Raw genomic sequence first — 57,671 nt, forward strand, 5'->3', positions numbered from 1 at the left:
AAATCATTGACGTTGGTCAAGGTCGGACCGGTGACGATCTGGTCGCCAAGAGCCTGAAACAGGGTATGGGCATCGTTGTTGTCGAGGCTGGCGATCGGATCAAGCCCGGCGGCGCGTGCGCGTGCAAGACTTGTCGGATCGATCATCGCACCGGCCACTTCCTCGGCGCCGTCGACACCGTCGGTATCACCGGCCAGGGCATGGATGCCGCGTTGTCCGCCGAGCTTGACGGCAAGCGAGAGCAGATATTCGACATTGCGCCCGCCCCGGCCCTTGCCGCGCACGGTAACCGTGGTCTCGCCGCCGGAGATCAGCACGCAGGGTGCGGCTGCGGGCTGGCCGTGCTGGGCGACCTGGCGGGCGATACCGGCCATGACGATGCCGACGTCACGAGCTTCCCCCTCCAGGGAATCACCCAGGATGATCGGGGTGATGCCGGCCTTGCGGGCAACCGCGGCCGCTGCCAGCAGCGATTGCTGCGGCGAGGCGATCAGATGGATCTCGCCGCGGGCGAGGCGCCGATCGCCGGGCTTGGGTGTCTCCTCCTGGGCCGCTTCGAGATGAGCGATCACCGGTGCTGGCCCATCGATGCCGTAGCGGGCAAGGATGGCCCTGGCGTCGGCAAAGGTGGTGGGATCGGCCACGGTGGGGCCGGAGGCGATGGCGGCGAGATCGTCGCCCGGCACGTCCGAGATCACCAGGCTGACGACACGTGCCGGGAAGGCGGCGGCGGCCAGCCGCCCGCCCTTGATGGCGGACAGATGCTTGCGCACGCAGTTCATCTCGTCGATCGGCGCGCCCGATTTGAGCAACGCCTTGTTGATCGCCTGCTTGTCGGAAAGCAGCAATCCTTCCGCCGGCAAGCTGAGCAGGGCCGAGCCGCCGCCGGAGATCAGCGCGATGACGAGATCGTCCTCGCCAGCCCCTTCCACCAGGGCGAGCATGCGTGCCGCCGCCCTGACACCGTTGAGGTCCGGTACGGGATGGGCGGCTTCGATCACCGCGATACGCTGACACGGCACGGCATGGCCGTAGCGCGTCACTACCAGGCCCTCGAGTGGGCCGGGCCATGACTCTTCCAGCGCCTTGGCCATGGCGGCGGCGGCCTTGCCGGCCCCAACCACGATGGTCCGCCCCTTCGGCGGCCGCGGCAGGAAGGCCGGCATGCAGGCAGAAGGTGTCGCCGCAGCCACTGCTGCCTCGAACATCGATGTCAACAATGCCCGTTCAGGCATGGCGAACCTTTCTGTGCCAAAGCGTTTTGTGATCAGACGGAAGCGTCTGGAATCGCAAAGATACGTCGAAACGAGGAGCTTCTGCACCGGAACCGACGGTCTCCCCCACCCGGGAGCGGGAAAGAGCGATGGCTGGCGTCAGCCCTTGACCGGTGCGCCGATCTCGTGATTGGCCATGATCTCCAGCGCCCGGACCAGGCCGGAATGATCCCAGGCCGCGCCGCCATGCGAGACGCAGGCATTGAACAATTCCTGGGCGGTGGCGGTGTTGGGCAGGGAGAGGCCGAGCTGGCGGGCCGTGGTCAAAGCGAGATTAAGGTCCTTCTGGTGCAGGGCGATGCGGAAGCCCGGATCGAAAGTGCGCTTGACCATGCGCTCGCCATGCACTTCCAGGATACGCGAGGCGGCAAAGCCGCCCATCAGGGCCTGGCGCACCTTGGCCGGGTCGGCACCGGCGCGCGAAGCGAACAGCAGGGCCTCGCCGACGGCCTCGATATTAAGGGCGACGATGATCTGGTTGGCGACCTTGGTGGTCTGGCCATCGCCATTGCCGCCGACCAAAGTGATGTTCTTGCCCATCTTCTCGAACAGCGGCCTGGCGCGCTCGAAGGCGGCTTCCGGGCCGCCGACCATGATGGTGAGGGAGGCGGCCTTGGCGCCGACCTCGCCGCCCGAGACCGGCGCGTCGAGATAGTCGACGCCGAGCTCGTTGATGCGCTTGGCGAACTTCTTGGTCTCCACCGGGGAGATCGAGCTCATGTCGATGACGAGCTTGCCGGCGGAAAGGCCTTCGGCGACGCCGCCCTTGCCGAACAGCACCGTCTCCACGTCCGGGGTATCGGGCACCATGGTGATGATGATGTCGGCCTTGCGGGCGACATCGGCGGCGCTCGGCTCGGCCTTGCCGCCGGCCTTGATCAGGTCCTCGGGCACATTGCCGAGCGTGTTGAGGAAGAGGGTATGGCCGGCCGCGATCAGGTGCCCCGCCATCGGGGCGCCCATGATGCCAAGTCCGACAAAGCCGATATTCATGATGAAGATCCTTGTTCCTTAGGCGCAAGCGCCAGCCAGCCGCCTTCTCCCTCTGAGGGAGAAGGTGCCCCGATAGGGGCGGATAAGGGGTGAACCACCGCACCGGCATGGGATCGCAAGACCCCTCATCCCCCTGCCGGGTCCTTCTCCCGCAAGGGGAGAAGGGGATTTATGGGACGGACTCAGCGAGCCTGCTTGAACCAGCCCAGGCCCGCTTCGGTCTCGCCCTTGGGCTTGTATTCGCAGCCGATCCAGCCGGCGTAGCCGAGCTGGTCGAGCCATTGGTAGAGGAAGGGGTAGTTGATCTCGCCGGTGCCCGGTTCGTTGCGGCCGGGATTGTCGGCCAGCTGCACGTGCCAGATCTCAGGCAGGTGCTTTTCGATGGTGCGGGCCAGATCCCCTTCCATGATCTGCATGTGGTAGATGTCGTATTGCAGACCGACATTGTCCGAGCCGGTCTCGGCAATGATCTCGGCCGCCTGGCGGGTGTTGGTCAGGTAGAAGCCGGGAATGTCGCGCGTGTTGATCGCCTCGATCACCAGGCGGATGCCGGCCTTCTTCAACTCACCTGCGGCGTAGCCGATGTTTTCGACGAAGGTGGCCCTTGCCTGCCCCGCATCGACGGAGGCGGGCGCGATGCCGGCCAGGCAGTTGACCAGCTTGCAGTCCAGCGCCTTGGCATAGGTGATGGCCTCAGCAACGCCGTCACGGAACTCCGCCTTGCGATCGGGCAGCACGGCGATGCCGCGCTCCCCGCCCGCCCAGTCGCCGGCCGGCAGATTGTGCAGGACCTGGGTGAGCTTGTGCTCCTTCAGGGCGGCAGCCAGATCGGACGCCGGGAAGGGATAGGGGAACAGATATTCCACGCCCGCAAAGCCGTTGCGGGCGGCTGCCGCGAAGCGCTCCATGAACGGCACTTCGTTGAACAGCATGGTCAGATTGGCGGCAAATTTAGGCATGGCGGTTCCGCTAATTCTACCCTCCCCTCGAGGGGGAGGGTCGACGCGTAGCGTCGGGGTGGGGTGATGGCTCGACCGTCGGAGAACGAGCTCTCATTCAATCACATTGGCCAGGGGCAGCGGTTCTCACCCCACCCCGGCCTATTGGCCGACCCTCCCCCTCCAGGGGAGGGTAAAAACTCAGTCCAGCAGTGCGATCGCGGTGGGCGCGTCGGAGGCGTCGAGGGCGAGATCCTCGAATTCCGTGACCTTGTCGAGATCGGTGCCCATGGCGACGTTGGTGACGCGCTCCAGCATCACCTCGACCACTACCGGCACGCGCAGTTCGGCGGCCAGGCGCTTGGCCTCCTGGAAGGCGTCATAGAGCTTCTCGGGGTCGGTGACGCGGATGGCGCGGCAGCCCAGGCCCTCGACCACCTTGAGATGGTCCACACCATAGACGCCCAGTTCCGGCGTGTTGATGTTCTCGAAGGAGAGCTGGACCTGGAAGTCCATGTTGAAGCCGCGCTGGGACTGGCGGATCAGGCCGAGATAGGCGTTGTTCACCAGCACATGCACATAAGGCAGGTTGAACTGGGCGCCGACGGCCAGCTCCTCGATCAGGAACTGGAAATCGTAGTCGCCCGAGATCGCCACCACCGAAGCGCTGCGATCGGCAGCGCAGACGCCGAGCGCCGCCGGCAGCGTCCAGCCGAGCGGACCGGCCTGGCCGCAATTGATCCAGCCCCTGGGCTTGTAGACATGCAGGAACTGGGCGGCCGCGATCTGCGACAGGCCGATGGTCGAGACATAGGTGGTGTCGCGGCCGAAAGCCTTGTTCATCTCCTCATAGACGCGTTGCGGCTTGATCGGCGTCTCACTGAAATGGGTGCGGCGGAGCAGGGTTTTCTTGCGCTCGCGGCATTCCTCCAGCCACGTGGAGCGATCCCTGAGCTTGCCCTGCGCCTTCAGTTCCCGGGCGGCTTCGATGAAGACATCGAGGGCCAGGCCCGCATCCGAGGCGATGCCGTAATCGGGCGCGAAGACCCGGCCGATCTGGGTCGGCTCGATGTCGACATGCACGAATTTGCGGTCCTTGGTGTAGACCTCCATTGTGCCGGTGTGCCGGTTGGCCCAGCGATTGCCGATGCCGAGCACGAAGTCGGAAGCGAGCAGCGTGGCATTGCCGTAGCGGTGGCTGGTCTGCAGGCCGGCCATGCCCACCATCAAGGGGTGGTCGTCGGGGATGGTGCCCCAGCCCATCAGGGTCGGGATCACCGGCACGCCGGTCAGTTCGGCGAAAGTGACGAGTTTGTCGGAGGCATCGGCATTGATGATGCCGCCGCCGGCCACGATCAGCGGGCGCTCGGCCGCCTGGAGGAGGGCGATGGCCTTGTCGATCTGGGCGCGGGTGGCCTTGGGCTTGTAGACGGGCAGCGGCTCATAGGTTTCCGGATCGAACTCAATCTCGGCCGTCTGCACGTCGAAGGGCAGGTCGATCAGCACGGGGCCGGGGCGGCCCGAGCGCATCAGATGGAAGGCCTGCTGGAAGGTGCCGGGCACCTGGGCGGGCTCCATCACGGTGACGGCCATCTTGGTGACGGACTTGGCGATCGCGGCGATGTCGACGGCCTGGAAGTCCTCCTTGTGCAGACGGGCGCGCGGCGCCTGGCCGGTGATGCACAGAATTGGAATGGAATCGGCCGCCGCCGAGTAGAGACCCGTGATCATGTCGGTGCCGGCCGGGCCGGAGGTGCCGATGCAAATGCCGATATTGCCGGCCTTGGCACGCGTATAGCCTTCGGCCATGTGGGACGCCGCCTCGACATGGCGGGCCAGGACATGCTTGATCTGGTTACGCGGGCGCAGCGCGGCATAGAGCGGGTTGATTGCAGCACCGGGGACGCCGAAAGCACACTGGGCGCCTTCCTTCTCCATGATGTGCACAGCAGCTTCCGCCGCGGTCATGCGGGCCATGAGCGTTTCTCCTCAAGCATTCTTCGATCCGCGGATCGGAATTTGCGTCGGTTTCATAGCGCTTTCCGATCCGACTGGATCGGAAAGACGCGTCTATCTTTTTGAAATCATGAACGATATTCGATTCAACGGGATTGAATGTCGTTCTTGAAAATCGCGCCTCGCATGCGACCGACGGGATCGAATCCAAGGCGGTATGAATTGTTCGACGGAGCGGTCTTTCCCGCTCATTGCTGCCTGAAGATTGCAGGGGAACGACTATTAGTCCAATATATGGTTCGGTATAATCAATAGCTAAAAGATATGGATCGGTGGCTGCCATGGAACTGCGCCATCTGCGCTACTTCATCGCCCTGGCGGAGGAACTCAGCTTCACGGCCGCCGCGCAGCGCCTGCACATCTCGCAGCCCCCGCTGAGCCAGCAAATCCGCGACCTCGAGCATGAGCTCGGCGCCGTGCTGTTCCTGCGTACCAGCCGCAAGGTGATGCTCACCGAAGCCGGCACGGCCTTTCTCGCCCATGCGCGCAGCATCATCGCCAGCGCCGAACTTGCCGCGACGCAGGTCAAGGCGATCGGCCAGGGCATGACGGGCGCACTCAACGTGGCGGCAACCGGCTCCATGCTGCTCGGCCCGCTCGCCGCCCTGATGGCGGACTACCGGCGCCGCTTTCCGGGCGTGGTGATCGGCCTGCACGAAATGGCCCCCGAAGCCCAGCTCAATGCGCTCTCGACCCGGGCCGTCGACGTCAGCTTCCTGCGCATGCCGCCCGAGGATGCCGAACTCGTCCGCGAGACCGCCTGGCGCGAGCCTGTCGGCGTCTTCCTGCCATCAGGCCATCGCCTCGCCGAGCGCGGCTCCATCGCTCTCGCCGAACTCCACGAGGACGAGCATGTCTTCCTGCGCCTGCGTGATTCCAGCTTTGCGGTCTATCTGCGCCAATGCTGCGTAGAGGCCGGCTTCATTCCCCGCATCAGCCAACAGGTGATCGAATCCTATTCACTCACCAGCCTGGTCGCGGCGGGCTTCGGCATCGCCCTTGCCCCGCGCAGCGTCAGCGCCCTGTCGCGGCCCGAAGTTATTTACCGCGACCTCGTGCCACCGACCCCCACTGCCGACGTCAGCATGGTCTATCAGCGCGAGCCCAGCCCGGTGCTGGCACGCTTCCTGGGCTTCGCGCGCCGCTTCCTGGCCGATTGGCGGGCCCGGCCGGGCCGCCAATAAACGTTTCCGCCGCTCAGGAGACCGGGACGGCAGCCAGTTCCCGGCGCAGGACCTTCAGGGCCGTCGACATCCAGATCCAGACCCGGGCCGACTCGGCCTGCTCCTGGGCCAAGGTCACCTTTGTCCTGCCGAAATGCTTGTAGGCGTCATAGGCCTCCAGGGCGCCATAGGCTCCCGGTGCCATATATTTCAGGATTTCGCGGGTCGTCCGGTCGCCGGCCAGCCGCTCCGCCGCCGAAACGGACGGACGCCGCGCCCCGCCGGCGCCGGGCGGCAGATAATCGTTGGATTCGTTGATAATGCCGTCCGGGTCGGCGACGCCCCAGGGTGTGCCACCCATGCCGCCATGGGTACAGAAGAAATATTGCTGCTTGTAAATGGTGGGCGCGCCCGGCATGCGCCGTGTCGCATAGCTGCCGAACAGCGACCGTGAACCCGTCTTCGGATCCCGGCGGGCATGGAAGCACACCCGGACATTGGGCGGAATGAAGAGCGGCGCATTGAAGGGCTGCCTGTCGACCGCATCGAACAGGAATAGGCCGTCGACGGCAATCCCCTCCAGCGCGAGCAGCGAAGCGGTATAGACCACTGCCGCACCGCCACGACTATAGCCGGCTAAGAAGATGCGCTTGGGTCCGGACGCTTTGTGCCGATAGCGCTCCCGCACAGAGCGATAGGCGCCGATCCCCAGGGCCGGCGTCGAGACGCCGTCGAGGCTCGGGCCGCGCCGGTAATATCGCGCTTCGTTGCCCCAGCTCCGATGCAGGCGCTGTACGAAACTATCGCCGAACTCCGCCTCATAGGCCCGGTCGGAATAGGGGCCGGTGCCGTCGATGCCGGCATAGATATCGAGCGCGGCATTGGCCGCTGCGATCTCGGCACCGCGCCTTTGCCGCTCCTCGTGCCGCGCGACCTCCATGGTGTAAAGCGCCGACATGTCGTGACTGTCGAAAGGAAAGGCGCCGTTCCAATTCATTGCCCACCCCGAATGAACTGCGAAGTATATAACACAGTCTATACAGGCACCTCCATATCTCTCAAGAAGTATTATTTGACAATTATGTAAAGCGTCGGACGGTAGATACCTACCGCTTGAGAAAAATTCGACACATTGTGCGTCCCACGAGGGATTTATTATGAGAATGAAGAACTGTTCTCCGGCTTTGAATGAAAAAAACCTGCGGCATGTCCCCGGCCATCTCGTTCGCATTCGCCTCAAGATTTCAACACGCAGGGTGGAGGCTTCGTGCTCGGCACACTGGATAGCGCGGACTGAGAAGGTTGCCGCCGCCTTTCGTTTGAAGACTTCTGCGGCGGCTTGACGAATTGCCACCGTATCGACATCTTCAATGTTGGCGTGACCGACGCCCAACCTCCCAAGGCCTTCCCCAGCATGGCCTTAAACGGAGGCAAAGGGACTTCTGTCTCGGGTCGTTGTCGTGGTCCGATCGTTTCGGGCGTGGTTGCTGGGGAACTTGCGTCCGGGGCGTGAAAGGCCTGACAATGACGCAGAATGGCAATCTCAAGCGCCGTGTCCGTGCGCGCGCAGCCAAAACGAGCGAGTCCTATGCCGCCGCTCTCAGACATATCCGCCAGACATCGGGACATGATCCGTCGCCGAGCCATACCGACACGCAATCGCTACGGCTGGCGGTCGCGCAAACCTCGCTCTTCAACGATCCCCGCGATAGTTCCGGGTTCCGCGCCACTGGCGAGGAAATGCGGCGCTTGATGCGTGAGGCTCATAAGGAAGGCGCGCGGCTCATCCATTTCCCGGAGGGCGCAACCTGCTCCCCCAACAAGCGCATCATGTCGCAGAACGGCCCTGGGGATATCGGCCCTTCCGACTGGACTCGATTCGACTGGGCGGTTCTGCGCGAGCAACTGGACATGATCAGCACGCTCGCGCGGGAACTCGGGCTCTGGACAGTGTTCGGGTCGGTCCATCGCCTCACGCCGCCGCACCGGCCGCACAACAGCCTCTATGTCGTGTCCGATCGCGGCGACCTCGTCACCCGCTATGACGAGCGCCTGCTCTCGAACACCAAGATCTCCTTCATGTATTCGCCGGGGAAAGGCCCGGTGACCTTCGAGGTCGACGACCTCCGTTTCGGTTGTGCGCTCGGTATGGAGGCGCACTATCCGGAGATATTCACCGAGTATGAGAGTCTGGATGTCGATTGCGTCCTGTTCTCGACGACGGGAGAGACCCCATCGGCCGCGCCGCCTTTCGCGGCGGAGGCATTGGGACATGCCGCCAGCAATGCCTATTGGGTCAGTTACGCCGCCCATGCGCCGCAAAGCATGACGATCCCCGCTGGAATAGCCGCGCCGGACGGCCGATGGAAAGCCCAATGCCCGTCAGACGGCACGCCGGCCCTCCTCGTCTCCGACATCTCGGCCGATCGCGAGCATCCCGCGCGGCCATGGCGACGAACCGCCCGCTCCGATCTTTACGAGGCGCATAAGATAGACGGCGATCCCAGAAGCGACGCCCGCACTTCGTTCTGATCGGCAAAAGAGACCCAAAGGCCAATGCCGTTCACTTAAGCGTCTTCGAGTTTGCACGACCTTTGTCATTGCCGGGCTTGACCTGGCAATGACAAATCGGAGCGTTTCCTCCTTATGTGAACTGCATTGCCCCCGGGCCCCTTTGGTCACTGTCGCCGCATCATTGCTGCGCAAAAGGGGTGTCCACCTTTCGGCACGAAGGCCACGGCAAACACCAGCTGGCATGCTCCTTGCTTGAATTTCCTGAGCGAGCCTGACGCGCGCCGTCGGCGACGCGGGGGTGGGCTCGTCGTCACCCCAGGCGCAAGACGTGCCGGCCGGTTGCGGGGCAACCACCGACCGCTGCCCCTTCGGACAGGACTATTCCGATGACCATGGATGCCATCACGGCCCCGGCCGGCCGAAAACCACTCATCAATTCCCTCTTCCTCCAGGTTCTCGTCGCCCTCGCGCTCGGCGTCGTGCTCGGCATGACCGCGCCGGGCTTCTCCGTTCAGTTGAAGGTCCTGAGCGACGGTTTCCTCAAGCTGATCTCGATGATCGTGGCGCCGATCGTCTTCTGCGTGGTGGTGCACGGCATCGCCGGCGCCGGGGACCTGCGCAAGGTCGGGCGCGTCGGCGTCAAGGCGCTGATCTATTTCGAAGTGGTGACCACGGTGGCCCTCGCCCTCGGCCTGCTGCTGGCCCTCGTCGCCGGCCCCGGCCACGGCATGAATGTCGATGCCACCAAGCTCGATGCCGGCGCGATGGGCAACTATGCCGACAATGCGCACAAGATGCAGGGCGCCGGCGTCGGCAGTTTCATCCTCAACATCATCCCGACCACCTCGATCGATGCCCTCGCGCGCAATGACGTGCTGCAAGTCCTGTTCTTCGCCATCGTTTTCGGTATCAGCCTCGCGCTCGTGGGCGGCGAGAAGGCGGAAAGGATCTCCTCCTTCGTGGATGCCGTGGCGACGATCCTGTTCAAGGCCATGTCGCTCATCGTGCGCCTCGCGCCCCTGGGCGTCCTCGGCGCTGTGGCCTACACGGTCGGCAAATACGGCGTCGGATCGCTGCAGCAACTCGTCTCGCTGGTCGGCCTGTACTATGTCGCCGTCGCCGCCTTCGTCATCGTGGTGCTGGGCAGCATCATGTGGATGACCGGCCTGAACATCTTCCGGTTCCTGGCCTATCTGCGCGCGGAACTCGCCATCGTCCTGGCGACCGCCTCTTCGGACGCCGTCCTGCCGCAGGTGATGCGCAAGCTGGAGTATCTGGGTGTGCGCAAATCTGTGGTCGGCCTCGTCATTCCCACCGGCTATTCCTTCAATCTCGATGCCTTCTCGATCTATCTCACGCTGGCTGTCGTCTTCATCGCCCAGGCCACCAACACGCCGCTGTCGCTCGGGGACCTGCTTCTGGTGCTGGGGGTCTCGCTGCTGACCTCGAAGGGGGCCCACGGCGTACCGGGCTCGGCCATCGTGATCCTGGCGGCCACGCTCAACACGATCCCTTCCATCCCTGCAATCGGCCTCGTGCTCGTCCTCTCGGTCGACTGGTTCATCGGCATGGCCCGCGCCGTCGGCAACCTCGTCGGAAACTGCGTCGCCACCGTGGTCATCGCCGCCTGGGAAGGGGACCTCGACCGGGCAAGAGCCGCCAAGGTGCTCGGAGAGAATGGCGACATGGCGGACTGACAAAGAAGGCCACTCTCCCCACTTGGAGTCGGGGATGGGAACATCGCCCCAGCTTCGTACGGAACGAGGGAGCGGCGGCGGCGCATCTCCCTCGCCCGAGTACCTTTTACGCCTTTGCCCCCGACACCTTCACGCCCGGCGCCAGCGAACGCAGCACATAGTAGATGACGCCCGCGATGGCGACGCCGAAGAACCAGCCATAGATGCCCCACCAGGCCGGCAGCCAATTGGTCAGGTTTGGCAGGATGGAGGAGAACAGCGCGCCGATGCCGGCTGCGATCAGCGCCTTGACATGCCAGCCGCCCTGGAAGCGGAACTCGCCATCCTCGCGATAGAGCGCCTCGACATCGATCTCGCCCTTGCGGATGAGATAATAGTCGACCAGCATCACCCCGAGGATCGGCCCCATGGTGGAGCCGATGACGCCGACGAAGCTGGCGGCGCTGCCTTCCCAGGGTGCGAAGGGATAGAGCACCAAGGCGATCAGCGCTGCAATATAGCCACCCTTCTTGAAGTCGATGCGGCGCGGGAAGACATTGGCGAAGTCGAAGGCCGGCGAGACGAAGTTCGCCACGACATTGATGCCCAGCGTCGCCACCGCGAAGGTCAGCGCGGCGAGGAGAGCCAGGAACCAGCTGTCGAATTTCGCCGAGATCTGGTCGGGATGCAGCAGCACCTCGCCATAGACGTCATAGGCCGCGATGGTGGTGACGCCAGCCACCATGGAGAACAGTACCAGATTGACCGGCAGACCCCAGAGATTGCCGGTGCGCACCGCGGCCTTGTCGGGCGCGTAACGGCTGAAATCGCAGAAATTCAGATAGAGCGCTGAGAAATAGGTCACCCAGATCGCCGCGACCGCAAACAGCGAGGTCCAGGAGCCGGGCGTGCCGGGCACGCCGGCATCCTTGGTCTTCTCCAGGAGAACCTCGAGGGGAATATCGCTGGAAAAGGCGAAGCTGCCGGATTTGACGCAGAGATAGATCGCCAGGATCAGCATCATCACCCACACCGCCGGGCCGGCCCAATCCTGGAAGCGACGCACCGTCTCCATGCCCTTCTGGATGATCAGGAGCTGAAGGGCCCAGATCACCACGAAGCAGATTACTTCGAGCCCGGAATGGCCGAGGAAATGCACGTCGCGATGAAACTGGGCCAAGCTCTCCGAGCGGATCAGCAGCGCGACGATGGCCCCCGAGGCGGCCGATGTCTGGGCGCCATACCAGAAGCAGGCAACCACGGCCCGCACCAGAGCCGGCAGGTTCGCGCCCCAGATGCCGAAGGAGGCCCGGGCGAGCACCGGATAGGGCACGCCGGTCTTCACGCCGGCATAACCCACCAGGTTCATCAGCGCGTAGATGACCAGCGAGCCGATGCCGATGGCCACGATGAAATTGACGAAGCCACCGCAGAACAGGAACAGGCTGGCCGCAAGATAATAACCCCACAGGCTGTGCACGTCCGATGTCCAGACGTTGAAGATGCTGAACGGCCCCCAATTGCGGACTTTTGCCGGTGCCAGATCCTCGTTGTAGAGGTCGGGCGATGCCCCCTTGATCTCCATTTATCGACTCTCCTGCCCTGCCCGCCGGAGATCATGGCATGACGTCTGGTAATGTCCGGCGGCAATTCCATTCGTCATGGCTGAGCCGAATCTTGGCCCTGCATGTCGCAGTCAGAGCCTTCTCAAGAGACAAGTCAATCAACATCAAAACAATAAGAACCGATATTTTATCTGTACTGACCTCTCTCGACTGCCAGCTCAGCCAATACTGCTCGAATGAGAAGCAACCTGCACAGCCGCAAACCATGGGCGCGCGCAAAGTCGCAGCAGGCCGGCAATAAAAAGTCCACCGTCGCCAATCCGCGACGGTGGGCGAACTCAGGCCAGATACTCCGTCTCAGCTGCGCTTGCGCGGCTTCTTCGGCTCGCCCATGACATAGGTCTCCTCCACCGCGCGGTCATCACCGAGCGTGATCAGCACGAAGAGCTCCTCGGCCAGGGTGGTCACCGTCTCCATGCGATGTGCCATGGCAGGCGTCGCCTTGGCGTCGAGCACGACGGCATCACATTCATGGCCCGGTTCGAAACTGCCGATCAGATCTTCGAGGCCGATGGCAATGGCATTGCCGCGCGTCATGGCATGGAACAGCGCCAGCGAATCCAGCCGCTGGCCCTGCAATTGCAGCACCTTGTAGGCCTCGTTCATGGTCTGGAGCATGGAATAGGAGGTACCGCCGCCGATATCGGTGGCGACGCCGATGCGCACCGGCCTGGCAGGATCGCGCATCGCCTTCCAGTCGAACAGGCCCGAACCGAGGAAGAGGTTGGAGGTTGGACAGAACACCGCCACCGCATCGGCATCCGCATAACGCTGGCGCTCGCTCTCGGACAGATGGATCGAGTGCCCCATCAGCGACTTCGGGCCGAGCAGCCCGTATTTCTCGTAGATCGCGGTATAGTCGGCGCAGTCGGGATAGAGCCGCTTGGCGGTGGCGACTTCTTCCAGATTTTCGGAGATATGGGTCTCGACCAGGCAGTCCGGATGTTCGCGCGACAACGTGGCAGCAGCTTCGAGCTGCTCGGGCGTGGAGGTAATGGCAAAGCGTGGCGCGATGGCATAGAGCTGCCGGCCTCGGCCGTGCCAGCGTCCGATCAGGGCCTTGCTCTCGTCATAGCCGGACTTGGCGGTGTCGGTGAGAGCATCGGGCGCATAGCGGTCCATCATCACCTTGCCGGCGGCCATACGGGTGTTGCGCCGCTCGGATTCGGCGAAGAAGGCTTCCGCCGAAGTGGAATGTACCGAGCAGAAGGCGACCGCCGTGGTGGTGCCGTTGGAAAGCAGTTCGTCGAAGAAGAAGGCGGCGCCGCGGGCCGCATGGGCCGGATCACCATATTTCTGCTCCTCGACGAAAGTGTAGGTATTGAGCCAGTCAAGCAACTGGGCTGCCCAGGACGCCACCACCTGCGTCTGCGGCAAATGGATATGCGGATCGATGAAGCCGGGCGTGATCAGCTTGCCCGAATGATCGTGAACAACCGCGCCGGCGGGAAGCTGGGGACGCAGAACGGACGTCTCGCCGACCGCCAGGATCTTGCCGCCGGCCAGGACCAGCAGACCGTCCTCGATATAACGCACGGCGCTTGCGCCGTGCTCCTCCGGGCGCTCTACGAACCACAACAGGCGGCCGCGCAGGGCCGTATCCGCCCGCGAGATATCCTTCGTCGTCACAACGTCACTTCCTTCTGGCTGGCGCACAGGGCGCGCGACTAGAGCGCTTTTCTCCGGTGAAGACGCCGTGCCTTCAATGCGGGCACCAGCGTGGGACCTGCGACTGCGTCAGGATCCCATGGCATGGCTCACCGATCATGCCAGTCATCATAACCATATCCCTTTCAGGCGATTGTCACATTTTATTGGGAAGTCCTTCATGCGAGGCCTGTCTACCGCTGCGACGCCCCACGAGAAATTATAAGTGCTACAAAGAGGCCAGGAACGAGCCCGGTTGAAATCTTGGGAGGAGGCGCCGGCGCAGGGAGGCCGGATCGACACCCCCAAACATAGTCCGATCCCGTTGTGGATCGGCCGGGCTCCAGCCCTCCGGCATGTTCGTCGCCGCGCACCCACTCTCGGGTCGCCAGTCGCCGGGCATGCATTGGTATGTTCGGGGCCGGGCATTTTCGCCTGGCTCGCTTCAGTGCCTTCATCGACTATGCTGCAGGGTTGGCTACACCGGGAAACTGGTCAACAGTCCTCGCCAAAACCACATGGATGATCATGCGCCGGACCGTACGATTCCTACTGAACGATCGCCAGTTCTCGCTCGAGGGCTTCGACCCCACGCTGACGCTGCTGGACTGGCTGCGCAACGAGCGCCGGCTCATCGGCACCAAGGAAGGCTGCGCCGAGGGCGATTGCGGCGCCTGCACCGTGCTGGTCGGACGGCTGCGCCAAGAGGGCGGCGGCAAGACCGAACTGCGCTATGAGGCGATCAATGCCTGCATCCGCTTCCTGGCGACTCTCGACGGTTGCCACATCGTCACCGTCGAGCATCTGAAGAAGGCTGGTGGAGGCCTGCACCCCGTCCAGCAGGCGATGGTGGAGCTGCACGGCTCGCAATGCGGCTTCTGCACGCCGGGCATCGTGATGTCGCTGACCGCCCTGTGGCTGGGCGCCGCCGAAGCGCCCTCGCGCGAGCGCATCGAGGAGGCTCTTGCCGGCAATCTGTGCCGCTGCACCGGTTATGGCCCGATCGTATCGGCGCTCGACCGGGCCTATGAGATCGAGGCCTCCAGCACCGACTCGCTGAATGTCGGCCGCGCCGAGATCGCCCGCAAGCTGGCCGGTCTTGCCGACCGGGAGGTCATCGAGATTTCCGAAGGCGGGCGCAGGCTGTTCGCTCCCGCCACCTCGGACCAGCTCGCCGAACTCACGGCCGCCCATCCCGATGCCACCCTGGTGGCCGGTGCCACCGATGTCGGCCTGTGGATCACCAAGATGCTGCTGCGCCCGGCCACCGTGATCACGCTCGGCCGCGTCGGTGAACTCGACCGCATCGAAGACAAGGGCGACCACCTCGTCATCGGCGCCCTGGTCTCGGTCAGCGACGCGCGCGCCGCGCTGGGCGCACTCGACCCGCAGATCGACGAACTCATCCGCCGCTTCGGCTCGGAGCAGGTGCGCAATGCCGGCACCATCGGCGGCAATGTCGCCAACGGCTCGCCTATCGGCGATTCCCCCCGCTCCTGATCGCCCTCGGCGCCAGCGTGACGCTGCGGCGCGGCGGTGAGCGGCGCACCGTGCCGCTCGAGCAGTTCTTCATCGCCTACAAGAAGCAGGACCGTCAGCCTGGCGATTTCGTCGAGGCCCTGATCGTGCCCAAGCCCAGGCCGGGCACGCTGTTCCACGTCTCCAAGATCTCCAAGCGTTTCGACGAGGACATTTCGGCCGTGTGTGCCGCCTTCCGCCTCGAGCTGGATGGGGCGGGCCTGACCACCAATGCCGTACTGGCCTTCGGCGGCATGGCCGCCACGCCCAAGCGCGCAGCCGCGGCCGAAGCGGCTCTCGCCGGCCGGGCCTTCAATGCCGAGGCCGCCGAAGCTGCGGCCCTCGCCTTGGCCAGTGATTTCAAGCCTCTCGACGACTGGCGCGCCAGCGCACGCTACCGCTCGACGGTAGCCGCCAATCTGATCCGCCGTTTCCAGGCCGAGACCACCACCGGTTCCGTCCACCGGGTTGCCGGCATCCTCCGGAGTGACGCCCATGCATAAGCCCGTCTTCGCTGCAAATCGCGATCAGGTCACCGGCGGCGTCTATCAATCCACCCGTCACGATTCCGGTCACAAGCACGTGGCCGGCGAGGCGCTCTACATCGACGACATGCCCGAACCGGCAGGCCTGCTGCATGCCGCTCTCGGCCTGTCACACTGTGCCCATGGCCTGATCAAGGAGATCGACCTCTCGGCGGTGAAGGACAGTCCCGGCGTCGAACTGGTGCTTACGGCGGCCGATGTTCCCGGCGTCAACGATGTCAGCCCCTCCAACCATCACGACGACCCGGTCTTCGCCGAGGGCAAGGTGATGTTCTACGGCCAGCCGATCTTCGCCGTGATCGCCCGCACCCGCAACGAGGCGCGCCTGGCTGCGGCCAAGGCCAAGATCACCTATGAGGAATTGCCTGCGGTTCTCGACATCGCCGCCGCCCGTAAGGACGGCCAGAAATCCGGTAGCTTGGACCTCGTCGCCGAACCGATGAGCCTCAACCGCGGCGATCTCGATGCGGCGATGGCTGCCGCCCCCCGGCGCATCAAGCGCTCGATGAATCTCGGCGGCCAGGAGCATTTCTATCTGGAAAGCCACATCGCCCTCGCCGTGCCGGGCGAGGACGGCGACGTCACTCTTTATTCCTCCACCCAGCATCCCAGCGAGATCCAGCATGCGGTGGCGCATGTACTGGATGTGCCGAGCAACGCCATCACCTGCGAGATCCGCCGCATGGGCGGCGGCTTCGGCGGCAAGGAGACCCAGGGCAACATCTTCGCCGCCATCGCTGCCCTGGCGGCAAGGCGCACCGGCCAGGCGGTCAAGCTCAGGCCCGATCGCGACGACGACATGGTCGCCACCGGCAAGCGCCACGATTTCGTGATCGACTACGAAGTCGGCTTCGACGATGAAGGCCATATCCTGGCTGTCGATATCCTGTTCGCCGCCCGCTGCGGCTTCTCGGCCGACCTGTCCGGCCCGGTGACCGACCGCGCACTCTTCCATGCGGACAACGCCTATTTCTATCCGGCCGTGCGCCTCAACGCCCAGCCCTTGCGGACCCATACCGTCTCCAACACCGCCTTCCGCGGTTTCGGTGGGCCGCAGGGTGCAATCGGCGCCGAGCGCCTGATCGAGGAAGTGGCCTATGCCACCGGCAAGGATCCGCTCGAAATCCGTAAGCTCAACTTCTATGGCGGGCCGGGCCGCGACCTCACCCCCTATCACCAGACGGTGGAGGCAGACCTCTCGGCCGAGATCATCGCCAAGCTCGAGGCATCGAGCGACTATCAGGCCCGACGCGCCGAAATCCGCGCCGAAAACGCCAGGCAGAATGCCCAGGGTGGCGTCTTCCGGCGCGGCATCGCGCTGACGCCGGTGAAGTTCGGCATCTCCTTCACCAATAGCTGGCAGAATCAGGCCGGCGCGCTGGTGAACGTCTATACCGATGGTTCGGTGAGCGTGAACCATGGCGGCACCGAGATGGGCCAGGGCCTCTACATCAAGGTCGCCCAGGTGGTGGCGCAGGCCTTCCAGATCGATCTCGACATGGTCAAGATCACGCCGACCACCACCGCCAAGGTACCCAACACCTCGCCGACGGCGGCCTCCTCCGGCACCGATCTCAACGGTATGGCGGCGCTGAACGCCTGCAACAACATCAAGGAGCGCATGGTCGCCTACGCCGTGGAGAAACACGGTATTCCCGCCGACCAGGTCGAATTCCTGCCCGGCCGCGTGCGCGTCGGCAATCGCGAGATCGAATGGCCGGATTTCGTCAAGGAGGTCTATAGCAACCGCATCCAGCTCTCCTCCTCCGGCTTCTATCGCACCCCGGACATCTATTGGGACCGCAAGGCCGGCCGCGGGCGCGCCTTTTACTACTATTCTTACGGCGCCGCCGCCTCGGAAGTCACGATCGACACGTTCACCGGCGAATACCGGGTCGAGCGGGTCGACATCCTGCACGACGTCGGCGCTTCGCTGAATCCGGCCATCGACATCGGCCAGATCGAAGGTGGCTTCGTGCAGGGCATGGGCTGGCTGACCACCGAGGAATTGTGGTGGGACAATAAGGGGCGCCTGCGCACCCACGCGCCCTCCACCTACAAGATCCCGGTGGCTTCGGACCGTCCGCGCATCTTCAACATCGACCTCTTGAACAAGCCCAACCACATGCCTTCGATCCACCGCTCCAAGGCCGTGGGCGAGCCGCCGCTGGTGTTGCCGGTCTCCGTCCTGCACGCCTTGTCGGATGCGGTGGCCAGCATCGGCGACCACAAGATCTTCCCCGATCTCGATGCGCCCGCCACGCCCGAGCGCGTCCTCTTCGCCGTCGAGGCGATGCGCGCGAAGGTGCGGGAGAGGAGCGGGGGCCATGGTTGATCTCGAGATCGGCAAGCTCCTCGCCACGATCGAAGCCGATGGCCGCCAGGCCATTCTGGTCGAGATCGCGGCGGCGCTGGGCTCGACGCCGCGCGGCGTCGACGCGCTGATGCTGGTGACATCCCATGCGGTTGCCGGCACCATCGGCGGTGGCCATCTCGAATTCCATGCCATCGACGTGGCGCGGTCCATGATCGCCGAAGGCAAGGAAGGGCGCGGCCCCAAGGCACAGAGCATGGACCTGCCGCTTGGCCCGATGATGGGCCAGTGCTGCGGCGGCCATGTCACCCTGCGCTTCGAGCCGGTGACCACCAAGCTTGCCGCCTGGCTCGGAGATCATGAGGCCAAGCTCATGGAAGCCAGGCCGCCGGTGCTGGTATTCGGGCTCGGCCATACCGGCCGGGCGCTCGCAGCCATGCTCTGCCTGCTGCCCTTCGCGGTGACGCTGGTGGATGATCGCGCCGAGATGCTCGCCGGCCTGCCCGAAAACTGCCGCGTGCGCCATCTGGAGGATCCGGCCGATGCCATCGCGGACGCCCCGGCCGGCGCCGCCTATGTCATCCTCACCCATAGCCATGCGCTCGACTACCGGCTGACCGAGGCGGCCCTGGAACGCCGCGATGCCGCCTATGTCGGCATGATCGGCTCCAAGACCAAGCGCAAGCGGTTCGAAAGCCAGTTCCTGCGCAACAGCGGCACCCTGACCATGCTCGGTGAACTGACCTGCCCGATCGGCGGCGCCGATGTCGACGACAAGCGCCCCGAGATCATTGCCAGCCTGACGGCGGCCGAGCTGGTGCGATGCTTCGCCCAGCGCGCCGCCAGGCTGCAACGCCCCGCCTGGGCTCCGGCCAAGACGGGCATCGCAGCCTCGACCGGCTGATCGCCGGTCTCGTACCGGCCAGACTCCGGCCAGAACCTGACCTGAAGTACCGGCGCCCTTCTCCCGCTCGCGGCGAGGATCGCCTCTGTACGCCCATGCCACAGCAATAAGAATGCCGTCGACACCCTGCTGAGTCCGGTGCGATGGCCGCCAAACTCAGGAGGGAAGACGCCCGATGACAACGCTAACCCAGATCAGCGAGGCGGCCGGCACCGCCTCGGAGCGAACGGCGCGGGTGCACCCCGTCGATGAGGTCCTGCCTTTCGCCAAGCTGGCGACCTATGGCTTCCAGCACGTACTCGCCTTCTATGCGGGTGCGGTGCTGGTGCCGATCATCGTGGCGAGCGCGCTCAAGCTCAGCCCCGAGCAGTTGATCCACCTGATCAATGCCGACCTCTTCACCTGCGGCATCGCCTCGATCATCCAGGCGGTCGGCATCGGCAATATCGGCGTCCGGCTGCCGCTGCTCCAGGGCGTGACCTTCACCGCGGTGAGCCCGATGATCGCCATCGGCCTCGCCGTCGGCGGCGGCACCGAAGGCCTGCTTTCCATCTATGGCTCCGTGCTGGTGGCCGGCCTGTTCACCTTCGCCGTGGCCTCCTATTTCGCCAGGCTGACCCGCTTCTTCCCGCCGGTGGTGACGGGGTCGGTGATCCTGATCATCGGCGTGGCGCTGCTGCCCGTGGCCGCCAACGACATCGTGGTGGGCAAGGGGCCAAACGCGATGCAGGACCCGGTCTTGCTCAAGAACCTCGCCTACGCCTTCGGCACGCTGGCTCTGATCGTCGGCATCCAGCGCGTGTTCACCGGCTTCATGCAGACCGTCGCGGTGCTGATCGGCCTGGTCGCCGGCACGCTGGTAGCCTGGGCCCTGGGCGATGCCCATTTCAGCGAAGTCGCCAATGCCGGCTGGGTCGGCTACACCTCACCCTTCTATTTCGGCTGGCCGACCTTCTCGATCACCGCCATCCTGTCGATGATGGTGGTGATGATCATCACCATGGTCGAGACCACCGGCGACGTCTTCGCCACCGGCGAGATCGTCAAGAAGCGCATCGCTCCCGAGGACATCGGCCGCGCCATCCGGGCCGACGGCGTCGCCACCTTCATCGGCGGCGTGCTCAACTCCTTTCCCTATACCTGCTTTGCCGAGAATGTCGGCCTGGTCCGGCTTACCCAGGTCAAGAGCCGCTGGGTGATCGTTGCCGCCGGCGTGATCATGATCATCCTGGGCTCGCTGCCCAAGGCGGCTGCCATCGTGGCCGGCATCCCGCATCCCGTGCTCGGCGGCGCCGCGCTCGCCATGTTCGCGGCGGTGGCCGTGGTCGGTATCCAGACGCTCAGCAAGGTCGATTTCAACAATCACAACAACATCGTGATCGTCTCGACCAGCGTGGGCCTGGGCATGCTGGTGACGTCGCAACCCTTCGTGGCCAACGCCTTTCCGCAATGGGCCCAGATCATCTTCGGCTCGGGCATCACGCTGGGCGCCATTTCGGCCATTGCGCTCAACATCATCTTCAACCATGTCGGCAAGGTGCACAGCCCCGCCGTGGCCGGCCGCCCCGGCCATACGCTGGTCACCCTCGCCGACGTCAACAAGATGAGCAGCGCCGAATTCGCCAGGACCTTCGGCGGCCTGGTCGAGAATACGCCCTGGGTGCTGGAACGGGCCTATGCCTTGCGGCCCTTCGCCGACACCATCGCACTGCGCTCGGCCTTCCATGACGCCTTGCTCACCGGCTCGGCCGCGGAACAGCTGCAATTGCTGAACTCCTTCGCCGATCTCGGTAGCGAAGGCGACGCAGGCAGTACCTATCTGCTGGATCACGCCGATGCAGGCATCGACAATGAAGATCTGGCCGAGGTGAACAGGCTGGCCGTGGCCTATCGCAAGCATTTCGGCTTCCCGCTGATCATCTGCGCGCATGAAGTCGAGCGCTATGAGCGGGTGCTGGCGACCGGTTGGTCGCGCATGGCCAACTCGCCGACGGTCGAGCGTTCCACGGGCCTGATCGAAATCGCCAAGATCGCCAACCATCGCTTCGACAAGCTCGTCGCCAATGCCAATCCGATCGCCACCTCCCATCTGGTGCAATTGCAGGAGCGGTTCGTGTGAAGCGCCCGGGCGCTTGACGCCAGACGGATTGCGAAGAAAGCCCCCCGCATCGCCTGCCGGGGGCTTTCGGCGTTTGTAATCCTTGCCTCGCGCCGGTGCCGCCCGGGCAGGGTTGTTTGTGACACCCCGATGACGCATGGTCTGCCCGATTCACAATCGAAGGACCGACACGTGGGCGACACCAAGAAGAAAATTTATGAATATCTGATTGAAGGAGCGACGTCGGGTCTGACCGACGAAGAGCTCCATGCGTATATTGTAGGCCGAGTCTCCAAGGCGAACAGCAAACGTATCGCCCGGGCAGGTTTCCTCGCCCTCAGCGATCCGGAATTGACTGATCGGAACGTCCTGAACACGATCTATGCTTTGGCCATCAAGCATAGGCTCGCCGGTAGTGGCGCTGAGGAAGCCGAAGAAGCGTCGGAGGAAAGTTCCGGGAAGGCCAATGCCTCCGACTCCAAGGCGGCGAGCCTGCCCCTGCCGGAGAAGAAGCCCAAGAAATCCTGAGGGTTGGCACCGAGAGCCTACAGCCCTCGAACGTGCCGGGAACGGCAGGTTTGCTTGCTGGGTTCGCCCGATTCTGGGCTCGTGCTATCGTTCGTCGAGTTTCAGAGCCTGGCGCAGCGCCACCAGGCTCTGGGCGGCTCCCTTATCCTCATCCCAATAGCGGGTATGGGTGAAGATCCGCCCGATCAGGGGCACCCGCCCGCTTATTCTGACAGCGACATCCCTGACGCCTGTGCCGAAATTGCCGCGAACCGGCCCCGAGATGATATCGCCGAACAGGGCCAGCTTGCCCGGGTCGTAGATATTGGTCCAACGCACCAGCGAGAAGGGGGCCGCGTGGTGCAGCCGCATCGCTGCCGCCGTCGGATCGGGCACAGGATAGGCATAATCGCCCGAGGCTTCCGTGGCCGGCGGGGCACTCGGCAGCCGGCGTGCCTCGACATCCTGCTTCAGGGCCTCGAGATCGCGCGCAATCAGAAATTCAGCATGGGTGAGCGGGCAGCCGAGGGTGACGAGGTCGGAAATCAGCCAGCGTTTCCTCGGGTCTGAATGCGCCTCCCGGAGGCCTGCGAACAGCCCCTTTTGCGCGATTTGATAGGCATCGAGGAGACCGGCGTCGGAGGGTTTTGCATTGAGGTCCTCGCCCGCCTTTCTCACCGCCGCCAAGGCATCCGCCACCCTACCCGCCGGCGCGAATGTCCGTGCCGCATATTCTTCCGCCCACAGGAGCCGGACCAGGTCATAGGCGATGACGCTGCCCAGGCTGTGGCCGACCAGGATGATGCGGTCATACTCGCCGCTCCTCGAGAGTGTCTGCAAGAGTTCGAGGCCGCGTTTCCGAATCTCGCGGCGCGCCTGGATATTGGCAGGCTTGGCCCGAATGTAATGCGCTACATCGCCGAAATAGGCGACGGCGAAGCCGATGAAGATGGCGCTCAGGGCCGTGAAGACCCAGAGCAGCCCCTTCACCCAGCTATCCAGCTTCCAATCGAGGATTTGTGCCAGGCCCTGCAGAGAAAGGAGGCCGATCACCCCGATCGTGGCGATCCAGAGAGCCAGCCAGATGCCACGGACATCGCTGGGAACCCGGCCCGGCCGACGCAGGAGCAGCGACATGAACCAATCGCGCAACTGGGCCGTGGTGGTGCTCGTGGTGAGATCGGCCCAGTAGAATTCGAAGAAATCGACTCGCGGCGCGTCGCTTCCCTCGTGATGACCGCCTGACCGGGTGGTGATGCGATAAAGTTCGTAGGAGGCATTGCGTGTGTCCGGTTTCCACCAGACCGGGTTTCCACCCTTCGGCGGATCGTCCCGCCGGCGCCCGTCAATGTCAGGATTGTGAACCCAGACGGCTTCGGCGAAGCCCCGTAGGGTCGCCATGGGCATCTGCTCGCCCATGCCATGCGTGAGAATGACGGCACTCTTGCGACCCGGCATCGCATGTCCCCACAATCAAGGCCTGGCAGTGGAGCCAAGCCTTGCCCGGGGAACAGCAAACGACCGAAGTCGTGACGCCTTCGTGAACGGACCGGGTTTCAGGCCTGGTGGGTGATCCTGCCGTCGCAGATCGTCGCGACCGGACGCAGCGCCGCCAGTTCGGCCGCAGGCGTGGCCTCGATATCGCCGGAGAGGATCACGATATCGGCAAGGTAGCCGGGCTTGAGCCGGCCCTTGCGGTCTTCCATGAACTCGACCCAGGCTCCCTCGCTGGTATAGGCGGCAAGCGTTTCCGTCAGGCTCAGGCGTTGGTCGGGCATGCCGTCCTTCCAGGACTGACGGGTCATCGCATCCTGGATGCAGCTCAGCGGCGACAATGGCGAGACCGGCCAGTCTGTTGCAAAGACGATACGCGCGCCGGCATCCTTCAGGGTCCGCCAGGCGAAGGCGAGCGGCCAGCGCGCCTCGCCGATGCGGGTGAGATAGGGCTCCAGGGGCAGGCCTGCCGAGCCGGGCGGATGCGTGGGCTGCATGGACGCCACCGTGCCGAGCTCGGCGAAGCGCTTGACGTCGTCAGGATGGACGACCTCGACATGCTCGATGCGATGCCGGCTGTCGCGTGGCCCGTTGGCCTTGCGCGCGGCCTCATAACCGTCGAGCACGATGCGCACGGCGCCATCGCCGATGGCATGCACGGCCACCTGCAGGCCGAGCCTGTCGGCCTCGACCGCGACGCGCGCAAAATGCTCGCGCGTGAACAGTGGATCGCCCTTCCAGCCCGGTTCGTCGGCATAATCGTCCACCATCACGGCGGTGCCGGATTCGGTGACGCCATCGACGAAGACCTTGACGAAATCGCAGCGCAGCCTGTCGTTGTCGAAGCGCCGGCGCCAGTCTGCCGCCTTCGCCTCGATCATGCTCAGATCCATGAAGTTCTTCATGTGGAAGGGCATGCGCACGCGCACTGGCAAGCCATGCTCGCGCTCGATCTGCTCCAGGATTTCGAGCTGGTAGAGATTGCCGTCCATCGCCTGCACGCTGGTGAGGCCGAGTTCGGCGCAATAGGCGAGGCCCCGGCGGATCAGCGCCAGATCGGAAGCCCGCTCCTCGGGCGTGACATGATCGGGATCCCCGCCCGTGCCGATACCGAGATGGTCGCGCCCGGCGGTAACGCCCATCTCCGCCACCGGATCGATCGCATTGGTTTCCTTGAGCTCGCCGGTGGCCAGTCCATCCTCGCCCATCACGATCTCGTTGCCCACCCCGACGTCACGCCCCTCGAGGATGCCGGCCGCCTTCAGCGCAGCCGTGTTGGCCCATGCAGTGTGGCGGTCGGGCGCCAGCATCATGAAGGGCCGGTCCGGCAGGATGGCATCGAGATGGTGGCGGCTGACCTTCTCGGTGTCAGACAGGATGGTGTAGTCGGCCGACAGGCCGACGAGCAGGCGAAGATCGGGATTGGCGGCCGCATAGGCGGTGACGGCCTGCCTGAGGGCCTCGAACCCCTTCACGCCGAACAGGGAAAGCTGGGTGAGAGACACCGAGCCGCCGAAGATGTGCATATGGGCTTCGTTGAGGCCGGGCAGCACGGTGCCACCCCTGGCATCGATGCGCCTTGTGCCTTCCCCCGCCAGAGCCAGGATCTCGCTGTCGCTGCCCACGGCGAGCAGTCGGTTGCCGGCGACCGCCAGGGCCTGGGCGCGCGGGCGCTCCTCATCCATGGTGAGAATGCGGGCATTGTGGATGATGAGATCGGCCTGCGGCATGTGCCCCCCGGAAATCCTGCCGTTGCAATAAGGCGCGCAACAGAGCCTATTCCGGCAGGCCGGGCAAGCTATTGAGGCACCGCGGGCCTGCCGCGTTTTGGCGCATGCCTCCCCTGCATGCATCGGGACGCAGGATGGTTGAGCGCCATGGCCGATGTCTCTATTGCTAGGACTATTCGCGCCGCTTTCCCGCACCGGCTGCCCGTTGTTTTCCTCCATTTCGAAACGAACATTGTTTGACCGACAGATCCTTTGAGAAGCCGTTGCGGCCTTCCGCCGATCCTGAGGCACTGCATCCCCCACCGGGAGAGCCGCTGATCGATGTCGAGGAAGGGCCGGAACCCGGTGGAGCGAGCCTGACGGCGCGCGTCCTGCTCGGCGTCAGCCTGGTGCTGATCGCCGCCAATCTCAGGGCGGTGTTCTCGAGCCTGTCGACTGTCTTGCCGGAAATCGTGCGTGACACCGGCCTCAATTCCTTGTGGTCGAGCGTGTTGACCACGCTGCCGGTGGTCTGCCTCGGCATCTTTTCTTTCCCCGCCCCGAGCCTTGCCCGGCGTTTTTCGGCAGAACGCGTCATCCTCGCCTCCATGCTGACCATCGCGCTCGGCACGGGTTTGCGCGGCCTCGGCCAGGCCCCATTCCTCTTCGTCGGGTCCTTCCTGGCCGGCGCCGGCATCGCCATGATCAATGTGCTGCTGCCCGGGCTGGTCAAGCGCGACTTCCCCAAGCAGATCGCCCTGATGACGGGGCTCTACACCATGGCGCTGTGCGGCAGCGCGGCCGCTGCCGCGGCCTTTACCGTGCCGCTCGAAAAGGCACTGTCCGGCAGTTGGCCCGCCGCGCTGGCTTTGTGGGGGGTGCCGGCACTCGCCGCCGCCATGATCTGGGCACCCCAGGCTTTCAAGACGGGCCATGACCACGCTGCCGCCAAGCCGGCCGTCAAGGGGCTGTTCCGTGACAGGCTCGCCTGGAAAGTCACGCTGTTCATGGGCCTGCAATCGGCCATGGCCTATATCGTCTTCGGCTGGATGGCACCGATGCTGCGCGATCGCGGCATGGAAGGCACCAGTGCGGGGCTCCTGGTGTCGGGCTCCGTTGTCGTGCAGATGCTGGCCTGCCTGGCCACGCCGCCTTTGGCCATGCGCGGGCGCGACCAGCGCCTCGTCTGCCTTGTCCTGCTCGCCTGCGGCGCGGTCGGATTTGCCGGCTGCTACTGGCTGCCCCTGTCGCTCACCTGGATCGGCGCCATCTTCTGCGGCATCGGCCAGGGTGGCCTGATCGCGGTGGCGATGACGCTGATCATCCTGCGCTCGCCCGATGCACATGTCGCCGCCCGCCTGTCCGGCATGGCGCAGGGCTTCGGCTATATCATTGCCGGTTTCGGCCCGCTGCTTGCGGGGCTGCTGCGCGGCATCACCGGCAGCTTTGCGGCACCGACGCTGCTGTTCATTGCCTTCGCCCTCATCGCCGCCTGGAGTGCCCTGGAAGCGGGGCAGGACAAGATGGTGCAGGTGAAGGCTGAGTGAGGCGTAACGAGCCTTCTCCACGAAGTGAGGAAGGCTCGTCGCGGCCGGTTCTGGTCCGCCTCAAGTCCCTGTGTCCGCGATCAAGCCTGACAGTGGCCGGTTCTGGCGTTCCACCTGGGCCTTCAGCGCTTCCAGGGGCATGGCCTCGTCCTTGGCGAATTCGATGAACATCAGGTTGAGATTGTTGAAGAACATCTCGCCGGCTGCGGCCGCGTCTACATCCGCACGGACGGCGCCGCGCCTCTGCAAGGTCTGGACCAGGCTCGAGACCTGCCCACAGAGCCGCCGGTCGAGCTCGGTGTAGCGCCGGCTGAACGGGCTGTCGGGCTGCTGGATCGACAGCGCCATGGCAACCCGCCACATCTCCTTGGACAGATAGACCAGGGAATGGTCGTAATATTGCTCGATCAGTGCCTGCAGGGCCGCCGCGACGGTCGCAGGCGGATTGGCCACGATGCGGCGGCCCGCATCCAGCACCTCCTCTACCTCCATGGTGACGGCGGCGAGCAGGATGTCGCCCTTGTTCTGGTAGTAGTTGTAGAGCGTGCCGACCGATACTTCCGCGCGTTCGGCGATGTCCTCGATCCTGGCGCTATCATAGCCCACGTCCCGAAAGAGCCACGTGGCCGCCTCGAGGATGCGCCGGTTCCTGTCCGCCTTCTGCTTTGCGCGTAGCCCCGCCATATCACCTCCCTTGGCCGCGTCCTCTGAATGTGTTCTAAAATTGATATTGACTTAAAAAATGAACTCACTCAATTTCTTTATTAGAGCACCGTCAATGCGTGCCGCCAGCCAGAGGTTTGACATGACATTCGCAAGCCGCGCCCCTGCGCGCCGTCTCCTCCTCGCCACCATCCTCGCCAGCACGGCCGGCCTTTCGAGCATGGCAACCGCCCGTGCCGCCGACGAGCTCAATGCCCTGGTCTGGTGCGACCATACCGACCCGGCCCTGATCGAGCCCTTCGAGAAGGCCAACAACGTCAAGGTCAACCTCAAGACCTATGAAGGCACCGGCGCGGGCCTCTCCATCATCGCCCAGTCCCGGCCGGGCGATTGGGACGTGCTGGTGATCGACGCCATCGACGTCAAGCGCGCCGTCGACCAGAATCTGCTGGCCGAAATGCCCGCCGATGCCCTGCCGTTGGCCGACACGTTCCCGGAAGTGCGCATGGAGGCCCAGAACAGCAAGGACGGTAAGATCTACGCCGCCACCGAAAAGTTCGGCTACAACACAATTTCCTACGACAAGACCAAGGTCGACCCGAAGGACATGAAGGACCTGTCGGTGATGTGGTCCGACAAATACAAGGGCCGCATCGCCATCTATGACTATTACATGCCGGTGATGGGCCTGGTTCAGGTCGGCCTCGGCAAGAAGACGGCCGAGCTCTCGGACGCCGACCTGCCGGCCATCCAGGAAAAACTTGCCGCGATGAAGAAGGTCTCCAAGCAGGTCAGCGAGGTCACCGCCTCGCAGACCGCCCTGGCCACGGGCGAAGTCGACATCCTGGTCGGTGGCGGCGAATGGATCACCGCTGCGCTCTCGGCCGAAAAGCCCAATCTCGACTGGACCGTGCCGGATCAGGGCGCCGTGCGCTGGGCGCAGTCGATCGGGGTGATGAAGGATGCCGCCCACAAGGAGCTGGCCCTGAAATTCGTGCAATACATCCTCAGCCCGGAAGGCCAGGCGCGCCTCGCCACCTCCTCCTGCTATTGGGCGATGCCCGCCAACAGACGCGCCGGCGACAACCTGACCGATGCCCAGAAGACGGCCCTGCGCTGGAACGACCAGGCCGGCTATCTCGCCAAGGCTCAGCTCTATCCCGCGCCCAATGCCGATCTCGACAAGAAGATGCAGGACGCCTGGACCGACATGATGCAGCAGTGAGGTTGGAGCGCGGACTTCCAGTCCGCTCTTGAAAACGCCTCGCTTGCAGGATGGGAAGAGCGGACTGGAAGTCCGCGCTCCAAGGAGCCCTCATGACCGCATCCAGTCTCGAAGCAGCCGAGCACCGCAGGGCCTGGGGCTTCGTCCTGCCGGCGCTTGGCTGGACGCTGGCCTTCTTCATCGTGCCCTTCGGCTTCATGGCGGCGATGAGCCTGTGGTCGCTGCAGGGCGGGCAGATCGTCCAGAGCTGGAATCTGAACAACTACCTGGCTTTCATCCAGAAGGAGTCCCTTCTCAAGGGCCTCGTCAATTCGCTGGAAATCACGGCGATGGTGACGGTGCTTTCGGTGCTGCTCGCCTATCCCCTCGCCTGGATCATCGCCGAACGCGTGCCCAAGCGCTATCAGCGCCTCGCCCTCATCCTGGCCGTACTGCCGTTCTGGACCTCCTATGTGGTGCGTTCCTATGCCTGGCTGCTGGTGCTCTCCAAGGCCGGCGTGATCAACCAGGCCCTGCTGGCGCTCGGGGTGATCGGCGAGCCACTCGACCTCGCCTCGACACGCACCGCCACCGTGATCGGCTTCGTGCATTTCTTCGTGATGCTGCTAACGCTGACCATCTATGCCAATCTGATCCAGCTCTCGCCGAACTACCGGCGGGCCGCGGCCGATCTCGGCGCCAACGGCCTGCAGACCTTCTGGCATGTGGTGCTCCCCCTGACCCTGCCGGGCATCATGACGGGAGCGTTCCTCACCTTCGTGCTCTGCATCGGCGACTACGTCACCCCGCAGATCCTCGGCGGCAACAACGAGCTGGTTCTGCCGCAGATCATCATGCTCCAGCTCGGGCGCCGGGCCGACCTGCCCATGGCCGCCACCCTGTCGATCATCCTGATGGTGGTGGTGACGCTGGCCTATGTCGCCTGCGCGCGCTGGCTGAAGATCGAGAGGGCCTGAGCATGACGCGCAAGACCTTGTTCAACGCCCTCAGCGGTCTTTATGCCGTGGCGATCTTCGGCTTCATCTTCCTGCCGGTGGCGGTGCTGGTGCTGTTCTCCTTCCAGGACGGCCGCCTGCCGGTGCCGCCGTTCAACGGGGCCTCGCTGCAATGGTACCGGGCGGTGTTCGCCGACGGCAAGCTGATGGCGGCCATGCTCAATTCCCTCATGGTGGGCATCGGCTCTTCTGTCGTCGCCTGCCTGCTCGGCTTCCTCGCCGCTTATGCCCTGGCGCGCTACAAGCTGCCCGGCTCGGCGCTGCAACGCGGCCTTTTGATCGCGCCGATGACGGTGAGCTACCTCATCATCGCCCTCGGCCTGCTGACGGTGCTGAACGCCCTGCACCTGCCGCTCTCGCTGTGGACGGTGAGCATCGGCCATGTGGTGATCAACCTGCCGCTGTGCTTTGCCATCATCTATTCCTCGATGGGCGACCGCCACATCAACATCGAGCGAGCCGCCCGCGATCTCGGCGCCAGCGACCTCAAGGTGATGGCGCTGGTCACCGCCCCGATGCTCACGCCCTCGATCCTCGCCGCCTTCTTCCTGTCCGTCACCTTCAGCTGGGACGAATTCATCATCGCCTTCCTGCTGTCCCGCTTCGACGTCACCCTGCCCGTCGAGATCTGGAATCTCCTGCGCTCGGGCCTCAACCCCAAGACCAACGCCATCGGCTCGCTGGTCTTCCTCATCTCCATCCTGGTGCTGGTCATCGTCGAACTCACCGTCTTCGGAAGGGCCAAGAAATCATGAGAGAACCGAAATCATGACCGCCTCGGTTTCCGTCCGCAATGCCAGCAAGACCTTCGGGGCCTTCACCGCCCTGGACGATGTCTCGCTCGAGATCGCGGCCGGCGAGTTCATCGTGCTGCTCGGCCCTTCCGGCTGCGGCAAGACCACCCTGCTCTCGATCCTGGGCGGCTTCCTGACGCCGAGCGCCGGGCAGGTGCTGATCGGCGGCAAGGACATGACGAACGTGCCGCCGGCGCGGCGGCCCACCACCACCATGTTCCAGGACTATGCCCTCTTCCCGCATATGCGCCTGATCGACAATGTCGGCTTCGGCCTGCGCATGCGCGGCATGGGGCGGACCGAGCGCGACGAGAAGGCGCTGAGCTACCTCGCACTGGTCGGCCTCGACAAGGCGGCCGCCAAGAAGCCGCATGAATTGTCGGGAGGCCAGCGCCAGCGCGTCGCCCTTGCCCGTGCTTTGGCTGTCGATCCCGACGTGCTGCTGCTCGACGAGCCGCTCGGCGCGCTCGACCTCAAGCTGCGTCGCCAGATGCAGGACGAGCTGAAGGCGATTCAGAAGCGGGTCGGCACCACCTTCGTGCATGTCACCCACGACCAGGAGGAGGCGATGGCGATCGCCGATCGCATCGTGGTGATGAATGCAGGCCATATCGAGGATTTCGGGCCGCCGTCCCAGGTCTATATGCGGCCGCGCTCGCTGTTCTCCGCCGGCTTCATGGGCGAGGCCAACTTCATTGCCGGTGAGGTCACCGATCTCTCGGGCGATCAGACCCGCATCGATACCGCCCTGGGCAGTGTCGTGCTGCCCTGCGCCGGCTTCACCACGAGCGAGCCTCGCAGGAACGAGGCGGTGACGCTCTGCATCCGGCCCGAGCATTTCCGCCCGACGGCGGGCGAGGAAGGGCCGATGGTTTCACTGGGCGAGGCCATAGTCACGGGCGGGGCTTTCTTCGGCACGCATTACCGCTGCCATCTCCAACCCGCCGCCGGGCCGGCCCTGGTCGCGCATCTGCCGCAATCGGCCAGCCTCAGGGAGGGGCAGTCTCTGGCGCTTGCGGTCAAGCCCGATGATGTGGTGATCTTGTCCTGACGCGTCCGGACGACAACAGGAAAACGCCCGATGCAGCGGATAAGCCCCGATAAATGGTACGAGGTAAGGCGTCTTGCCGACGACATCACCGCCATCGGCGAGCCCTATATCCAGGAATTCTATCGCTGCAACATCTGGCATGTCCGCGGGCGCGACCGCGACATGCTGGTTGATAGCGGCATGGGCGTGGTGTCCCTGCGCGAATGGGTGCCCATGGTCACCGAGCAGGACCTGATCGCGGTGGCGAGCCACACCCATTTCGACCATATCGGCTGCCATCACGAGTTCGAATGCCGCGCCGTCCATAGTGCCGAAGCGGATCTTCTCGCCAACCCGACGCGGCAGAATACCCTGGCCGATCCCTATGTTACCGACGAGATTTTCGACTCCCTGCCGCCGGAGCCCTATTGCTCGACCTGCTATGCCGTAAAGCGGGCACCGGCCACACGCCTCCTGGAAGATGGCGATATCATCGACCTCGGTGACCGCGTCTTCGAGGTGATCCACACGCCCGGCCATTCACCGGGCGGCATCGCGCTGTGGGAAAAACGCACAGCGACGCTGTTTTCCGGCGACATCCTCTATGACGGGCCGCTGATCGAGGACACCTACCACGCCAACGCACAGGACTACGTCGCCTCGATGGAGCGGCTGCTGCGCCTGCCCGTCCGCATTGTGCATGGCGGGCATTTTCCCAGCTTCAGCGGCGAGCGCTACCGTCAGTTGATCCGCACCTGGCTCGAAGGCAAGGGCAGGAGTGTGCCGCCGGCGTGACGCTTCAGGCCACCCGCAGGATGCGGCCCGGGAAGTCGGTGAAGACGCCGGCAACGCCGAGGGAGAACAGCTCCAGCGCCCGCTCGGCGGTGTTGACGGTATAGGACAGCAGCGGACGTCCAGTCGCCTTGTAGGCGGCGATGCTCTCGGGCGTCTCGCGCTCCTGGTCGAAATTGATAGAGGCCGCTGCCACCCTGTCGGCAATGTCGGCCCAATCGGCCGGGCGATCCCAGATCAGATAGCCACGCGGCAGATCGGGGGCGAGGTCTCTCGCCGCTTCCAGGCTTTCGACCGAGAAGGAGGAGAGAATCAGCGGCGCCCCGGTCGGGCCAAAGGCGCGGATCGTCTTCAGGGCGACCTCTGCGGTGCGAACATCGGTGCCAGGCGAGGGCTTGATCTCGACATTGAGGCCAAGCTTCAGCTCCTTGCACAGTGCAAGCACCGAAGGCAGGTCTGGAATGCGCTCGCCGGCGAATGGACGGCCGAAGCGCACACCCGCATCGAGAGCCTGGAGCTCCTGCCAGGTAAGGTCGATGACCGGTCCCCGCCCCGTGGTGGTTCGCTCCAGCGTATCGTCATGAATGACGACGGGCACCCCGTCCTTGCTGAGCTGCACGTCGATCTCGACCATCGCAACGCCAAAGGCTGCTGCGCAGCGGATCGATTCGAGCGTGTTCTCCGGCGCGTGCGCGGCAGCGCCGCGATGCCCAATGACACGGGGAAGGGTGAGGGGCATCGTCGGTCTCCAGAAGCGGATCAAGAGGATCACACGCTCCATGGCCCGAAGCGCCGCCAATGGCAAGATCACGAACCCAGCTGCCCCCACTTCTTCGCACGACGGCAGGCCGATCCAGACGCACCGTCCCCGCACCCGGATAGGGATGCGGAGACGCAATTTTGATTTTTTCAGATTTTTCGTGAGGACCGGTTCCTGGACCGACCTCGGATCGGCTGGGTTCACCCCCCGGGAACGCCAACCTCAAATCTTAGGTCATGAGACGATTGAACGAACTGTGGCGGTGCCGGTTTTCGGTTTGGACCAGGTCCGCTTGAGTGAACCACCTCGCAAAGCCCACGCTTTGCACCAGGGCGTCAGGCCCTTGAGGCAGTTCAGAAGGGAAGGCTCAGCCGGTTATTCGCTCGGCAAGCCGAGGGCGGCCGCGACGCGGCGCAGATGCGCGGGGCTGACATCGTTGCCCAGTTCGAGGTCTTCTATCTCATCGACCGTGAGACCGCAGGTGACCGCGAGATCTTCCCTGCTGTATCCCTTGGCTTCGCGGACCTGCCTGAAGAGGTCCGTACCGACGGGCACCGAGGAAGTGCAGGTCTGGGCAAGGGTATGATCGCTTCCGGTATGGGACATATAAATCCTCCTTGTTGAGAACCGGGGAAATGGATTTGTTGTGTGTCTCCCGTCCTGGATGGTGAAGGCGGCACAACATGCCTTCCAATTAACGATTTGCCAAGTATCCGTCTGCGCGGCTTGTGCATTGCGAGCACAACACTGCACGAGGGACTACTTAAGCTACTGTTTCAGCTTTGCAATATCGATCAAACACGGGAAAAGGCCTAGGGAGATCGGCCCTTTCCTTAGGTATTGCCTTTAATCTGTCTTGGTTGGAACAGGAGCGAATCAGGCTTTTTGACCACCGGCAAGGATCGCACTCCACCTGCCATGGTCGCCACGCACGGATACTGACAGCTCGCGCCCGGGAGATCAAGCCGTCCTTTGCAGGGTCGCCCACATCCGGGCCATTTCGCGATCTGGCGACATCCGAGGAGGTCAAAAAAGAACGTTAAAACAAAGAATTACAACAAAAACAATTCAGGCATGAACACGCTTTGCCCTGGCACTCAGATAGTGGCGAATGGGAACATCATAGCAATAATGCGCCAGCAAACCGCCGATGATCGCGGCGACCACGACGATGGGAGCTTCGACATAGAAATTCTGCGCACCGAAGAACGAGCGGTAGAGGCCGTTGACCCAGCAGAAGATCGGAAAATGCAGGCAATAAAGCGGGTAGGATACGGTACCCGCGGTCGAGCAAAACGATGCAAGCCTGCCCGAACAATGAGCCCTGGCACCCGCCACCACCAAAGCGGGCGAAACCAGAGCCACCCAGGTGAGCTGCACCGCCCGCGGCAGTTCCGTCGGCCAGAAGAACAAGATGGCCATCACGCCGACCAGCAGCCCGAATACAACCGTCCATCCCTCCCACGCCGGCATCCTGTCCCGCATCTGATAGAGCACGACCCCGATGAAGAACGAGGCGCCGACGCGCGGGAAGCCGGCAAGGAAGGTATTGGGGGTATCCCCGCCCAAGCCGGTGATCATCAGGACGCACAGGCAGGCCAGGGCGATGGCGGCGGCGACCTTCTCCAGATTGGTGTGCCGCAGGCGCCACCACAGCAGATTCGCGGTGATCTCGAGCAGGATGGTGTATTGCGGTACATTCAGCGGGAAAAAGCTGGGCCCTCCGATTTCGGCAGGAGCGCTGAAATTCGGCAGGCTGAAGGTGGAGAGCATCAGCGCATTCAGCAACTCGGCATAGGGAACCGGCGCGTGCTCGATGGCGCCGCGGACAACGAGATAGGCGGCACTGATGGCGAGGGCGAGGACTGTCAGCGGCAAGAGGCGCAGCAGACGTACGCGCAGAAATTTGAAACTATCCATCGAGCGGGTCTGCCCCATATAGGCATAGGACAGCACATAGCCGCTGAGGCAGAAGAACAAATCGACCGCCAGATAGCTGTTCCTGGCGACCCAGGGTACCGCCAGCCAGCTGCCGAGATGGATCAGCATCACGCAAAATGCGGCAAAGCCACGCAAACCGTCGAGCAACAGGAAATGCGGTTTGGCGGCCCCATTGCCGGGGATCGCGAAATGACGCTGCATCCTTACCTCGCCTTGTCTTGAGCAAGGGCGTTCATGCCTGAACGCCTCATTGCTCTAACGCCTTGTTTCCACGCGTCTTCGCGATATGCAGTGCCTTCCTCGGAGCGTAAGGCGCTTGAGGGTCATCGGCCTATTGCCGGTGACTGCGAAGCCGCATGATGAAGCCGGCACGACCGCATCGCCGCCGACTGCGCCCACCCAAACAGCCGACCTTGATTGCCAGCGCAGGATTTTTCCTAGCCGTAACTCCATAGTGACGCACGGGAATGTTCGCACAAAAATCGAATAATTGCAACACTCTTAACCATGATAAAACAAAAATATTATATATTCTTACAATTCATGCTATATATATAAAAACTAATTCGCGTTAATTGAAAATAATATTGAATACATACTGCAATGATTTGGTTTTCTTTGCAGAAATTCATTCAAGATTCAATGAATGCAACGTAAATGCTTCCCAAGATAAGCTGGCCTGGTGAAGTCAATCTTCGTCGCACCTCAGGCACAATCGCCAAGCAGTAATGTTCGAGCTATGCAACATAGGCGACCATAGAACTTGGCCGCGCCCTTTTTCGAGGGCGCGGCCAAGCCTGACAGGATGGAAAGGGCCGGTTTGCCCGATTCCTCAAAAGTAACGGGCGAGGTTGCGGCGGATGCGCTCCAGAGGCTTGTCTGCACCGTGCGGGCTTTCGAAGACTTGTCCGGTTATCGTCTCATAGGCCTGAATATAGATATTCGAGGTTTCGGCGATGAGTTCGGCGGGAATGGCAGGGATCGCTTCTTTATAAGGGTCACATCGCGCCGCCACCCAGTTGCGCACGAAATCCTTGTCGAAGCTTTCGGGCTTATCGCCGCCAGCAAAGCGCGTCGGATAGCTGGCGGCAAACCAGTATCGGCTGGAATCGGGCGTATGAATTTCGTCCGCCAGGACGATGCGCCCCTCGCCGTCGGTGCCGAATTCATATTTGGTATCGGCCAGGATCAACCCCTTCTCACGGGCCAAGGCCTGGCCGCGAGCGAAAAGCGCCAGCGCATAGCCGGACACTTCATCCCACTGACGCTGGCTCAGCAGACCTTTGGCGATGATCTCGTCGGCCGAAAGCGGCTCGTCATGGCCCCCATCGAAAGCCTTGCTCGTCGGCGTGATAATGGCCTGCGGCAAGGCCTCGTTGTCGCGCAGGCCGTCGGGAAAACGCGTGCCATACATCTCGCGCTGGCCCTGCTTGTAGAGGGTCAGGATGGAAGTACCCGTCGTACCGGCGAGATAGCCGCGCACCACGATCTCCACCGGCAGGATCGTCAATCTCTGCCCGACCACGACATTGGGGTCGGGATAATCAAGCACATGATTGGGGCAGATATCGCCGGTATGCTCGAACCAATAGCGCGCCGTCTGCGTCAACACCTGCCCTTTGCCGGGGATGCTGGCGATCGCCCGGTCGAAGGCGCTCAGGCGGTCCGTGGCGATGATGATGCGGCGCCCATCGGCAAGATCATAGTTCTCCCTCACCTTGCCGCGATAGTAATTCGGCAGTTCCGGGATGAAGGCATCTTGAAGGGCGGCAATATCGGGCATGGGAAGACCATGTTGAGGCAAGGGGATGCGGCGCTTATGGCACGGCCCGTCCGCCATGTCACACCCGCCGCACCGTTCCCGATGTCGGATCATTGCCGTGCCGGACCCATGTACGCCCGCAAATCCGGTGGGCAGGAGGATCCACAAATGTTTGATGTCTTGCCGATTTCTCGTGATCATAGCCATGGCCCGATCATGAGGAACCGGCTTGGGGGCAAGCACCGGCAATTCCAGGGTTCAACTCACCCCGGACTTCTGCTATCATAGGTATTAACGGATCGTGGGGAACCGGTTCCGTTTCGATGACTGAGCCCATAGACTCAGCCAAGGACTGGGCAACCGGTCCAAGAGGCCTCGGGCCTATCGAACGCCGGATGACTAGGCGCGACTTTGGCGGCTTCAGAGCAAACCGCCCCTTATCTCCCCTCACTTCGATCGAACCGTTCGGCGGGTCATTTTGCTTGGCTTGATTGATAGTCCACCACCCATTGCGGCGGCTCGACTTCTCTCTTGCCGTCGACGGCAATGCCACGATCGCGTGCCCAGCGATAAGCCCACATCGGGCCGAAATGCGTGACGAAACGGACGGGTTGACCATAGGCCGGATCGGCCTGTGCTTCGGCCAATGTGACGAAGCGATAGCCCTTGCGCTCGAACAGCATCAGGATCTCTTCCAGCGCGGCGGCATTGAGGCGGTTGAGATGGAGGAGCAGCACCTGTCGGCTCAGCCCCGCATAATAATCGATCTGCCGATCGGTATGGTCGAGATAGGCCGCACGGATCTTCCCGGCGTCTCCCACGGCGCCTGCCGCCAAGGCGCGGCCATAGGCTTGTTCGAATATATAGTCGGAACTGTCGATGGTCGAGGCTGCCGGCTCGTAGCCGCGCTCAGCCAGCAAGGCAGCGATGCCATCGCGCTTCTCCGGCGTATCGCCGGTGTGATTCATGGCAAAGCGCATGAAGCGCAGCGGCTGGCCGGCTTTGGCCATCAGGGGCCGGATCGTTGTCTCGCCCTGCTCGATCTCGGCCCTGATGCCGGCAAGATCGAGGCTGTTGGTGTCGATATGGGCATAGCCATGATTGCCGAGCGACAGGCCCTCGCGGGTCCAGGCCTCGAGAATGCCCGTCGCCGGCCTCCCGACGCCCTGTACGGCCGTCTCGACCACGAAACCGATGGCAGGCGCCCGATGGCGGCGCAACGTCGCCAGGACTTCACTGTTGCGTGCGGCGACCTCGACCGGCGAGATATTGCCCGGTCTCGCCCCCACCGCGCCAGCAAAGGGCAGGTCATCAAAGGTGATGGCGACGCTTTTCATCGGCTCGGCCCGCGCCAGACCGATACCGGCTAATATCACGAGGACGCCCGCCAGAGCATCGCGCCGAAAAGCGGCAATCAGTTCTCGGCAAAATCCATACGACGTCCGCAGCCTGCGGCACCGGACCCGATCGCAAAATCGGATCCGCGCCTGCAGCCACCGGCGCATGCCGCGCCTCAGGCGTCGACTTGGGCGGTCAGCGCATTGTCCTGGATGAACTCGCGGCGCGGCTCGACGATGTCGCCCATCAGCTTGGTGAAGATGTCCTCGGCCTCGACCACCTCCTTCACCTGCACCTTGAGCAGGGAGCGGGCATTGCGGTCGAGCGTGGTCTCCCACAATTGGTCGGGATTCATTTCGCCCAAGCCCTTGTAGCGCTGCAGGGACAGGCCCTTGCGGGCAGCATTGGTCAGCATCTCGAACAAGGCCACGGGACCGTGCACCTCGACCTCCTCGCCACGACGCGTGAGGGTCGCCGGCTTGCCATAGACTTCGCGCAGCGCCTGAGAGCGCTCGTCGAGCAGGCGGGCATCCACGGTGGCGAGCAATTGGGCGTCGAGCGTGTGGGTTTCCTTGACGCCGCGCACCATGCGCTCGAAGACATAGCCGCCCCTGTCGAGATGGCCGGTCCAGCCACGCTCGAATTCCTCGGCGATTTCATCGAGGCGGCGGGCGGTCTCCTCGGCCGCTTGCTGAGCCAGTGCCGGATCTGCCACCACCCCGATGTTCAGTGCGCCGGCGATGGCAGCCTGTTCCACCACGGTGCGGTTATAGCGGCTGTGGAGTTGCCCGAGCAGGGTGCGGATGGTGCGCGAATCCGTGATGACGCCGCGCAGATCCTGGCCAGCGCGTTCCTCGCCGCTACCGAGCCGCAGTACCGCCCCTTCGACGCCGGTGTCGATGAGATAGTCCTCGAGCGCGCGCTCGTCCTTGAGATATTGCTCGGACTTGCCGCGCGAGACCTTATAGAGCGGCGGCTGGGCGATATAGATATGGCCGCGGTCGATGATCTCGCGCATCTGGCGGAAGAAGAAGGTCAACAGCAGCGTGCGGATATGGCTGCCGTCGACGTCGGCGTCCGTCATGATGATGATCTTGTGGTAGCGCAGCTTGTCCGGGTTGAATTCCTCCGAGCCGATGCCGGTGCCGAGAGCGGTGATCAGCGTACCGATCTGCTCGGAGGACAGCATCTTATCGAAGCGCGCCCGCTCCACATTCAAAATCTTGCCGCGCAGCGGCAGCACGGCCTGGAACTCGCGGGAACGGCCCTGCTTGGCGGAACCGCCGGCCGAGTCACCCTCGACGATGAAGAGTTCGGACTTGGCGGGGTCGCGCTCCTGGCAATCGGCGAGCTTGCCGGGCAGGGAGGCAATGTCGAGCACGCCCTTGCGGCGCGTGAGTTCGCGGGCTCGGCGGGCGGCCTCACGCGCGGCGGCGGCTTCCGCCACCTTGCCGACGATGACCTTGGCCTCTGCCGGATGCTCCTCGAACCAGGTCGACAGCGCCTCGTTCATGGCGCTTTCCACCACCGGACGCACCTCGGAGGAAACCAGCTTGTCCTTGGTCTGGGATGAGAATTTGGGATCGGGCACCTTGACCGAGAGCACGCAGGTCAAGCCTTCGCGACAATCGTCGCCCGTCATTTCCACCTTCTCCTTCTTGGAGATACCGGAGGACTGGGCATAGCCGGTGACCTGGCGCGTCAGGGCGCCGCGCAGGCCGGCCAGGTGGGTGCCGCCGTCGCGCTGGGGAATGTTGTTGGTGAAGCACAGCACCGTCTCGTGATAGCTGTCGTTCCACCACATCGCCGCTTCCACGCCGATGCCGTCGCGTTCGACCTTCACATAGATGGGCGCGGGCACCAGTGCGGTCTTGGAGCGGTCGAGATAGCGCACGAAGGCGTCGAGGCCGCCTTCATACATCAGCTCCTCGCTCTTCTCGCCGCCATGGCGGCGATCGGTAAGCACGATGCGCACCCCAGAATTCAGGAAGGCGAGCTCGCGCAGGCGCCGCTCCAGGGTTGCGTAGTCGAATTCGACCTTGGTGAAGGTGCCGGTCGAGGGCAGGAAGGTCACCTCGGTACCACGCTTGTCGCCGGCTGGCCCCACCATTCTGAGCGGCGCGTCGGCATCGCCATGGCTGAAGCTCATCGTGTGCTCGCCGCCGTCGCGCCAGATACGCAAAGTGAGCTTGGAGGAGAGAGCATTGACCACGGAAACGCCGACGCCATGCAGGCCGCCCGAGACCTTGTAGGAGTTCTGGTCGAACTTTCCACCGGCATGCAGCTGCGTCATGATCACTTCGGCCGCCGACACGCCCTCTTCGGCATGAATAGCGGTGGGGATGCCGCGGCCATTGTCGGTGACGGTGACCGAGCCGTCGGGGTTGAGCGTCACCGTGACGATATCGGCATGGCCAGCCAGCGCCTCGTCGATCGCATTGTCGACGACCTCGTAGACCATGTGATGCAGGCCCGAGCCGTCATCCGTGTCGCCGATATACATGCCGGGGCGCTTGCGCACCGCGTCCAGGCCCTTGAGGACCTTGATGCTGTCGGCGCCATAGTCATTTTCGGGCGTGTCGGACAAAGCGGGTTCAGCCATTGAGCAACTCATTCCTTGATTCGGAAAGGAATATAGGGATTCCCGACCCGAATTTCATGCCAAAACGGCACATTTTTGTGATTTATCAGATATTTATCAGTGGATGACTGGCATCTTTCACCGCGTAGCGATCGTCACCGCCGTGCCGGCGATGATGGTGCCGCAGCTTCGCGCCAGCAGCCGCATCGCCCGTGGGCTGGTGAGCAGGGACCGGGCCCGCCCGGCCAGGGCAATATAGAAGGCGAACACGGCCGCAAGCACCGCCTCGGTGACAATGGCGAGCTCGACGAAACTCGCCGGCGAAAGATGGCCGAGATCGATCAGATTGGGCAAAAGCGCAGTGTAGAACACCATCACCTTGGGATTGCCGAGGGTGATCGACAAACCGCCGAGGAAGCTGCGCCAGCCGCTTTCGCTGCGAGTGTCGCGATCGACGGCCTGGGCGAGGTTCGCCGTCGTCCATAACTTCCAGGCAAGATAGAGCAGATAGGCAACGCCCGCATATTTGATCACCAGGAAAACGCCAGCGAAGCTCTGCGCCAGCACGGCCAGGCCGGCCGCGGCAAATCCGAGCCAGACGAGATCGCCGAGCGCAATGCCGACAACAAAGCCCAGGCTCTCGCGTACCCCCTTGCCGAGCACACGCGCCACCAGCGCCGCGATGCCCGGCCCCGGCAGGGCCGCGGCCACGAACAGCGCGCCGGCATAGACGGCGAGGGCGGCGGGATCGAGCATGAGAAGGCTCCGGTGGGAACCCCTTATAGCCGGTCGTAGCCGGGGTGGGAAGCTTCCTGGGACCGCCGATCACTCCAGCGCCGACTGCGCGATCTTCGCTTCGGCCGCGCCGACGGCCTCGGGTGTGCCGACATGCAGCCAAACGCCGTCGAGACGCCGCCCGAACAGGCGGCCCTTGGTCTCGGCTGCATCGAACAGCCGGTTCAGGGAGAAGATCTCACGCGTGCCCTCGAACAGTTCGGGCTTGATCAGCAGCACCCCGGCATAGGCGAAGGGGGCGGTCTCGTTCTCCCGCCGGCGCGAGAGCAGGCCCCGGCTGTCGAGATGATAGTCGCCCCGCCCGTCGAAGCCGATGCTGGTTGCCGTCGCCGCCACCAGCATCAGGATGTCCATGCGTTCGGGATCCCAAGCCGCCATGAGCGCCTCGAGATTGTTCTGCGGCCCTTCGATCCAGAAGCTGTCGCAATTGCAGACGATGAAGGGGGCCTTGCCGAGCAAGGGCAGGGCCTTGCGCACGCCACCGCCGGAATCGAGCAGGCCGGCGCGTTCGTCGGAGATCAGGATCTTCGGCTGATGCCGGCCGGCGAGATGGGCCTCCATCTGCTCGGCGAGATAGTGAACGTTCACCACCGCTGTTTCGACGTCCGATGCGGCGAGACGATCGAGCACATGATCGATCAGCGGCTTGCCGGCGATCTCGATCAGCGGCTTGGGCCTGATATCGGTCAGGGGGCGCATGCGCTTACCGAGGCCGGCCGCCAGCAGCATGGCGGTCGAGAAGGGGCGGGTCATGTGATACCGGTCCTCATATCAAGCTTAAAAAATGCTGGCGCATTCCCAGCTTGAACACCTGACGATTTTCGAAATCAAATCAAAGATTTGACGAAAGCCGTCAGAAGGAACCAAGAGTCATTGAAAATGACTCTTGGTATTATGACATCTTCGCTTCTATCGCGAAGACGAAGGTCTCGAACCATTCCCTCAGGTCGGCCAAGGTGGGATGGGCCAAAGCGCGGTCGAGATAGGCTCGGATGCGCGGAATATGCTTGAGATAAGCGGGCTTGCCGTCGCGCTTGTCGAGACGGGCGAACAGGCCGAGCAGCTTGGTATTGCGCTGGGCCGCCATCACCGCATAGGCGCGCGCAAAGCCGGCGGGATCGAAAGCCGCATCGGCGCCGCGGCGCGCCTTGACATAGCGCGTCAGGAGCTGGAGTTCGAGCTCCTGTTCCACGCTCACCCGAGCATCGAGACAAAGCGAAGCCACGTCATAGGCGGGCGGGCCGATCATGGCGTCCTGGAAGTCGAGCAGGCCGATGCGTTTGATGCCCTCGCGCTGGGGCAGCCACATCAGGTTCGGCGAATGCACGTCACGCAGCAGCCAGCTCTGCTCGCCCTTGACGACGGGCGCGAGGGCCGAGCGCCAGAGCGCCGTGAAATGATCGCGATTGCGTTGCGACAACTGGGGCGCGCCAATCATCGGCATGTACCATTCGATCAGAAGCTCGACCTCGATATCGAGAGCGCCGTGATCGAAGGGCGGGATCTTGTGGTTGATGGCCGATGCGACGGGCAGCGTATCCGGCAGCTCCATGCCATGCAGGCGGGCGAGCAGGTCGATGGCCACGCCATAGCGCTCGGCAACCGGCTTGTTGTCCTCGGCAATGAAGTCCGTGCCGAAATCCTCCAGCAGGAGCAGGCCATGCAGCAGATCCTCCTTGAGGATCTGCGGCGCCGAGAAGCCGCGCTCGGTCAACCCCTTCGCCATCGCCACGAAGGGTTTCACATCCTGGGAGATATGGGCGATCTGGCTGTAGGTCTTGCCGTAGCGCACCGGCGTGCGGTCGGTACGCGCCGGCGAATTCATCAGGATTATCGTGGAGTCCCCGCGCCTGAGGCGGGCATAGGAACGGGTCGAGGCATCGCCCTGGACATGTTCACGTGACGCATCCTGCCAGCCGGCATGGCGCAGGAAATCGCCGGTCTGCGAGAAGCGGCGCAGCCGGGACGACCACTCGCCCGTGCCCGTCAGCGTCGCGCGCCGAGCGGTCTCGCTGCGTCCGGCATGCACGAAGCGGATGTCGAGTCGGTCGGCGGGAAGCGTCTCGCCGGCCTTTTCAGGCCATTCGACCAGCACCAGCGCGCCGTCGGGCGCCTCGTCCCAGCCCAGCTCATCCAGCTCGCTGGCATGGCCGATGCGGTAGAGATCGGCATGCACGACCGGGAAAACCGGCGTGTCGTAGAGCTGGATCAACGTGAAGGTGGGGCTGGAGACTTCCAGCTCCGGATCCTCGGCGATCTCACGGATCAGGGCGCGGGCAAAGGCGGTCTTGCCGGCGCCGAGATCGCCCGAGAGGGTGACGAGATCGCCGGCCCGCAGCGTCGCCGCCAGGTCGCGGGCAAGCAGCTCGGTCGCCGCCTCGCTCGGGAGGTCGACGGTCCATTGGTGGGTCAGGAGATCGGTCAATGGGCTGGGCCTTCAGATCGTCGGAGCATAGTCGTTGAGGTATGGAGCGCGATCCACGCGGATAGGCAGGCTTTTCATCATTCGGCAGCCTCCCTGTGGGCGGAAGCATCGACCGGAAAGCGGCAGGTCACGATGGTGCCGCGGCCTTCCTCGGAGACCAGTTCGACCGTGCCGCCATGCAGCTCCACGAAGGAGCGCACGATGGACAGGCCGAGGCCGACGCCACGATGGCCGCTCGAGCCGCCATGGGATTCGAAGCGGTCGAAGACGCGATCGATCACGGCCTGGGAAATGCCGCGGCCGCGATCCTCGACGCGGAAGACGATCTCCTGGCCCTTGCGCAGGGCCGAGAGCGTCACGGTGCCGCCTGCCTGCGAGAAACCGATGGCGTTGGAGAGCAGGTTGAACAACACTTGGCGCACGCGCTGGCCGTCGGCCTCGAAATTGCCGATGGCCTGGCTCGCCTTCATCTCCAGCCGGACACCGGTCTCGGCCAGGCGCGGCTGCACTGCCTCGGCCACGCCCTGCATGGCTTCGCGGATATCGACCTTGCCGAGGTCGAGCGTCATGGCGCCGGCATCGATGGTGGCGAGGTCGAGGATGTTGTTGATGATGGCATAGAGCGCGTCGGAGGAGGTCTTGATATAGCCGGCATATTGGCGCTGCTTCTCGTTCAGCGGCCCGGCGGCGCCATCGGCCATCAGCTGCACGAAACCAATGATGTTGGTCAGCGGCGAGCGCAATTCGTAGGAAACATGGTGGACGAAGTCGTTCTTCAGGCGGGCGGCTTCCTCCAGCGCCTCGTTCTTCTCGACCAGGGCGTTCTCGAAATTCACCGAATCGGTGACGTCGGTGAAGGTGGCCAGCGTGCCGCCATCCGGTAGCGGCACAGTGGCGACGTCGATGACCGTGCCATCGACCCGCATCATGCGCTGGTCGGTGGAATGGCGGGCATCGCCGAAGGAGGTGATCACCCCCTTGAGCGCCTGCCAGACCGCCTCGTCGCGGAACAGGACCGAGCAGCGCGACACCACGTCGTCGATATGAGGACGCTGCTCCAGCATCTCCTGCGGCAACCGCCAGATCGCGGCGAAAGCCGGATTGGACAGGCGCAGCCTGCCGTCGGACCCGAAGGCGGCGACGCCTTCCTTCAGATTTTCCAGCGTCTCGCCCTGGACGCGCGACAGCGCCTTGTAGCGGGCCTCCAGATCGATGCGCTCGGTGACGTCCTCGAACAGATAGGTGACGCCACCAGCCGGATTGGGCGTGGTAACCACGCGCGAGGTGCGGCCATCAGGCAAATGCCACCAATGCTCGGCCGGTTCGAAGGCGCGATAGGCTTCATGCAGCTTCGATTTCCAGGCCCTGAAGTCGGCCTGCTCGGGCAGGCGGCGCTGGGCGCGCAGGCGGTCGAGGATCTCGCTGTCGGTCGGCTTGCCGTCCAGGAAAGCCGCGTCGAGCTGCCAGAGCGCCGCAAAGGATGCATTGTAGAAAGTGAGGTGCTGATCGGCATCGAAGATCGCCACGGCGGTGGCGAGCTGGTCGAGGGTGCGCACATGCGCCTCGATCTGGCGGCCGATATCGGCCCGCATCGTCTCGACTTCCGAGACGTCGATCGCCATGCCGGCCGAGCCGCGGGAAGAGGGAATGTCGATCACGTCGAGCGTGCGTCTGGCACCGCCGACCACAGCAGGCACGCGCTTGAGGAAGGATTTGCCATCATGCCGCGCAGCATTGGCCTCCTCGCGCGCCGGCCGGTCGAGCAGCTCGATATCACCGCTGAGGACGTCGTTCTCGTCCTGGGCATCCACAGCCCTGGCATAGGCCTTGTTGACCCAGACCAGCTTGTCGTTGGCGTTGCGCAGCCAGAGCGGCACCGGCGCCTCGTCGAGCAGAGAACGGATCGCCTCGATCTCCTCGCTGGCGCGGCGATGCCGGTCGGCGAGACGGGCAAGTTCCAGGCGGTCGCCGGTGACGTCGCGCAGCCTGAGCACGGCACGACCGCCAATGGCGCGGCCATCCGCTTCGACATAACCGCCATGGCGCGAGCGCGCCACCATGTGGAAGCTCTCGCCGCGTCCGCGCAGCGCCGCGATGTGCTCCTCCAATGTGCGGGTATCGTGATAATCGAGCCAACCCGTACCAATCAGGCCGCGGCGGGAGGGAGAGATGGCGACGCCCGGCAGTTCACCCGATAGCAGCGGCAGGTCCTCGGTGCCGGACCAGACCGCGATCAGCTGCGGCTCGGACATCAGCAGGGCTTCGGCACGCTCGGCGCGGGCGGCCAGCACCTGCGCCTCGGCCTTGGCGACGCGGTCGCGCTTGAGCCAGGCATTGCGGGCGCGCAGATAGAATACGGCGAGGCCCGTTGCCAGGATCAGCAGGCCGGCGAACAGAGCCAGCATGGCAAGGATGCGGCGATCGGCACTGGAGAGATTGCCGAACAGGCCCGATGTCGCCGGCACGGCATCGGCGGCCAATGCGGCAGATACAGGCAGCATGGCCGTCAAGGAAATGCCAGCGGCCAAGCAGAATTTCCTGGCAAGGTCCGCGGATGGGCCTCGCCAGGAAATTCTGCTTGTGTTTGATATCTTGCAGATTCCTGCTGATCGGGTCCGTGGCCCGATCAGCAGGAATCTGCTTGGGAGTCCGCCTGGGAATCTCCACCCTTTGTGCCTGGCTTGCCGTCTGTCCTGTCGCATCTTGCTTCGACGAATCCCTTCGGTACCGGACAGGCGCCGGCGAATGACGTTCCGCTCACCCTGAAACGCAACGCGACGTTGGCAGGACCGCGACAGCCTCGCCCGTCCTTCGACGGGCGGAAACCGCCAGGCTGCTGCGACCCCGTCTGCCAAAGGCGCAGGCACCGACGCGCCCTGCCCTCGCACATTTGCGGGCCCCGCGGACCGAATGGAGATCGGCCCCGCCCACAAAGGGAACCGGCTGTCATTGCGCATGACGTCCGGCCTTGCGCGGAGGCGCGGCCTCCCGGTCTGCACGACCGTGAACCCGTCCCCCGAATCAGTTCACTTTACCCTCCCCTTGACTCCCGCCGGAAGAGGTCATTCGGCGGCTATGCAAGGAAATTTGCAGGTGAAGGCTCCCAATGAGGGAACCAGACATGACGAAGCGACCCGCCATCTTGGCACCGATTATGGTTACTACCGGCTTAACAAGCCTTGATCGCCGGCGGAAATCTCCGAGGGAACATGCAATCGGCAGCACAACAAAAACGCCGCCCCGGCAAGCGGGGCGGCGCGCAATATCACTTCACTATGATCTGATGGAAAAGAACGCCTTTCTACGCCTAGGTGATGAAACGTCCGGCGTGGCAGTTCAGTAGGCTTGGCTGTCAGGAAGCCGGTGGGCACCGTGCTGGACGGCATGGACCTTGCGGGGCTGGACGGCATTGTCGCTGGTGCCGAAGCGCTGATCACTGTCACCCGTCTGTTGGGCCGAGGCGGGCGCACCGTATAATTCAGGCCCGGTAACCAGACGGCCATGGGCATTGGCGGCCGTAGCGGCAAGAACGATACCAAACGCTGCAATCGTAGAAATCGCAAAGATCTTCATGACCATCTCCTCGAAAACTCATATGAAAAACGAGCGTGCAATGATCCAGAAGGTACGACGTAGCGTCCACACTCGCAATTCACGAGAAAGATCTGAGGCGTGAATTATTCGTGATGACGAATTTACCGATAGGAATACATCGGAAACAATTCAGCAATACTTGCGGCAATTCTGCGATCAACGCGCTGCCATACATCCGGCAATGACGGCTTCAAAAGTCGGAAGCGATGCCTTTCACTTCCCAATCACCATAACGCACGGGTTCGGGGCCATCGCGGCCATTGATCTCGCGCGGACGCTCGACCGGCTTTTCCGCCTTGCGGCGCTCGGCCGCCTCCACGAGCGCGCGCTTGGCCGCTTCGCTCAGGACCTTGCCGGGCGCAGCATTGGGAGGCGTGTCGGATTCAGGAGCAGACATGGGTCCTCCATCGCAAATATGGTATGTTCGATCAAGTACTTCTGCGAAAGCCGGCTCGATTTCGCGGGAAGCGGCGAGCAATGCCTTGCCCGCTCGCAAAGACCATGAGACTTGACCTTTGGAAGGTGAAGCTCACCATGTCGGAATGGCAAGCCCGCTCCGCAGACTCTCCCCGTAGATGGGAGCCAGATCAAAAAAACGAAGAGCCGACTTGTCACAGCGGCAGGTGAGATTATAGTCAGGAAATAAATATTATCCGCAGTGAAGTTCGCGGAGCTTGGATTGCATGCCGGCGAGCATCTCCCACCCGGCGCCATGCAAGCAAGCCCCATCGGGCCAGCGGCGGCCAAGCAGCGCGGCGACGGCTTTGAACGAGGCCGGCGGAGCGCCAATAAGTATAGAAATCCAGACGCTCAAACCAACCGCCATAACGGCAGAGGGGAAGAATATATGACAAGAGTTGCCGTGATCGGTGCCGGTCCCTCGGGCTTGGCTCAGCTCCGCGCCTTCCAATCCGCCGCCCGAAAGGGCGCCTCCATTCCCGAAATCGTCTGCTTCGAGAAGCAGTCCGATTGGGGCGGACTGTGGAACTACACCTGGCGCACGGGCCTCGACGAATATGGCGAGCCGGTGCATGGCAGCATGTACCGCTATCTCTGGTCGAACGGCCCCAAGGAATGCCTGGAATTCGCCGACTATTCCTTCGAGGAGCATTTCGGCAAGCCGATCCCATCTTACCCGCCGCGCGCGGTGCTGTGGGACTATATCAAGGGCCGCGTCGAGAAGGCGGACGTGCGTAAATGGGTGCGCTTCAACACGCCGGTGCGCATGGTGCGCTTCGACGAAGCCACCAAGAAGTTCACGGTAACCGCGCATGAACGCACCGAAGACCGCATGTATGACGAGGAGTTCGACTATGTCGTTGTCGCTTCCGGTCACTTCTCCACGCCGAACGTGCCCTATTTCGAGGGCGTGAAGAACTTCAACGGCCGCGTGCTGCATGCGCATGACTTCCGCGACGCCCTGGAATTCAAGGGCAAGGACATCCTGCTTGTCGGGCGCAGCTATTCGGCCGAGGACATCGGCTCGCAATGCTGGAAATATGGCGCGAAGTCCGTCACCACCACCTACCGTTCCAAGCCGATGGGCTTCAAATGGCCAGCCAATTTCGAGGAGCGCCCGCTGCTGCAGCGCCTGGAAAACCGCACTGCCTATTTCGCCGACGGTTCCAGCAAGGAGGTCGACGCGCTGATCCTGTGCACGGGCTATCAGCACCACTTCCCGTTCCTGCCGGATGATCTGCGCCTGAAGACGGCCAACCGGCTGTGGGCCGACCATCTCTACAAGGGCGTGATTTTCGACGGGAACCCGCAGCTCTTCTACATCGGCATGCAAGACCAGTTCTACACCTTCAACATGTTCGACGTGCAGGCCTGGTGGGCCCGCGACGTGATGATGGGCCGCATCAAGCTGCCGCCGGAAGCCGAGCTCAAGGCCAATTTCGACGCCTGGCGTGCCCGCGAGGAAACTCTCGAGAATGCCGAGCAGATGATCTGGTACCAGGGCGACTATGTGAAGGAACTGTTGGCCGAGACCGACTACCCGCAGTTCGACATCGAAGCCACCAACAAGACCTTCATGGAGTGGGAGCACCACAAGATGGAGGACATCATGGGCTTCCGCGACCATGGCTACCGCTCTCTGATGACCGGCACCATGGCGCCCAAGCACCATACAAGCTGGGTGGAGGCGCTCGACGACAGCATGGAAACCTATCTGCGCACGGAGCCGGAGGCAGCCACCAAGGTGGCGTAAGGCAGCCGCGATCGGAATTCAGGACGCCGGCCCCGACTCACGCGGGGCCGGTGTTTGCGTTTCCTGGGACCGCCAGGGGATCAACGCTCCTCCCGCCCGATCTTTTCAGCCAGGAAATCCACGAAAGCGCGGATGCGGGCGGCCAGGTGGTCATGGCCGACGAAGACGGCATGAATCAGCTCGACGTCGAGGGCGTTGTAGTCCTCCAGCACCGGCACCAACAGCCCGGCATCGATATCCGGCTGAACGTGGAAACGGCCGAGGCGTACCAGCCCGAGGCCGTCCATGCAGAGCTTGCGCATGGTCGGCCCATTATTGGCCATGAGATTGCCGGCGACCTGCACACGCCGCACCATAACCGAGCCGGGGTCGCGGAACGGCCAGCTGTCGAGGCCGCGCCGGAAGTTGAACAGCAGGCAATTGTGCCCCTCGAGGTCCTCGGGCCTGTCGGGCATGCCATGACGGGCGAGATAGCCGGGCGAAGCAGTGATCACCCGCCGGCTTTCCAGGATCTTGCGCGCCTTCAGCCCCGAATCGCGAAGCGGCCCCGAACGGATCGCGATGTCGGCCCTTTCCTCGACGAGGTCGATGACCTCGTCCGTGAGGGAGAGGTCAAGCTCGACCTTGGGATAGCGCGCCAGGAAATCGGGCAGTACCGGCACCACGCAGCGCGCCCCGAATCCCACCGACGCACTGACACGCAGCCGCCCTGATGGCACGACCTCGCCACCGCTCGAAATCATCCGCTCCGTCTCTGCGATGTCGGCAAGGATGGCCTGGGCGCGCGCGAGATAGGTCTCCCCCTCGGGCGTGAGCTGCAGGGTCCGCGTGGTCCGCACCAGCAGGCGGGCGCCGAGCCTGTCCTCGATCCTGGTAACGAGCTTGCTCACCGCCGAGGGGGACAGATGCAGCTTGCGCCCGGCGGCCGAGAAACTGTGCAACTCGGCCGCGGTGACGAACACCTCCATTTCGCCGGCCCGATTGTCCATGGCAGCCTCTTGTGAATTCAATTCAAAGCTATTCACCCATTATGCCGGATTATCGTGGCAATGCGTAGCGATCATATTGGTCCCAACACTCATTCACCCTTATCGGGACCATTCTCATGCCCCTCGCCCTCCTTGCCCTCACGATCGCGGCCTATGCGATCGGCACCACGGAGTTCGTAATCGTCGGCCTGCTGCCGACGGTCGCCGCAGATCTCGGTATCACCCTGCCGCTCGCCGGCCTGATCGTCAGCGTCTACGCCCTCGGCGTCACCTTCGGCGCACCCATCCTCACCGCCCTTACCGGACGTCTTGGCCGCAAAGGCCTGCTGCTCGGCCTGATGGCGCTGTTCGTCGTCGGCAACAGCGCGGCCGCGCTCAGCCCCAGCTATGAATTGCTGCTGGTCGCCCGCGTACTCTCTGCCTTCGCCCATGGCGTGTTCTTCTCGGTGGGTGCCACCATCGCAGCCGATCTTGTCGCGCCCGATCGTCGTGCCTCGGCCATTGCCATGATGTTCATGGGGCTGACGGTGGCGATTGTTACCGGCGTGCCGCTTGGCACCTTCATCGGCCAGAGCTTCGGCTGGCGCGCCACCTTCTGGGGCGTCGCGGGCCTCGGCCTGATCGCCTTCATTGCTATCGCCGTGCTGCTGCCCGCCACGCTGCGCAAGGCGCCGCCGGCCAGGCTGATCGATCAGGTCCGGGTTCTCGGCAGCGGCCGCCTGCTGCTCGTCTTCGCCATGACGGCGCTCGGCTATGGCGGCACCTTCGTCGCCTTCACCTATCTTGCCTCGATCCTGGAGAAGATCACCGGCTTTGCCGCCGGCAGCGTCAGCCTGATCCTGGTGCTCTATGGCGCGGCGATCGCCGTGGGCAATCTCGTCGGCGGCCGCATCGCTGACCGCAATCCCGCCAAGGCCTTGATCGTCCTGTTCGCCCTGCAGGCTGCCGTGCTGGCCGCCTTCGCCTTCACCGCGGCCTCGCCCATGCTGACCCTGGTGACGCTGGCAGCTCTCGGCTTCTTGTCCTTCGCCAATGTGCCGGGCTTGCAGCTTTATGTGGTGCAGCTTGCCAAGGCCCATCGCCCGGCCGCCGTCGACGTCGCCTCTGCCCTCAATATCGCCGCCTTCAATCTCGGCATCGCACTGGGTGCCTGGATCGGTGGCCTGGTGGTGGCTTCACCGCTCGGCTTGGGTATGACGCCCCTGATCGGTGCTGTCTTGGTCGCCGCCGCCCTCGTGCTGACGCTGTGGAGTGCCGCGCTCGACCGCCATCCCGAGGCCATCGGCCAGTCGGCCTGATCTAGTTCCGTTTCTCGAAAGGACATCATCATGGACTATCGTCGTCTCGGCGCATCCGGCCTGAAGGTGCCGGTCCTCAGTTTCGGCGCCGGCACTTTCGGCGGCAGCGGCCCGCTATTCGGCGCCTGGGGTACCACGGATGAGAAGGAGGCGCGCCGCCTTCTCGACATCTGCCTGGAAGCCGGCGTGACCCTGTTCGACACCGCCGACGTCTATTCCAATGGGGCATCCGAGGAGGTTCTCGGCGCCGCCATCAAGGGCCGGCGCAGCGAAGTGCTGATCTCGACCAAGACCGCCTTGCCGATGGGTGACGGACCCGGCGATTACGGCACCTCGCGCGAGCGTCTCATCCGCTCCGTCGAGGCTGCGCTCCGCCGCCTCGGCACCGACCATATCGACCTCCTGCAGCTGCATGCCTTCGATGCGGGCACGCCGATCGAGGAGGTGCTCTCGACGCTGGACGGCCTCGTCCAGGCAGGCAAGGTCCGTTATCTCGGCGTCTCCAACTTCTCGGGCTGGCAGATCATGAAGTCGCTCGCCATCGCCGACCGGCATGGCTGGACACGCTATGTCGCAAACCAGGCCTATTACTCCCTGATCGGCCGCGACTATGAATGGGAACTGATGCCTCTCGGCCTCGACCAGGGCGTCGGCGCCCTGGTCTGGAGCCCGCTCGGCTGGGGTCGCCTCACCGGCAAGCTCCAGCGCGGCCAGGCGCTGCCGGCCGGCAGCCGTCTGCACCAGACCGCCGATTTCGGCCCGCCGGTCGAGGACGAACGCCTCTACCGCGTCATCGACGCCCTGAACGAGGTCGCCGCAGAAACCGGCAAGAGCGTGCCGCAGATCGCCATCAACTGGCTGACGAGCCGCCCCACCGTCTCCTCGGTGATCATCGGCGCCCGCAATGAGGAACAGCTCAGGCAGAATCTCGGCGCCATCGGCTGGAGCCTGACGCCGGAACAGCGCCAAAAGCTCGACGCGGCCAGCAGCGTGGAAGCGGCCTATCCCTACTTCCCCTATCGCCGCCAGGAAGGCTTTGCCCGCCTGAACCCGCCGGCAGTGTGAGGGGGGGGGTCAGAGAGCCTCAGGCCATTCCTGCGACGTGTGTAAAATCGTGAGTATTTCGATATCGGCGTCCGCAACACGATAGGCAACGATATAGGGAATATCGCCCAGAACGAGTTCACGCGTACCGCCGATCCGTCCCGCTCGACCCAGGGCCGGATTGGCTTTCAAATGCTCGGCTGCCGACACAATTCGCGCAACGACTCGCTTGGCCGCTGCTGAGTTATCACGAGCAATATGATCGCCTATGGAGTCGAGACGACCAAGCGCCCGCCTGGTCCAACGCAGGACTGCCACGCCCGTCAGGACCGCAGATATTTGGCCAGAACGGTTTCGACCTCGGCGTCCGTGGCGAAGTCTCCCCGATTGGCATCGGCAAGGCCCGCTTCGATCTCCGCAAGCTGCCAAGACTCTCGGGCGACAAAGTCTTCAATCGCCCGAGCAGCGACGTAAGATCGCGAGCGATCAAGCTTGGCGGCCAGGCGGTCGAGCCTGTCCGTCGTTTCGTCTGCGAGTCGAACTGTAAAAGCACTCATGCCGCACCTATGTGGTTCTTTTTGAATATAATCGAACCACATAGGTTCACAAGATGTGCCCTCACCCCTTCACCCGCTCCATCTTCGGATCGTAGAGCGGTTCGAGGAACACCTGCGCCTTCACCCGTTCGGTGGCGACTTCGAGCTCGTAGCTGCCGGAAAGCACATAGTCGGCATCGACGCCGGCGGGATCGCGCACATAGCCGTAGCCGATATTCTTGCCCACCGTGTAGCCGAAGCCGGCCGAGGCCAGCCAGCCGCAGCGCTTGCCATTGCGATAGATGGTTTCGCGGCCGAGCAGGATGACCTCGGGATCGGCGACGGTGAAGCCCGCGAGCAGGCGCGGCAGTGGCTTGGTGGCCTGGTCGAGCAGCGCCTCGCGGCCGAGGAAGGGGATGTCCTTCTTCAGCTTCGCCGCCCAGCCGAGCCCAGCCATCAAAGGCGAATGGTCCGGCCCGATTTCGCCGCCCCAGGCCCGGTAGCCCTTTTCCAGGCGCAGCGATTCGATGGCGCGATAGCCGGCATTGACCAGGCCGAGCGGAGCACCCGCTGCCATCAGCGCGTCATAGACCGTCAGCGCAAACTCCATCGGCACATGCAGTTCCCAGCCGAGCTCGCCGACATAGGTCACGCGCAGCGCCAGGACGCGTGCCCCGGCAATGTGCAACGGCCTGGCACTGCCGAAGGGCGCCGCGGCATTTGAGAGATCCTCAGCCGTAAGCCCGCCGAGAATCTCGCGCGCCTTGGGGCCCATCAGCACCAGCACGGCAAATTGCGAAGTGACGTCCTCGACCTGGACATCGAGCCCATCGGGGACGTTGCGCCGGATCCAGTCGAAGTCATGGCTGGCAAAGCCGGTGCCGGTGACGAGGTAGTAGCTGCCATCCCCGAGCCTGGCCACGGTGAGGTCGGTCTCGATGCCGCCCTTGCGATTGAGCATCTGGGTGTAGCTGAGGCTGCCCGGCTTCTTGACCACGTCGTTGGCGCAGAGCCAGGACAGCGCCTTGTCGGCATCGCGCCCCTTCACGGTGAACTTGGCAAAGGAGGTCTGATCGAACACCACGGCCGCCTCGCGGCAGGCCTTATGCTCGCGGCCGACGGCAGCGAACCAGTTCTGGCGGTCATAGCTATAGACGTCCCTGGCGTCCTCGCCAGCGGCAGCGAACCAATTGGGCCTCTCCCAGCCGAGCTTCTCGCCGAACACGGCGCCCTGCGCCCTCAGCCGGTCATAGAGCGGCGAGCGGCGCAAGGGACGGCCGGACTGGTACTCCTCGAAGGGCCAGGCCATGGTGTAGTGCTTGGCATAGGCCTCCATGGTCCGCTGGCGCACCCAGCCGGTATCGAGCGTGTTCTTGCCGAAGCGGCGGATGTCGACGGCCCACAGATCATAGGGAGGCTCGCCCTTGGCCACCCATTCGGCCAGGGCCATGCCGGCGCCACCGCCCGAGGCGATGCCGAAGGCGTTGAAGCCGCAGCCGACATAGATACCTCGGGTTTCCGGCGCCGCGCCGAGGATGAAATTGCCGTCCGGCGTGAAGCTTTCGGGCCCGTTGATGAACTGCTTGATGCCGGCATTTTCCATGGCGGGCACACGACCGATGGCAAGCTCCATCAGTGGTTCGAAATGGTCGAGATCGTTCTCCAGGAGTTGGAACTCGAATGGCGAGGTGGCCGAGGTATTGGCCCAGGGCTTGGGATTGGGCTCATAGCCGCCCATCACCAGGCCGCCGACCTCCTCCTTCCAATAGGTGAGGCGATCGGGATCGCGCAAGGTCGGCAGGTTGGAGGTGATGCCCTCGATCCGCTCGGTGATCAGATATTGATGCTGCATCGACACCAAGGGGATGTTGACCCCAGCCATGCGGCCGATCTCGCGCGACCACTGGCCGGCGCAAACAACGATCTTTTCGGCCTGAATGCGGCCTCGATCGGTAAGCACGGCCTTGGCGACGCCGCCCTCGACCTCGATGCCGGTGATGGTCACGCCCTCGCGGAAGCTGACGCCGCCCATGCGCGCGCCCCTGGCGAGCGACTGGGTGATGTCGGACGGCGAGGCCTGACCGTCGGTCGGCAGGAAGGCGGCGCCGACCACGTCGTTCACCTGCATCAACGGCCACAGGTCCTGAGCCTCCTTCGGGCTGAGCAACTGGATTTCCAGGCCGAAGGAGGTCGCCGTGGTGGCCTGGCGCTTCACCTCGGTCCAGCGTTCCTGGTTGCAGGCGAGCCTAAGGCCGCCATTGCGCTTCCAGCCGGTGGCGAGGCCCGTTTCCTGCTCCAGCCGGTCATAAAGGGCGACGGAATAGCCGAGGAGCTGGGTGATGTTGGCATTGGTCCTGAGCTGGCCCACCAGGCCGGCGGCATGCCAGGTCGAACCCGAGGTGAGCTTGCCGCGCTCGAGCACCAGCACGTCCGTGAGCCCCATCTTGGCGAGGTGATAGGCGGTGGAACAGCCGATGATGCCGCCACCGATGATGACGATCTTGGCGGAAGTGGGCAGGTCGGACATGGAGATCTCCTGGGAGCGCGGGCGTCCTCGCCCGCTCTTGGAAACACGACGCATGGAGGAAACAGCGGGCGAGGACGCCCGCGCTCCCAGGGACTACTCGTCCCGCCACGCCTGATAGGCAGCCTCGTAGCGCCGCAGATTCTCGGCGGTATAGCCGGCATAGTCGAAATCGAGGCTGGAATGGATCTCGGACACCATGCTCCACAGCGTCTCGCGCAGCAGCGAGGCCGCAGTCATGGCGGCAAGGCGCCGGCGCAACCCGTCATCGATGGGCCGTTCGAAATAGGCCTCCGCCAGGGTTTCGCGCGCCGCGGCATCGAGCTCGGAATTGGAGGCGAGACCGCCAAGGTCGAACAAAGGCGAGTTGAAGCCGGCATAGTCCCAATCCACAAGCCAAAGCCTCTTGCCGTCGTCGAGGAAATTGGCGGCGAGCAGGTCGTTGTGGCCGAAGACGATATCGACAGGACCGACGCCTTCTTCCAGGCGTTCGCTCTCGGTCAGCAGGCGCGGCAGCAATTGCAGATGCCGGCTCGCTCCCTCCCTCAGTGTATGGCCGTAATCACGCACGACCTGGAACACCCAGAAGATCGCCGCGGGGCCCCGAAAGAAGCGCGGCATCTCACGATGGCAGCGCCGGATGAGGTCGATCATGGCCTGATGGTTGCGGGGGTCGCGCACGTCCTCGGGCGTGAAGGTGCGCCCCTCGATGAAGCGCAGCACCAGGGCACCCGGCTCGTGGTGCACCACTTCCGGCGAGATGCCGGCCGCGAAGGCGGCCTTGCTGGCGGCAAACTCGTTGGTGCGACTGATCTGGTGCAGGGGAATGTCATCCCCGATGCGCACGACATAGCGGCCGCTGCCGTCATCGACGGTGAAATTGGTGTTGGTGATGCCGCCGCCGAGCGGCTGCGGATCGACCCTGCCGTGCCAGCACATCAGGGTCGCCGCCCTCTCGCGGGGGCTATGAAGCGGCACCTTGGGCATGGCGGCTCCGGATGGTTTATTCAATGTTGAGGGAGCCTAACCCGATCGGTACCAAATCGTCCAGATATCCCGTCTCACAATACCAGGCTGCGCAGCGCTTCGGTGCCCGCGATGCCGACGCCTTAATAATTCTTATGCCGTCTAAGCCTTGGCTTTTCGCGTCGCATGCGACAAAAGGGATCCGGAAAAGGCTGATGGCGGCAATGCAGTCGTCAGCTTGCGAACGTTTAGGAAAGAGCCGTTCGATATTAAGACATCGGATTTGCGATCGGCTCGAAGAGAGACTTCAGGGGAGATTCATCGTCTCCATTGGCAAAATGACGTTGCGGCAGGGCCGGAGTTCTTTTGTGATTCGAGTGCAACGGTGACATGGTAGCCGGCCGGACAGATCGGGTGATCACCCCGACGACGCGAAGCTCCACCCAGATCATGGAGTGCCACGATTGCGGGCTGCTGCATGACGTGCCGCCGCTCCAGGACGGCATGCGCGCGCGCTGCTCGCGCTGCGGCGCCACGATGGAGCATTATCGCGCCATCTCGCTGAGTCACGCCTACGCCTATAGCTGGGCCGGTGCCATCTGCTTCGCCATGGCCAATTTCCTGCCCTTCATCAAGCTCGAAATATCCGGGCGCGCGCAGGTGGCCAGCCTCGTCACCGGCATCAAGGCGCTCTACGACCAGGGATTGTGGGAACTGGGAATCGTCGTCGCCTTCACCATGCTGGTGGCGCCGGGCCTGCAGATTCTCGCCCGCCTCACGGTCCTGACCGGGCTGAGGATGCGGCGCCCGCCGCGCTGGCTGCCGCTCGTTCATCGCGGCGCCAGTTTCGTCGGCCGCTGGGCGATGATCGAAGTCTATATGCTCGGCCTTCTCGTCGCCTATGTGAAGCTGATCGATCTCGCAC

General features: G+C 63.8%; 44 protein-coding genes and 1 pseudogene (2 of these 45 cut by a window edge). 18 read left to right on the forward strand and 27 right to left on the reverse strand.

Going from position 1 to position 57,671, the window contains the following annotated elements; genetic code table 11:
* From ACN6KF_RS21290 to gcl, 4 genes are all read right to left on the reverse strand, one after another.
* On the reverse strand, window positions 1–1,235 hold the 5' portion of the coding sequence (locus ACN6KF_RS21290) for a glycerate kinase type-2 family protein (RefSeq protein WP_434958768.1). It extends 40 nt beyond the left edge of the window; 1,235 of the gene's 1,275 nt are visible here — the first part of the coding sequence; its start codon is at window positions 1,233–1,235; the stop codon falls past the left edge of the window.
* A 138-nt stretch (window positions 1,236–1,373) separates the two neighbouring features.
* Entirely contained in the window at window positions 1,374–2,270 is an 897-nt protein-coding gene (gene glxR, locus ACN6KF_RS21295) for a 2-hydroxy-3-oxopropionate reductase (protein ID WP_434959730.1), read from the reverse strand.
* Window positions 2,271–2,449: 179 nt separating this feature from the next.
* Complete coding sequence (gene hyi / locus ACN6KF_RS21300) at window positions 2,450–3,226, reverse strand: hydroxypyruvate isomerase (protein WP_434958769.1); 777 nt, start codon at window positions 3,224–3,226, stop codon at window positions 2,450–2,452.
* A gap of 180 nt (window positions 3,227–3,406) precedes the next feature.
* A complete protein-coding gene (gene gcl / locus ACN6KF_RS21305; RefSeq protein ID WP_434958770.1) occupies window positions 3,407–5,182 on the reverse strand; it encodes a glyoxylate carboligase in 1,776 nt (591 codons plus the stop codon).
* Window positions 5,183–5,502: 320 nt separating this feature from the next.
* Between gcl and ACN6KF_RS21310 the strand changes: the two genes are divergently transcribed.
* A complete protein-coding gene (locus ACN6KF_RS21310; protein ID WP_434958771.1) occupies window positions 5,503–6,405 on the forward strand; it encodes a LysR family transcriptional regulator in 903 nt (300 codons plus the stop codon).
* A gap of 13 nt (window positions 6,406–6,418) precedes the next feature.
* Here the strand turns inward: ACN6KF_RS21310 and ACN6KF_RS21315 are convergent, their stop codons facing one another.
* A complete protein-coding gene (locus ACN6KF_RS21315) occupies window positions 6,419–7,381 on the reverse strand; it encodes a hypothetical protein (protein WP_434958772.1) in 963 nt (320 codons plus the stop codon).
* A 527-nt stretch (window positions 7,382–7,908) separates the two neighbouring features.
* Here ACN6KF_RS21315 and ACN6KF_RS21320 point away from each other — a divergent pair.
* Both ACN6KF_RS21320 and dctA read left to right on the forward strand, forming a co-directional pair.
* Window positions 7,909–8,916: a carbon-nitrogen hydrolase family protein gene (locus ACN6KF_RS21320; protein ID WP_434959731.1), complete on the forward strand. Its 1,008-nt coding sequence runs from the start codon at window positions 7,909–7,911 to the stop codon at window positions 8,914–8,916.
* 374 nt (window positions 8,917–9,290) lie between these two features.
* The gene (dctA, locus tag ACN6KF_RS21325; protein ID WP_434959732.1) at window positions 9,291–10,595 is read left to right on the forward strand and encodes a C4-dicarboxylate transporter DctA; all 1,305 of its coding nucleotides are present in this window, start codon (window positions 9,291–9,293) and stop codon (window positions 10,593–10,595) included.
* 106 nt (window positions 10,596–10,701) lie between these two features.
* Here the strand turns inward: dctA and ACN6KF_RS21330 are convergent, their stop codons facing one another.
* Both ACN6KF_RS21330 and guaD read right to left on the reverse strand, forming a co-directional pair.
* Entirely contained in the window at window positions 10,702–12,159 is a 1,458-nt protein-coding gene (locus ACN6KF_RS21330) for an NCS1 family nucleobase:cation symporter-1 (protein ID WP_434958773.1), read from the reverse strand.
* A gap of 337 nt (window positions 12,160–12,496) precedes the next feature.
* On the reverse strand, window positions 12,497–13,828 hold the full coding sequence (guaD, locus tag ACN6KF_RS21335) for a guanine deaminase (protein WP_434958774.1): 1,332 nt from the start codon (window positions 13,826–13,828) through the stop codon (window positions 12,497–12,499).
* Between the two features lie 540 nt (window positions 13,829–14,368).
* Here guaD and xdhA point away from each other — a divergent pair.
* The 5 genes and pseudogenes from xdhA to ACN6KF_RS21360 all read left to right on the forward strand — a co-directional run bounded on the left by xdhA (window position 14,369) and on the right by ACN6KF_RS21360 (window position 21,753).
* Window positions 14,369–15,867: pseudogene (gene xdhA, locus ACN6KF_RS21340) on the forward strand (xanthine dehydrogenase small subunit).
* The gene (xdhB, locus tag ACN6KF_RS21345; protein WP_434958775.1) at window positions 15,860–18,244 is read left to right on the forward strand and encodes a xanthine dehydrogenase molybdopterin binding subunit; all 2,385 of its coding nucleotides are present in this window, start codon (window positions 15,860–15,862) and stop codon (window positions 18,242–18,244) included. Before xdhA ends, xdhB begins: the two are co-directional and overlap by 8 nt.
* Window positions 18,237–19,127, forward strand: a complete 891-nt coding sequence (gene xdhC, locus ACN6KF_RS21350; RefSeq protein WP_434958776.1) for a xanthine dehydrogenase accessory protein XdhC — start codon at window positions 18,237–18,239, stop codon at window positions 19,125–19,127. Before xdhB ends, xdhC begins: the two co-directional genes overlap by 8 nt.
* A 175-nt stretch (window positions 19,128–19,302) precedes the next feature.
* Window positions 19,303–21,246 (forward strand): solute carrier family 23 protein, encoded by a 1,944-nt coding sequence (locus ACN6KF_RS21355; protein ID WP_434958777.1) that lies wholly within the window; start codon window positions 19,303–19,305, stop codon window positions 21,244–21,246.
* Window positions 21,247–21,417: 171 nt separating this feature from the next.
* A complete protein-coding gene (locus ACN6KF_RS21360) occupies window positions 21,418–21,753 on the forward strand; it encodes a hypothetical protein (RefSeq protein ID WP_434958778.1) in 336 nt (111 codons plus the stop codon).
* A gap of 84 nt (window positions 21,754–21,837) precedes the next feature.
* Here the strand turns inward: ACN6KF_RS21360 and ACN6KF_RS21365 are convergent, their stop codons facing one another.
* Both ACN6KF_RS21365 and ACN6KF_RS21370 read right to left on the reverse strand, forming a co-directional pair.
* Window positions 21,838–23,190: an alpha/beta hydrolase family protein gene (locus ACN6KF_RS21365; protein ID WP_434958779.1), complete on the reverse strand. Its 1,353-nt coding sequence runs from the start codon at window positions 23,188–23,190 to the stop codon at window positions 21,838–21,840.
* A gap of 98 nt (window positions 23,191–23,288) precedes the next feature.
* Window positions 23,289–24,956: an amidohydrolase gene (locus ACN6KF_RS21370; protein WP_434958780.1), complete on the reverse strand. Its 1,668-nt coding sequence runs from the start codon at window positions 24,954–24,956 to the stop codon at window positions 23,289–23,291.
* Window positions 24,957–25,192: 236 nt separating this feature from the next.
* Between ACN6KF_RS21370 and ACN6KF_RS21375 the strand changes: the two genes are divergently transcribed.
* Window positions 25,193–26,482, forward strand: coding sequence for a CynX/NimT family MFS transporter (locus tag ACN6KF_RS21375; RefSeq protein ID WP_434958781.1), 1,290 nt, complete (start codon window positions 25,193–25,195; stop codon window positions 26,480–26,482).
* A gap of 60 nt (window positions 26,483–26,542) precedes the next feature.
* Here the strand turns inward: ACN6KF_RS21375 and ACN6KF_RS21380 are convergent, their stop codons facing one another.
* Window positions 26,543–27,166 (reverse strand): TetR/AcrR family transcriptional regulator, encoded by a 624-nt coding sequence (locus ACN6KF_RS21380; RefSeq protein ID WP_434958782.1) that lies wholly within the window; start codon window positions 27,164–27,166, stop codon window positions 26,543–26,545.
* A 121-nt stretch (window positions 27,167–27,287) separates the two neighbouring features.
* Between ACN6KF_RS21380 and ACN6KF_RS21385 the strand changes: the two genes are divergently transcribed.
* The 5 genes from ACN6KF_RS21385 to ACN6KF_RS21405 all read left to right on the forward strand — a co-directional run bounded on the left by ACN6KF_RS21385 (window position 27,288) and on the right by ACN6KF_RS21405 (window position 31,984).
* Complete coding sequence (locus tag ACN6KF_RS21385; protein WP_434958783.1) at window positions 27,288–28,370, forward strand: polyamine ABC transporter substrate-binding protein; 1,083 nt, start codon at window positions 27,288–27,290, stop codon at window positions 28,368–28,370.
* Between the two features lie 92 nt (window positions 28,371–28,462).
* Complete coding sequence (locus ACN6KF_RS21390) at window positions 28,463–29,326, forward strand: ABC transporter permease (protein WP_434958784.1); 864 nt, start codon at window positions 28,463–28,465, stop codon at window positions 29,324–29,326.
* 2 nt (window positions 29,327–29,328) lie between these two features.
* Window positions 29,329–30,120: an ABC transporter permease gene (locus ACN6KF_RS21395; protein ID WP_434958785.1), complete on the forward strand. Its 792-nt coding sequence runs from the start codon at window positions 29,329–29,331 to the stop codon at window positions 30,118–30,120.
* A gap of 13 nt (window positions 30,121–30,133) precedes the next feature.
* Entirely contained in the window at window positions 30,134–31,210 is a 1,077-nt protein-coding gene (locus ACN6KF_RS21400) for an ABC transporter ATP-binding protein (protein ID WP_434958786.1), read from the forward strand.
* Between the two features lie 30 nt (window positions 31,211–31,240).
* Entirely contained in the window at window positions 31,241–31,984 is a 744-nt protein-coding gene (locus tag ACN6KF_RS21405) for an MBL fold metallo-hydrolase (RefSeq protein WP_434958787.1), read from the forward strand.
* Window positions 31,985–31,988: 4 nt separating this feature from the next.
* Here ACN6KF_RS21405 and ACN6KF_RS21410 read toward each other — a convergent pair whose 3' ends face one another.
* The 12 genes from ACN6KF_RS21410 to ACN6KF_RS21465 all read right to left on the reverse strand — a co-directional run bounded on the left by ACN6KF_RS21410 (window position 31,989) and on the right by ACN6KF_RS21465 (window position 47,574).
* Complete coding sequence (locus tag ACN6KF_RS21410; RefSeq protein ID WP_434958788.1) at window positions 31,989–32,720, reverse strand: glycerophosphoryl diester phosphodiesterase; 732 nt, start codon at window positions 32,718–32,720, stop codon at window positions 31,989–31,991.
* A 396-nt stretch (window positions 32,721–33,116) separates the two neighbouring features.
* Window positions 33,117–33,347 carry a helix-turn-helix domain-containing protein gene (locus ACN6KF_RS21415; protein ID WP_434958789.1) on the reverse strand — a complete coding sequence of 77 codons (231 nt, stop codon included), beginning with the start codon at window positions 33,345–33,347 and terminating at the stop codon, window positions 33,117–33,119.
* A 462-nt stretch (window positions 33,348–33,809) separates the two neighbouring features.
* Entirely contained in the window at window positions 33,810–34,883 is a 1,074-nt protein-coding gene (locus ACN6KF_RS21420; protein ID WP_434958790.1) for an acyltransferase family protein, read from the reverse strand.
* Window positions 34,884–35,514: 631 nt separating this feature from the next.
* Window positions 35,515–36,465: a phosphoribosylaminoimidazolesuccinocarboxamide synthase gene (locus tag ACN6KF_RS21425; RefSeq protein ID WP_434958791.1), complete on the reverse strand. Its 951-nt coding sequence runs from the start codon at window positions 36,463–36,465 to the stop codon at window positions 35,515–35,517.
* A 452-nt stretch (window positions 36,466–36,917) separates the two neighbouring features.
* A complete protein-coding gene (locus ACN6KF_RS21430) occupies window positions 36,918–37,820 on the reverse strand; it encodes a polysaccharide deacetylase family protein (protein WP_434958792.1) in 903 nt (300 codons plus the stop codon).
* A gap of 137 nt (window positions 37,821–37,957) precedes the next feature.
* On the reverse strand, window positions 37,958–40,384 hold the full coding sequence (gyrB, locus tag ACN6KF_RS21435; RefSeq protein WP_434958793.1) for a DNA topoisomerase (ATP-hydrolyzing) subunit B: 2,427 nt from the start codon (window positions 40,382–40,384) through the stop codon (window positions 37,958–37,960).
* A 117-nt stretch (window positions 40,385–40,501) separates the two neighbouring features.
* Window positions 40,502–41,119, reverse strand: coding sequence for a LysE family translocator (locus ACN6KF_RS21440; RefSeq protein WP_434958794.1), 618 nt, complete (start codon window positions 41,117–41,119; stop codon window positions 40,502–40,504).
* Between the two features lie 69 nt (window positions 41,120–41,188).
* Window positions 41,189–41,911 (reverse strand): nucleotidyltransferase family protein, encoded by a 723-nt coding sequence (locus tag ACN6KF_RS21445; RefSeq protein WP_434958795.1) that lies wholly within the window; start codon window positions 41,909–41,911, stop codon window positions 41,189–41,191.
* A gap of 139 nt (window positions 41,912–42,050) precedes the next feature.
* On the reverse strand, window positions 42,051–43,583 hold the full coding sequence (gene tsaE / locus ACN6KF_RS21450; protein ID WP_434958796.1) for a tRNA (adenosine(37)-N6)-threonylcarbamoyltransferase complex ATPase subunit type 1 TsaE: 1,533 nt from the start codon (window positions 43,581–43,583) through the stop codon (window positions 42,051–42,053).
* A 77-nt stretch (window positions 43,584–43,660) separates the two neighbouring features.
* Window positions 43,661–46,111, reverse strand: a complete 2,451-nt coding sequence (locus ACN6KF_RS21455; RefSeq protein ID WP_434958797.1) for a PAS domain-containing sensor histidine kinase — start codon at window positions 46,109–46,111, stop codon at window positions 43,661–43,663.
* Between the two features lie 808 nt (window positions 46,112–46,919).
* The gene (locus ACN6KF_RS21460; protein ID WP_434958798.1) at window positions 46,920–47,156 is read right to left on the reverse strand and encodes a hypothetical protein; all 237 of its coding nucleotides are present in this window, start codon (window positions 47,154–47,156) and stop codon (window positions 46,920–46,922) included.
* 211 nt (window positions 47,157–47,367) lie between these two features.
* A complete protein-coding gene (locus tag ACN6KF_RS21465) occupies window positions 47,368–47,574 on the reverse strand; it encodes a DUF1674 domain-containing protein (protein ID WP_434958799.1) in 207 nt (68 codons plus the stop codon).
* Between the two features lie 450 nt (window positions 47,575–48,024).
* On the opposite strand from ACN6KF_RS21465, the gene ACN6KF_RS21470 reads away from it, so the two are divergent.
* Complete coding sequence (locus ACN6KF_RS21470) at window positions 48,025–49,389, forward strand: NAD(P)-binding domain-containing protein (RefSeq protein ID WP_434958800.1); 1,365 nt, start codon at window positions 48,025–48,027, stop codon at window positions 49,387–49,389.
* Between the two features lie 80 nt (window positions 49,390–49,469).
* Here ACN6KF_RS21470 and ACN6KF_RS21475 read toward each other — a convergent pair whose 3' ends face one another.
* Window positions 49,470–50,378, reverse strand: a complete 909-nt coding sequence (locus ACN6KF_RS21475) for a LysR family transcriptional regulator (protein WP_434958801.1) — start codon at window positions 50,376–50,378, stop codon at window positions 49,470–49,472.
* 116 nt (window positions 50,379–50,494) lie between these two features.
* Between ACN6KF_RS21475 and ACN6KF_RS21480 the strand changes: the two genes are divergently transcribed.
* Both ACN6KF_RS21480 and ACN6KF_RS21485 read left to right on the forward strand, forming a co-directional pair.
* Window positions 50,495–51,676, forward strand: a complete 1,182-nt coding sequence (locus ACN6KF_RS21480) for an MFS transporter (RefSeq protein ID WP_434958802.1) — start codon at window positions 50,495–50,497, stop codon at window positions 51,674–51,676.
* A gap of 30 nt (window positions 51,677–51,706) precedes the next feature.
* Window positions 51,707–52,741 (forward strand): aldo/keto reductase, encoded by a 1,035-nt coding sequence (locus tag ACN6KF_RS21485; RefSeq protein ID WP_434958803.1) that lies wholly within the window; start codon window positions 51,707–51,709, stop codon window positions 52,739–52,741.
* Between the two features lie 9 nt (window positions 52,742–52,750).
* On the opposite strand, the gene ACN6KF_RS21490 is transcribed toward ACN6KF_RS21485, so the two are convergent.
* The 4 genes from ACN6KF_RS21490 to ACN6KF_RS21505 all read right to left on the reverse strand — a co-directional run bounded on the left by ACN6KF_RS21490 (window position 52,751) and on the right by ACN6KF_RS21505 (window position 56,767).
* Window positions 52,751–53,038 carry a type II toxin-antitoxin system RelE/ParE family toxin gene (locus ACN6KF_RS21490; RefSeq protein ID WP_434958804.1) on the reverse strand — a complete coding sequence of 96 codons (288 nt, stop codon included), beginning with the start codon at window positions 53,036–53,038 and terminating at the stop codon, window positions 52,751–52,753.
* A 5-nt stretch (window positions 53,039–53,043) separates the two neighbouring features.
* Entirely contained in the window at window positions 53,044–53,277 is a 234-nt protein-coding gene (locus ACN6KF_RS21495) for a CopG family ribbon-helix-helix protein (protein ID WP_434959733.1), read from the reverse strand.
* Window positions 53,278–53,338: 61 nt separating this feature from the next.
* The gene (locus ACN6KF_RS21500; RefSeq protein WP_434958805.1) at window positions 53,339–55,783 is read right to left on the reverse strand and encodes a GcvT family protein; all 2,445 of its coding nucleotides are present in this window, start codon (window positions 55,781–55,783) and stop codon (window positions 53,339–53,341) included.
* A 93-nt stretch (window positions 55,784–55,876) separates the two neighbouring features.
* A complete protein-coding gene (locus tag ACN6KF_RS21505; RefSeq protein WP_434958806.1) occupies window positions 55,877–56,767 on the reverse strand; it encodes a phosphotransferase in 891 nt (296 codons plus the stop codon).
* Between the two features lie 393 nt (window positions 56,768–57,160).
* Here ACN6KF_RS21505 and ACN6KF_RS21510 point away from each other — a divergent pair, with 393 nt between their 5' ends.
* On the forward strand, window positions 57,161–57,671 hold the beginning of the coding sequence (locus ACN6KF_RS21510) for a paraquat-inducible protein A (RefSeq protein ID WP_434958807.1). The gene runs 761 nt beyond the window's last position; 511 of the gene's 1,272 nt are visible here — the first part of the coding sequence; its start codon is at window positions 57,161–57,163; its stop codon lies beyond the right edge, outside the window.

The organism is Labrys methylaminiphilus subsp. lupini, from assembly GCF_051161885.1.
GTDB lineage: Bacteria > Pseudomonadota > Alphaproteobacteria > Rhizobiales > Labraceae > Labrys.

Bases quoted from the DNA above. Each gene is read 5' to 3' on its own strand.
- ACN6KF_RS21380 (WP_434958782.1), bottom strand. From the start codon at position 27,166: ATGGCGGGGCTACGCGCAAAGCAGAAGGCGGACAGGAACCGGCGCATC.
- ACN6KF_RS21400 (WP_434958786.1), top strand. From the start codon at position 30,134: ATGACCGCCTCGGTTTCCGTCCGCAATGCCAGCAAGACCTTCGGGGCC.
- xdhB (WP_434958775.1), top strand. From the start codon at position 15,860: ATGCATAAGCCCGTCTTCGCTGCAAATCGCGATCAGGTCACCGGCGGC.
- ACN6KF_RS21465 (WP_434958799.1), bottom strand. From the start codon at position 47,574: ATGTCTGCTCCTGAATCCGACACGCCTCCCAATGCTGCGCCCGGCAAG.
- hyi (WP_434958769.1), bottom strand. From the start codon at position 3,226: ATGCCTAAATTTGCCGCCAATCTGACCATGCTGTTCAACGAAGTGCCG.
- ACN6KF_RS21365 (WP_434958779.1), bottom strand. From the start codon at position 23,190: ATGCCGGGTCGCAAGAGTGCCGTCATTCTCACGCATGGCATGGGCGAG.
- ACN6KF_RS21440 (WP_434958794.1), bottom strand. From the start codon at position 41,119: ATGCTCGATCCCGCCGCCCTCGCCGTCTATGCCGGCGCGCTGTTCGTG.
- dctA (WP_434959732.1), top strand. From the start codon at position 9,291: ATGGATGCCATCACGGCCCCGGCCGGCCGAAAACCACTCATCAATTCC.
- ACN6KF_RS21500 (WP_434958805.1), bottom strand. From the start codon at position 55,783: ATGTCCGACCTGCCCACTTCCGCCAAGATCGTCATCATCGGTGGCGGC.
- ACN6KF_RS21485 (WP_434958803.1), top strand. From the start codon at position 51,707: ATGGACTATCGTCGTCTCGGCGCATCCGGCCTGAAGGTGCCGGTCCTC.
- ACN6KF_RS21475 (WP_434958801.1), bottom strand. From the start codon at position 50,378: ATGGACAATCGGGCCGGCGAAATGGAGGTGTTCGTCACCGCGGCCGAG.
- ACN6KF_RS21330 (WP_434958773.1), bottom strand. From the start codon at position 12,159: ATGGAGATCAAGGGGGCATCGCCCGACCTCTACAACGAGGATCTGGCA.
- ACN6KF_RS21495 (WP_434959733.1), bottom strand. From the start codon at position 53,277: ATGAGTGCTTTTACAGTTCGACTCGCAGACGAAACGACGGACAGGCTC.
- ACN6KF_RS21445 (WP_434958795.1), bottom strand. From the start codon at position 41,911: ATGACCCGCCCCTTCTCGACCGCCATGCTGCTGGCGGCCGGCCTCGGT.
- ACN6KF_RS21315 (WP_434958772.1), bottom strand. From the start codon at position 7,381: ATGAATTGGAACGGCGCCTTTCCTTTCGACAGTCACGACATGTCGGCG.
- ACN6KF_RS21460 (WP_434958798.1), bottom strand. From the start codon at position 47,156: ATGAAGATCTTTGCGATTTCTACGATTGCAGCGTTTGGTATCGTTCTT.
- ACN6KF_RS21310 (WP_434958771.1), top strand. From the start codon at position 5,503: ATGGAACTGCGCCATCTGCGCTACTTCATCGCCCTGGCGGAGGAACTC.
- ACN6KF_RS21390 (WP_434958784.1), top strand. From the start codon at position 28,463: ATGACCGCATCCAGTCTCGAAGCAGCCGAGCACCGCAGGGCCTGGGGC.
- ACN6KF_RS21395 (WP_434958785.1), top strand. From the start codon at position 29,329: ATGACGCGCAAGACCTTGTTCAACGCCCTCAGCGGTCTTTATGCCGTG.
- gyrB (WP_434958793.1), bottom strand. From the start codon at position 40,384: ATGGCTGAACCCGCTTTGTCCGACACGCCCGAAAATGACTATGGCGCC.
- ACN6KF_RS21355 (WP_434958777.1), top strand. From the start codon at position 19,303: ATGACAACGCTAACCCAGATCAGCGAGGCGGCCGGCACCGCCTCGGAG.
- ACN6KF_RS21320 (WP_434959731.1), top strand. From the start codon at position 7,909: ATGACGCAGAATGGCAATCTCAAGCGCCGTGTCCGTGCGCGCGCAGCC.
- ACN6KF_RS21470 (WP_434958800.1), top strand. From the start codon at position 48,025: ATGACAAGAGTTGCCGTGATCGGTGCCGGTCCCTCGGGCTTGGCTCAG.
- ACN6KF_RS21415 (WP_434958789.1), bottom strand. From the start codon at position 33,347: ATGTCCCATACCGGAAGCGATCATACCCTTGCCCAGACCTGCACTTCC.
- ACN6KF_RS21420 (WP_434958790.1), bottom strand. From the start codon at position 34,883: ATGCAGCGTCATTTCGCGATCCCCGGCAATGGGGCCGCCAAACCGCAT.
- ACN6KF_RS21385 (WP_434958783.1), top strand. From the start codon at position 27,288: ATGACATTCGCAAGCCGCGCCCCTGCGCGCCGTCTCCTCCTCGCCACC.
- ACN6KF_RS21410 (WP_434958788.1), bottom strand. From the start codon at position 32,720: ATGCCCCTCACCCTTCCCCGTGTCATTGGGCATCGCGGCGCTGCCGCG.
- ACN6KF_RS21405 (WP_434958787.1), top strand. From the start codon at position 31,241: ATGCAGCGGATAAGCCCCGATAAATGGTACGAGGTAAGGCGTCTTGCC.
- ACN6KF_RS21425 (WP_434958791.1), bottom strand. From the start codon at position 36,465: ATGCCCGATATTGCCGCCCTTCAAGATGCCTTCATCCCGGAACTGCCG.
- ACN6KF_RS21480 (WP_434958802.1), top strand. From the start codon at position 50,495: ATGCCCCTCGCCCTCCTTGCCCTCACGATCGCGGCCTATGCGATCGGC.
- xdhC (WP_434958776.1), top strand. From the start codon at position 18,237: ATGGTTGATCTCGAGATCGGCAAGCTCCTCGCCACGATCGAAGCCGAT.
- gcl (WP_434958770.1), bottom strand. From the start codon at position 5,182: ATGGCCCGCATGACCGCGGCGGAAGCTGCTGTGCACATCATGGAGAAG.
- ACN6KF_RS21505 (WP_434958806.1), bottom strand. From the start codon at position 56,767: ATGCCCAAGGTGCCGCTTCATAGCCCCCGCGAGAGGGCGGCGACCCTG.
- ACN6KF_RS21370 (WP_434958780.1), bottom strand. From the start codon at position 24,956: ATGCCGCAGGCCGATCTCATCATCCACAATGCCCGCATTCTCACCATG.